General features: G+C 63.0%; 43 protein-coding genes and 7 pseudogenes. 19 read left to right on the forward strand and 31 right to left on the reverse strand.

The window, feature by feature from the left end:
• A pseudogene (locus tag MPC4_RS11030) lies at window positions 1-127 on the forward strand (IS5/IS1182 family transposase); the annotation flags it as partial.
• Here the strand turns inward: MPC4_RS11030 and MPC4_RS11035 are convergent.
• Together MPC4_RS11035 and MPC4_RS11040 are read right to left on the reverse strand one after the other, a co-directional pair.
• Window positions 86-4,666 (reverse strand): NACHT domain-containing protein, encoded by a 4,581-nt coding sequence (locus MPC4_RS11035; protein WP_174512575.1) that lies wholly within the window; start codon window positions 4,664-4,666, stop codon window positions 86-88. The pseudogene MPC4_RS11030 and the gene MPC4_RS11035 overlap by 42 nt on opposite strands.
• Before the next feature lie 28 nt (window positions 4,667-4,694).
• The gene (locus MPC4_RS11040; RefSeq protein ID WP_174512576.1) at window positions 4,695-5,450 is read right to left on the reverse strand and encodes a LysR family transcriptional regulator; all 756 of its coding nucleotides are present in this window, start codon (window positions 5,448-5,450) and stop codon (window positions 4,695-4,697) included.
• 96 nt (window positions 5,451-5,546) lie between these two features.
• Here MPC4_RS11040 and MPC4_RS11045 point away from each other — a divergent pair, with 96 nt between their 5' ends.
• The 3 genes and pseudogenes from MPC4_RS11045 to MPC4_RS11055 all read left to right on the forward strand — a co-directional run bounded on the left by MPC4_RS11045 (window position 5,547) and on the right by MPC4_RS11055 (window position 7,403).
• Entirely contained in the window at window positions 5,547-5,873 is a 327-nt protein-coding gene (locus MPC4_RS11045) for a carboxymuconolactone decarboxylase family protein (protein ID WP_174512577.1), read from the forward strand.
• Window positions 5,874-5,909: 36 nt separating this feature from the next.
• Window positions 5,910-6,283: pseudogene (locus MPC4_RS11050) on the forward strand (aldo/keto reductase); the annotation flags it as partial.
• An 85-nt stretch (window positions 6,284-6,368) separates the two neighbouring features.
• Window positions 6,369-7,403 (forward strand): zinc-dependent alcohol dehydrogenase family protein, encoded by a 1,035-nt coding sequence (locus tag MPC4_RS11055; protein ID WP_174512579.1) that lies wholly within the window; start codon window positions 6,369-6,371, stop codon window positions 7,401-7,403.
• A 117-nt stretch (window positions 7,404-7,520) separates the two neighbouring features.
• Here the strand turns inward: MPC4_RS11055 and MPC4_RS11060 are convergent, their stop codons facing one another.
• From MPC4_RS11060 to MPC4_RS11070, 3 genes and pseudogenes are all read right to left on the reverse strand, one after another.
• A complete protein-coding gene (locus MPC4_RS11060) occupies window positions 7,521-7,919 on the reverse strand; it encodes a CopG family transcriptional regulator (protein WP_174512580.1) in 399 nt (132 codons plus the stop codon).
• Between the two features lie 7 nt (window positions 7,920-7,926).
• Window positions 7,927-9,914: pseudogene (locus MPC4_RS11065) on the reverse strand (conjugal transfer protein TraG).
• A gap of 260 nt (window positions 9,915-10,174) precedes the next feature.
• Window positions 10,175-10,690 (reverse strand): TetR/AcrR family transcriptional regulator, encoded by a 516-nt coding sequence (locus MPC4_RS11070; protein ID WP_342343629.1) that lies wholly within the window; start codon window positions 10,688-10,690, stop codon window positions 10,175-10,177.
• A 206-nt stretch (window positions 10,691-10,896) separates the two neighbouring features.
• On the opposite strand from MPC4_RS11070, the pseudogene MPC4_RS11075 reads away from it, so the two are divergent.
• Together MPC4_RS11075 and MPC4_RS11080 are read left to right on the forward strand one after the other, a co-directional pair.
• Window positions 10,897-11,862, forward strand: a pseudogene (locus MPC4_RS11075) (SDR family NAD(P)-dependent oxidoreductase).
• 143 nt (window positions 11,863-12,005) lie between these two features.
• Window positions 12,006-12,791, forward strand: a complete 786-nt coding sequence (locus MPC4_RS11080) for an SDR family oxidoreductase (protein ID WP_342343630.1) — start codon at window positions 12,006-12,008, stop codon at window positions 12,789-12,791.
• A 14-nt stretch (window positions 12,792-12,805) separates the two neighbouring features.
• Here MPC4_RS11080 and MPC4_RS11085 read toward each other — a convergent pair whose 3' ends face one another.
• The 14 genes and pseudogenes from MPC4_RS11085 to MPC4_RS11140 all read right to left on the reverse strand — a co-directional run bounded on the left by MPC4_RS11085 (window position 12,806) and on the right by MPC4_RS11140 (window position 21,654).
• The gene (locus tag MPC4_RS11085; RefSeq protein ID WP_174512582.1) at window positions 12,806-14,545 is read right to left on the reverse strand and encodes a relaxase/mobilization nuclease domain-containing protein; all 1,740 of its coding nucleotides are present in this window, start codon (window positions 14,543-14,545) and stop codon (window positions 12,806-12,808) included.
• A 146-nt stretch (window positions 14,546-14,691) separates the two neighbouring features.
• Window positions 14,692-15,570, reverse strand: coding sequence for a lytic transglycosylase domain-containing protein (locus MPC4_RS11090; RefSeq protein ID WP_210253630.1), 879 nt, complete (start codon window positions 15,568-15,570; stop codon window positions 14,692-14,694).
• Between the two features lie 186 nt (window positions 15,571-15,756).
• On the reverse strand, window positions 15,757-16,095 hold the full coding sequence (locus MPC4_RS11095) for a DUF736 domain-containing protein (protein ID WP_174512584.1): 339 nt from the start codon (window positions 16,093-16,095) through the stop codon (window positions 15,757-15,759).
• Window positions 16,096-16,128: 33 nt separating this feature from the next.
• A complete protein-coding gene (locus MPC4_RS11100) occupies window positions 16,129-16,674 on the reverse strand; it encodes a S26 family signal peptidase (protein WP_174512585.1) in 546 nt (181 codons plus the stop codon).
• Window positions 16,671-17,180, reverse strand: coding sequence for a DUF2840 domain-containing protein (locus MPC4_RS11105; protein ID WP_174512586.1), 510 nt, complete (start codon window positions 17,178-17,180; stop codon window positions 16,671-16,673). Before MPC4_RS11105 ends, MPC4_RS11100 begins: the two co-directional genes overlap by 4 nt.
• Complete coding sequence (locus MPC4_RS11110) at window positions 17,177-17,335, reverse strand: hypothetical protein (protein ID WP_210253631.1); 159 nt, start codon at window positions 17,333-17,335, stop codon at window positions 17,177-17,179. The genes MPC4_RS11105 and MPC4_RS11110 overlap by 4 nt, the downstream gene beginning before the upstream one ends.
• Before the next feature lie 78 nt (window positions 17,336-17,413).
• Window positions 17,414-18,030 (reverse strand): annotated as a pseudogene (locus MPC4_RS11115) (ParA family partition ATPase).
• Between the two features lie 317 nt (window positions 18,031-18,347).
• The gene (locus MPC4_RS11120) at window positions 18,348-19,241 is read right to left on the reverse strand and encodes a replication initiator protein A (RefSeq protein WP_174512612.1); all 894 of its coding nucleotides are present in this window, start codon (window positions 19,239-19,241) and stop codon (window positions 18,348-18,350) included.
• A 14-nt stretch (window positions 19,242-19,255) separates the two neighbouring features.
• Window positions 19,256-19,543 (reverse strand): helix-turn-helix transcriptional regulator, encoded by a 288-nt coding sequence (locus MPC4_RS11125; RefSeq protein WP_174512613.1) that lies wholly within the window; start codon window positions 19,541-19,543, stop codon window positions 19,256-19,258.
• A gap of 214 nt (window positions 19,544-19,757) precedes the next feature.
• On the reverse strand, window positions 19,758-20,096 hold the full coding sequence (locus tag MPC4_RS11130) for a DUF2285 domain-containing protein (protein WP_244628962.1): 339 nt from the start codon (window positions 20,094-20,096) through the stop codon (window positions 19,758-19,760).
• Window positions 20,093-20,323 (reverse strand): DUF7012 domain-containing protein, encoded by a 231-nt coding sequence (locus MPC4_RS21740; protein ID WP_425312456.1) that lies wholly within the window; start codon window positions 20,321-20,323, stop codon window positions 20,093-20,095. The genes MPC4_RS11130 and MPC4_RS21740 overlap by 4 nt, the downstream gene beginning before the upstream one ends.
• A 7-nt stretch (window positions 20,324-20,330) precedes the next feature.
• A complete protein-coding gene (locus tag MPC4_RS21235) occupies window positions 20,331-20,540 on the reverse strand; it encodes a transcriptional regulator domain-containing protein (RefSeq protein ID WP_280514787.1) in 210 nt (69 codons plus the stop codon).
• A 160-nt stretch (window positions 20,541-20,700) separates the two neighbouring features.
• Window positions 20,701-20,964, reverse strand: coding sequence for a DNA -binding domain-containing protein (locus MPC4_RS11135; RefSeq protein ID WP_174512587.1), 264 nt, complete (start codon window positions 20,962-20,964; stop codon window positions 20,701-20,703).
• A gap of 477 nt (window positions 20,965-21,441) precedes the next feature.
• Window positions 21,442-21,654, reverse strand: coding sequence for a helix-turn-helix domain-containing protein (locus MPC4_RS11140; protein ID WP_174512588.1), 213 nt, complete (start codon window positions 21,652-21,654; stop codon window positions 21,442-21,444).
• Between the two features lie 185 nt (window positions 21,655-21,839).
• On the opposite strand from MPC4_RS11140, the gene MPC4_RS11145 reads away from it, so the two are divergent.
• The 7 genes and pseudogenes from MPC4_RS11145 (at window position 21,840) to MPC4_RS11175 (ending at window position 29,948) form a co-directional block, all read left to right on the forward strand.
• Window positions 21,840-22,082, forward strand: coding sequence for a type II toxin-antitoxin system Phd/YefM family antitoxin (locus MPC4_RS11145; protein WP_174512589.1), 243 nt, complete (start codon window positions 21,840-21,842; stop codon window positions 22,080-22,082).
• A gap of 6 nt (window positions 22,083-22,088) precedes the next feature.
• Window positions 22,089-22,526 (forward strand): type II toxin-antitoxin system VapC family toxin, encoded by a 438-nt coding sequence (locus MPC4_RS11150; protein ID WP_174512590.1) that lies wholly within the window; start codon window positions 22,089-22,091, stop codon window positions 22,524-22,526.
• Window positions 22,527-22,680: 154 nt separating this feature from the next.
• A pseudogene (locus MPC4_RS11155) lies at window positions 22,681-23,135 on the forward strand (tyrosine-type recombinase/integrase); the annotation flags it as partial.
• A gap of 355 nt (window positions 23,136-23,490) precedes the next feature.
• Window positions 23,491-27,027: a S8 family serine peptidase gene (locus MPC4_RS11160; protein ID WP_174512591.1), complete on the forward strand. Its 3,537-nt coding sequence runs from the start codon at window positions 23,491-23,493 to the stop codon at window positions 27,025-27,027.
• On the forward strand, window positions 27,024-28,502 hold the full coding sequence (locus tag MPC4_RS11165; protein ID WP_174512592.1) for an MBL fold metallo-hydrolase: 1,479 nt from the start codon (window positions 27,024-27,026) through the stop codon (window positions 28,500-28,502). The genes MPC4_RS11160 and MPC4_RS11165 overlap by 4 nt, the downstream gene beginning before the upstream one ends.
• A 677-nt stretch (window positions 28,503-29,179) precedes the next feature.
• Window positions 29,180-29,359 (forward strand): hypothetical protein, encoded by a 180-nt coding sequence (locus MPC4_RS11170; RefSeq protein WP_210253632.1) that lies wholly within the window; start codon window positions 29,180-29,182, stop codon window positions 29,357-29,359.
• A 28-nt stretch (window positions 29,360-29,387) separates the two neighbouring features.
• Window positions 29,388-29,948, forward strand: a complete 561-nt coding sequence (locus MPC4_RS11175; RefSeq protein ID WP_244628966.1) for a hypothetical protein — start codon at window positions 29,388-29,390, stop codon at window positions 29,946-29,948.
• 274 nt (window positions 29,949-30,222) lie between these two features.
• Here MPC4_RS11175 and MPC4_RS21490 read toward each other — a convergent pair whose 3' ends face one another.
• A complete protein-coding gene (locus tag MPC4_RS21490; protein ID WP_280514788.1) occupies window positions 30,223-30,681 on the reverse strand; it encodes a toll/interleukin-1 receptor domain-containing protein in 459 nt (152 codons plus the stop codon).
• 594 nt (window positions 30,682-31,275) lie between these two features.
• On the opposite strand from MPC4_RS21490, the gene MPC4_RS11185 reads away from it, so the two are divergent.
• Both MPC4_RS11185 and MPC4_RS11190 read left to right on the forward strand, forming a co-directional pair.
• On the forward strand, window positions 31,276-32,319 hold the full coding sequence (locus MPC4_RS11185; RefSeq protein WP_174512596.1) for an SIR2 family protein: 1,044 nt from the start codon (window positions 31,276-31,278) through the stop codon (window positions 32,317-32,319).
• The gene (locus MPC4_RS11190; RefSeq protein WP_174512597.1) at window positions 32,312-34,153 is read left to right on the forward strand and encodes an ATP-binding protein; all 1,842 of its coding nucleotides are present in this window, start codon (window positions 32,312-32,314) and stop codon (window positions 34,151-34,153) included. Before MPC4_RS11185 ends, MPC4_RS11190 begins: the two co-directional genes overlap by 8 nt.
• A gap of 527 nt (window positions 34,154-34,680) precedes the next feature.
• Here the strand turns inward: MPC4_RS11190 and MPC4_RS11195 are convergent.
• Window positions 34,681-35,010 (reverse strand): DUF736 domain-containing protein, encoded by a 330-nt coding sequence (locus MPC4_RS11195; protein WP_174512598.1) that lies wholly within the window; start codon window positions 35,008-35,010, stop codon window positions 34,681-34,683.
• Between the two features lie 970 nt (window positions 35,011-35,980).
• Between MPC4_RS11195 and MPC4_RS11200 the strand changes: the two genes are divergently transcribed.
• Window positions 35,981-36,541 carry a flavin reductase family protein gene (locus tag MPC4_RS11200; protein WP_174512599.1) on the forward strand — a complete coding sequence of 187 codons (561 nt, stop codon included), beginning with the start codon at window positions 35,981-35,983 and terminating at the stop codon, window positions 36,539-36,541.
• Between the two features lie 10 nt (window positions 36,542-36,551).
• Here MPC4_RS11200 and MPC4_RS11205 read toward each other — a convergent pair whose 3' ends face one another.
• The 4 genes from MPC4_RS11205 to MPC4_RS11220 all read right to left on the reverse strand — a co-directional run bounded on the left by MPC4_RS11205 (window position 36,552) and on the right by MPC4_RS11220 (window position 42,511).
• Window positions 36,552-37,490 carry a DUF2493 domain-containing protein gene (locus MPC4_RS11205; protein WP_174512600.1) on the reverse strand — a complete coding sequence of 313 codons (939 nt, stop codon included), beginning with the start codon at window positions 37,488-37,490 and terminating at the stop codon, window positions 36,552-36,554.
• 371 nt (window positions 37,491-37,861) lie between these two features.
• Window positions 37,862-38,917 (reverse strand): DUF7146 domain-containing protein, encoded by a 1,056-nt coding sequence (locus MPC4_RS11210; protein ID WP_174512601.1) that lies wholly within the window; start codon window positions 38,915-38,917, stop codon window positions 37,862-37,864.
• 108 nt (window positions 38,918-39,025) lie between these two features.
• Window positions 39,026-41,158 (reverse strand): ParB/RepB/Spo0J family partition protein, encoded by a 2,133-nt coding sequence (locus MPC4_RS11215; RefSeq protein WP_174512602.1) that lies wholly within the window; start codon window positions 41,156-41,158, stop codon window positions 39,026-39,028.
• Window positions 41,159-41,308: 150 nt separating this feature from the next.
• The gene (locus tag MPC4_RS11220; RefSeq protein WP_174512603.1) at window positions 41,309-42,511 is read right to left on the reverse strand and encodes a DUF932 domain-containing protein; all 1,203 of its coding nucleotides are present in this window, start codon (window positions 42,509-42,511) and stop codon (window positions 41,309-41,311) included.
• 608 nt (window positions 42,512-43,119) lie between these two features.
• Between MPC4_RS11220 and MPC4_RS11225 the strand changes: the two genes are divergently transcribed.
• Together MPC4_RS11225 and MPC4_RS11230 are read left to right on the forward strand one after the other, a co-directional pair.
• Window positions 43,120-43,617, forward strand: coding sequence for a hypothetical protein (locus MPC4_RS11225; protein WP_174512604.1), 498 nt, complete (start codon window positions 43,120-43,122; stop codon window positions 43,615-43,617).
• Window positions 43,618-43,838: 221 nt separating this feature from the next.
• Window positions 43,839-44,253, forward strand: a pseudogene (locus MPC4_RS11230) (HU family DNA-binding protein).
• Between the two features lie 173 nt (window positions 44,254-44,426).
• Here MPC4_RS11230 and MPC4_RS11235 read toward each other — a convergent pair.
• Together MPC4_RS11235 and MPC4_RS11240 are read right to left on the reverse strand one after the other, a co-directional pair.
• The gene (locus MPC4_RS11235) at window positions 44,427-47,648 is read right to left on the reverse strand and encodes a DEAD/DEAH box helicase (RefSeq protein ID WP_174512605.1); all 3,222 of its coding nucleotides are present in this window, start codon (window positions 47,646-47,648) and stop codon (window positions 44,427-44,429) included.
• Entirely contained in the window at window positions 47,648-48,526 is an 879-nt protein-coding gene (locus tag MPC4_RS11240) for a hypothetical protein (protein ID WP_210253633.1), read from the reverse strand. Before MPC4_RS11240 ends, MPC4_RS11235 begins: the two co-directional genes overlap by 1 nt.
• Window positions 48,527-48,678: 152 nt before the next feature.
• Between MPC4_RS11240 and MPC4_RS11245 the strand changes: the two genes are divergently transcribed.
• Window positions 48,679-52,173 (forward strand): NERD domain-containing protein, encoded by a 3,495-nt coding sequence (locus MPC4_RS11245; RefSeq protein ID WP_174512606.1) that lies wholly within the window; start codon window positions 48,679-48,681, stop codon window positions 52,171-52,173.
• 422 nt (window positions 52,174-52,595) lie between these two features.
• Here the strand turns inward: MPC4_RS11245 and MPC4_RS21745 are convergent, their stop codons facing one another.
• The 4 genes from MPC4_RS21745 to MPC4_RS11265 form a co-directional block, all read right to left on the reverse strand.
• On the reverse strand, window positions 52,596-52,829 hold the full coding sequence (locus MPC4_RS21745) for a transposase (RefSeq protein ID WP_425312457.1): 234 nt from the start codon (window positions 52,827-52,829) through the stop codon (window positions 52,596-52,598).
• Between the two features lie 285 nt (window positions 52,830-53,114).
• Window positions 53,115-55,727, reverse strand: coding sequence for a S8 family peptidase (locus MPC4_RS11255; RefSeq protein ID WP_174512607.1), 2,613 nt, complete (start codon window positions 55,725-55,727; stop codon window positions 53,115-53,117).
• Window positions 55,696-56,823, reverse strand: a complete 1,128-nt coding sequence (locus tag MPC4_RS11260; RefSeq protein WP_244628963.1) for an AAA family ATPase — start codon at window positions 56,821-56,823, stop codon at window positions 55,696-55,698. The genes MPC4_RS11255 and MPC4_RS11260 overlap by 32 nt, the downstream gene beginning before the upstream one ends.
• Window positions 56,807-57,418 carry a recombinase family protein gene (locus MPC4_RS11265; protein WP_244628964.1) on the reverse strand — a complete coding sequence of 204 codons (612 nt, stop codon included), beginning with the start codon at window positions 57,416-57,418 and terminating at the stop codon, window positions 56,807-56,809. Before MPC4_RS11265 ends, MPC4_RS11260 begins: the two co-directional genes overlap by 17 nt.
• Window positions 57,419-57,671 lie beyond the last annotated feature (253 nt).

The following is a 57,671-nucleotide window of genomic DNA, read 5'->3' on the forward strand; positions in this document are numbered from 1 at the left end:
CTTCAACAAGATCAAGCACTACCGCGGCGTCGCCACGCGCTACGACAAACGAGCCGACAATTTCCTCGCCGGAGTCAAGCTCGCCTCAATACGCATCTGGTTGCGCCATAATGAGTCGATGACCTAGAGCATCGTTCTTGGGATTGGCCGACTGCATGACCTTCGGCCAAAAACTCCGATCGGCGAAGCTGCCTTCCTCTCTCGCAAGGCGGAAGAGAACCCACGTCTCCAGTACGCGGACATCCACGGTGGTCAATGTCCTCGCCCATTCTTCCACTTGCGACCAATCCCGGTCCATTGGGTCCAGCTCGGGCTGGGGATTGACTACCACGAGCTTTCTTTCGGCGATGCGCGAGGCGCGGGATATCAAACCGCCCCGCGTGACGGCAGACAAGGCTCGCTGCCCGGCGGCGCACAGGAGCGCGAGCGATCCGAACCCCGGAATCTCGAATAGGGAAGCGGCGCCGCCGGGAGTCGGTATCTCGTGGGCGCCTTTCTTCACGAAGAGGTCTCTGACCGCGGATTCGAGGCTTCGGGCATCCTTGGCGGCGAGTATGCGGCTTCTGGCGCGCGATGCCTCGATGATCGAGCGCGCGGCGCGCATCTCCGCCTCGGTCCCGTCGCGCAGCGCGGCGAGACGATCGAATTCCTCGACCGCGGTATAGCTCTCCGGAGTGTCGTAGCGTTCGAGCCAGGGCGGATCGTCGCGACCGAATAGCGCACGCCAGCGCAGATGCTGCAGGAAGCGGTCGCTCAGCCGATGATCGTTCGAATCCAGAGCCGCCGACAGCAGATATTCCTTGAGTTCGTTCGCGGCATCCAAGGGTAGCTCCCGGGCCAGATAGTCGTACAAGCCGGCGAAGCGGTCGTTCCCGGCCAATTCGAACCGCTTCGTGGAATCGGCCTCCAGCAACGCGAAATGTAGGTAGAAATCAGAAACCTTCTCGTGCCTGAAGTCGTACTCCGCCACGTACCCACCTGCGGTTTTGAGGCTGATCCGTCTGACCTGCTTCCTTTCTTCCATGATCGCGACGTATTCGCCGAACGCCGTCGTGTCGATCTCTGGCTTGCCGTTTTCGCGCGCTTCCAACGCCGATCTGGAGAAGGCGCTGATGGGAAACGGCCGACGCAAATCCGCCTGGCAGTCTTCGTCGACCAGCCGGAATTGTTGTTCGCGCAGTCGAAAAGGATCCGGATCGATATCGAGCGACAGCAGAACGGCTGCCGTATCGAGATCCATCGGGTTCGCCAGCGTAGCGATAAAGCTGGTCAGGATTGCACGATCTGGGGAGGTCGCCGTCCCCCCTTGCGGGCTTCCGACTACTTCCTCTGACAATCGATCAAGGAAGATATCGATGCTTCGGGTGTAGTTTTCGCTACGGATGGGAGCTTTGGCATCCAGCGTGGGTTCGCGGCCCACCAAGAACTCTCTCATCTGATTTTTGGTCAGAGGAAGGAGATAGTAGGTTGCGAGCTTTCTCGGCAACGAAATGCCGACCTCCTGCGAGGTCACGAAGATGTTTGCGGTCGGATGGCCGACGATGAACTGAACTATCTTTTCCTGAAGGGCCCGATCGACCTCGTTCAGGCCGTCGACGTAGATGTCCAGGAGACCGGACTGGATGAGCGACAGTATGAGATCGGTATCGCGGCCGAGCCCGGGAAAGCGGTCGCACACGGTCGAAGCGAGATCCTCGCCGCACTCCGAGGCGCGCAGGTAGGCGAAGGGCGTTCTCGTCGCCGCGTTGGTTGCGAGGACATGCCTCAGGTAGCTCGTCTTGCCGCGTCCGGAAGGACCGAAGAGACACGTCGGGCCCTTCCAGGCGGCCAGGCCGCTGACGATCGGCTCGGGTGCGATTTTCAATCGGCCGGAAAGTGCCGCGGTCTCGGCTTCCTTCAGGTCGACGACGACGTCCGAAAGGTTGAGTTTGATGACGTGCGAACTCGGATAGTAAGGACCTTCCTTCGTTCCGAGGGAGACGCGCCCGAGCTCGCCCAGCATACCGTCCGCGAAGGGCGCAAACAGCAACCGCCTTAGCGGCCCGATCCAGACCAGAAGGATGTCGACGTAGCCCAGGCCCAGGCTCTTCCGTGCCAACGGGTTGTAGAAGACGTGCGTCCGAACCCTTTTCGACCTGCGATAGGCGACGAGCAGGATGCCCCAGAAGGTCAAATGAACGATCACGATCGCCGGAATCGCCAACAGAAGCAGGAATCCCACACGGACCAGCCACGTCCTCCTGATGGGCCAGACCTGGTCGGGCAACAGGCGGGACAACTCGGTATCCCATTCCCATAGTTGCTTGGTGTCCGCGAGGTTCCAGCCCGCGTGCGGCGCGAGCGCGGTCGCTCGCGACGCCATCTTGCGACGGAGCAGATCTCCGAGCGCATCGCTCTTCGACTTGGACCACAATTCGAAGAGCGTCTTAAGCTGTTTCGAAGGTTCGTCCTGCGTAGCCAGCGTTCCGTCGCGAAGCGACAGAAGCCACAGCATATCGCCTTGTTCGGTCAGGACCGCTGATTTCGATGGCGCCAGCCATGCCACGCACGCGGGCGCCCAGTCTTCGTTCTGGTAGCTTTCCGCCGTCGACAGCTCCAACGATCGGATCGCGAGCCGATCGTCGGAAAACGGTCCCAACGTGGCGGCATCGGCGCAGACGCCGGTCGTGCTGCCGTGCTTCGAAGGTAGCGCACGCATCAGCGAATTCGCGAATCTGTCTGGGTCGATGCTCATGGAGTTGGGGCGCGGTCCGAGGGCCCGCACGCCCCTCCCCCGAAGGCCCTCGATGGAGAATCTATCCAAGAGCCAGCCGACCCGCTCCTGGCTGAACAAGGATGCGCGATCGTTGCTCAGGGTCGAAGCCCGCGTGAAGGCACGGAGAGCCTTGGCTGTGGGTTCGTCCGGGGCGTCGGACGGCTCGATGCGAAGTCTACTCGTCGCGTCGAACGTGTCGACCAGACCCTGCACGTGATCCGTGAGCATCAGGACGTCGAACGCGCTCCTCGCGACGTCGAGATCGGCTGCGCTGGATGACAGCGATACCAGCTGGCCCATATCGCGATCCGTCCACCCATTCGGTCGAGCCGTCAGGCGGAGTACGGTAAGGATGGCCTTCTTGTTGCGTTGGATATGGTCCGTAAGGGACTCTTTATCGTCCGGCCTGAACACCAGGCGGAGCTGGGACAGCATGGGATCGTCGGAGGGCAGCGCTTCGATCAAGGCTGCAACCAACGGCTCCAGATTGTCGCGACGTGCGAGATCGACCAGAGTGCCGGGGTCCGATGCAAAGGCCCGCCGGGTCGCTTGAGCGGCCTGCAAGATGTTGCGGACCGTCTCGGTCCCGGTGCCTGGCTCATCGGGAGACGCGTTGGCGGAGTTTGCCTGCCGGGCCAGTGCGGTCGCATAGGCGTGGGCGGCGGCGGTGCCGAGTCGGGATGTCGCGGCATCAAGGCTCTTCCCTATGGTCTCGGCGGAACAGGGAGGGCCGTTCTGCGATCGCGCGAGGTTCGAGAGCAGGCTCGTCAAGATCGTAGCGGCATCCGCCGCGTTCGCATTGGGCCAGATCGCGGCAGCCGGAGCAAGGACATCGCACCGCCCCGACGCTAACATCTTCTGAAGCGGCAGGTCTGCGATCCGCGCTCTGAGTATAGCCAGCGATCCGGGAACGGCCGCCATGGCACTCAATGCGGCGTATCCGCTGTCGGAGATCCAGAAGGATTCATCCGCGCGGTGGCGCTCGATGAGAGCGGTCGCGGTGTCGGGGACAACCACTAGCAGAAGTCTCAGCGATTCGTCCCAGATGCCGGGCTCTCCGGCCTGCTCGACGATTCTCGTCAGGGCCGGCGCAAAAGCTGCGGCGCGTTCGAACGGAAGGCTCGATATGCGCGCGAGCGCGGCGCGCAGGCCCCCTTGATCCGAGCTGCCGAGAGCTTCGGACAGTTCCGCGTTCGTTACCTCCAGTCCCCGCGCCACCGCGTATCTGAAGGCCAGAATGCGCGCCTTCGGGTTGCTCGCCGATCGCAGGCCGAGCACGTAGTTTTCGGTGGCCGCGAGGATTTCGGGAAACGATGCAATCCGCTCAACGAGTTCGTCGCTCGTGCCGTTCGAAGGGTCGATTGCCCGTGCGATCAAAGCACGCTGCGCAGTCGGCGGCGCCGTTTGCATTCGTCGAAGGACTTCGTCGATTGGCCTGCCGTCGACCATGCCTCGATCGTCGAATGCGAGCGTTTTTGCCAGCGCATCGGCCAGTGTAGGCAATTCTTTGGTAAGTCGAGCGTACAGGTCGCGATTGTCGGAAAAATTCGATCGGACGCGCTTCTCGAGCGCTGCTTGCACCTCTTTCCTTGACATGATCGTATCGACAGTCTTTGGCCAGAAATCATCTCCTGGCTCGAGAACTTCCGCGTGCTTGGCTGCTAATGCTCCCAGGACGCTGGGAGACAGATCGATCGGAGCCGACAGAAGCTTCACCACGCCGGTAACGAGCCGATCTTCGGTTCTGTCGGGTAGGCCCGACCGGGCGAGCGACGGCATCGCGCTGCAGATGACCATCGACAGGACGTACGATACGGCGAGGGCAGCTCGACCGATTTTGCGCTCCCTGCGCGCGTTCGACCGAATGGTTTGGCTAAACCATTTGGGCGGTCTGCCGCAGAACCCGAACATTAGAGCCAAGGACGCCTCCCAGATCGCCCTACGGCCGCACATAATCCTCGGGCAGATAGGCGAGGCCCAGGCCGTCGAGCGCCCCCTCCAGCGCGAGCGCGATGTCGTTGACGATCAGCTGCCCTTCGACCTTGACGTTGAGCGCGCGGCCGCCTTTCTCGAATTCCCAGATGTAGAGACCGCCGCGGGTTGGAAACCGCAGATTGATGCAATTGTGGCCGGCGAGATCGTCCGGCGTTCGCAACGGCTTGCGTCCGGACAGATAGGCCGGCGAACCGACGGCGGCCATCCGCATGTCGGGGCCGATCCGCACAGCCACCATGTCCCGGGCGATGGTCTCGCCGAGCCACACGCCCGCATCGAACCGCTCTGCGACGATGTCGATAAAGCCTGAGTGCACGTTGATCTCGACCGTGATGTCGGGATAGCAGGGCAACAGCCTGGCGAGCGCCGGACGAAGCAGGGTCTCGGCGGCGTGGATTCCCGTCGTGATGCGAATGGCGCCCGCCGGCTTGTCGCGCAGCTCGCTAAGCGCGGCGAGCTCCGCCTCGATCCCGTCGAAGTGCGGGCCGATAGCGCCCAGCAATCGCTCTCCGGCCTCCGTTGGCGCGACGCTTCGGGTCGTGCGGGTCAAAAGGCGTATGCCGAGGCGTTCTTCGAGCGCGCGGATTGCGTGGCTGAGCGCCGACGTCGATACGCCCATCTGCGCCGCGGCCCGGGTGAAGCTCCGCTCCCGGGCGACACCCAGGAAAGCCAGCAGCTCGTTGATGTTTTGGCGGGTCATTGTTGAAAAGGATTCAAAAGTTCATCCCGCTTATATGCGCTAATCGGAGCGTTTCCTAGCGCCCATATTCGGTCCTCCAGAAGGAAGGACGGGATCATGGCGGATGAGAAGAACCCTATGCGGGCTCCGTGGGGCGATATTGCGCCGCGATTGACGGAGATTAGCGACGCCATCCTGTTCGACGACATATGGCGACGGCCAGGCCTCAGTCCGCGCGATCGCAGCCTTGTCACCATCGCCAGCCTGATTGCGCTCTATCGCGGCGACGAGCTGCCATTCCACCTCAACAAGGCGCTCGAGAACGGCGTCACCCGCGATGAGATCGTCGAGGCGATCACTCATCTTGCCTTCTATTCAGGTTGGCCGACCGCCAGCACAGCCCTCTCGATCGCGCGGCCGATACTCGCCGAGTCAGAGCAATAGCTACGGCTGAACCACAACCGACGTAAGGAACATACAATGCAAATGCGTGAACTCGGCCGCAGCGGTCTTAAGGTTTCCGCCATCGGGCTTGGCTGCATGGGTATGAGCTTCAGCTATGCGACAAAATTGTCCCGTGAAGAGGGCGTCGCCCTGATCCGGGCCGCGGTCGAACGCGGCGTCACATTCTTTGACACCGCTGAAGTCTATGGCCCCTTCGCCAATGAAGAGGTTGTCGGCGAAGCGTTGCGTCCATTCCGGGATCAGGTGGCGATCGCCACCAAGTTCGGCTTCGACATTAATTTTGAAACCGGTGAAATCGACGCCGTCTTAAGTCGTCCCGAGCACATCCGGCTCGCTGTGGAGGGATCGCTCAAGGCCTTGGCGTCCCGACAATCGACCTCCTCTACCAGCAGGCGATGGTCGGGCGAGACGCCCCGCCAGTCCGCGCCGACGCATAATTCGATTCAGGACCTCGCGAAGAATTAGGAAAACGTCATGCGCGCAACTGTCATGTACAAGGCTCACGACGTCCGGGTCGAAAGCGTTCCAGACGCCGCCATCAAAGCCCCGACCGATGCTGTGATTCGAATTACCCGCGGCTGCATCTGTGGCAGCGACCCATGGCCCTACAATGACGGACCCAAGGAGAATGGTCAGCGTATGGGGCATGAAGCGATCGGGATCGTCGCGGAAGTCGGCAGCGACGTTCACAAGATCCGGCGCGGTCAGCTCGTCGTCATGCCCTTCGCCTATTCAGACGGCAGCTGCATGTTCTGCGAGGAAGGGCTGAACACCTCCTGCGTGCATGGCGGCTTCTTCGGCAACGGCGGCGAGCCTGGGGGCGCGCAGGAGGAGGCGCTGCGCATCCCGCAAGCCGACGGCACGCTCTACCCCTTGCAGGTCGGCGAGGATGACGCGCTGACGCCTTCGCTGCTCACGCTCTCCGACGTGATGGGCACCGGCCACCATGCGGCGGTGACGGCGCGAGTCGCGCCGGGCCATAGGGTCGCGGTGGTGGGCGACGGCGCCGTCGGGCTGTGTGGGGTGATCGCGGCCAAGCGTCTGGGCGCAGAGCAGATCATCATGATGGGGCGTCATCCGGGCCGCACAGCGCTCGCGACGGAGTTTGGCGCGACCGACATCGTCAGCGAACGCGGCAAGGATGCAATTGAACGGGCACGCGAGCTGACGCAGGGCTTCGGCGTCCACTCTGTTCTCGAATGTGTCGGGAGCGCGCAAGCGATGGACACGGCGCTGGGCATCGTGCGGCCTGGCGGTGCGATCGGCCGCGTCGGCGTCCCGCACTATGGCCCCATCGACCTCTCGACCGCGCCCTTCTACCACAATGTGATCGTCGCCGGCGACCCAGCGCCTGTACGCGCGTATATTGCCGAGCTTCTCCCCGATGTGATGGAGGGCCGCATCGAGCCCGGACGGGTTTTTGACCGCACCATCAGCCTCGACGAAATCCCCGCCTGCTATCGCCTCATGAACGAGCGGGAAGCGCTGAAGGTGATGGTGCGGCCCTAGATCAGCGATCAGAGCCGCTTCCGGCGCGTCCACATGAGAGAATTGCCCCTTCCGAACCGAACGACCGATTTCCGCGCTGAGCTGATTGTCCGCATCGAGAAATCTTTGGAAATGGCATTACGTCTTCTCCGCTGTTCCCTGCTGAGCGTCTCCCAGATCCTCCGGGATCTCCTGCCGCAGCCTCGGCCCCTGACTGAGCCGGCAGCCGAGCGTGGCGACAAAGCTGTCGTACCGGGCGCCCGCCTTCGCCCGCGCCGCCTGCGCAGCGGGCTCTGGCAGCGGCGGTGTGGTGGCCAGCCAGAAACGGATGAACAGCGCCAGCGTCTCAATGCCGATGCCGACATCCCGTTCGAGCCGGGCCAAGCGCCGGTCTTGCTGGTCGAGGCGCTTGGCGATCGCGGCCTCGGCGATCAGCGGCATCGGCTGCTCGCGCCGGGCGGCATAGGCTGAGAGCGTCTTCATGACATCGGGATCGAGATAGACAGACATCTGGGCTTTCTTCTTCGGCCTGGCCATCGCCGCCTCACAGCCCGAGATCGTCGCTGGGATCGAGCGACGCCTGGCGCGCGACGCCCTGCATGAGATCGTTCATTCGCCCGATGCGTGGAGCGTCCTCCTCCAGCTCGTCGGCGGCGTCCAGCAAGAACTCATTGTCGAGCGGCTCCTTCTTTTCGATGGATTTCATCCGATCGAGCTCGGGTTGTCGCCGCCGCTCGGCCGCCCGTGGATTTTCGTCTTCGCCCTGCTCCCCGTCCGGCGATGCTTCGTTGACGACCGGGCGCAACGGCAGGGGCCGCGCGCTCCAATCGTCGGATCGAGCCTCAGTCTGGACCGCGTTAACGGGCGGCGGCAGGATGCGCTCCTGGAAGCGGGCGTCTTCGTAATAGCGCGCCTTCTTCGCGCGGATCGGATGAACGCCCGACGCCATGACGATCTCGTCCGACGCCGGAAGCTGCATCACCTCGCCGGGCGTGAGCAGCGGCCGCGCCGTTTCCGAGCGGGAAACCATGAGGTGGCCGAGCCAGGGCGACAGCCGGCTGCCGGCATAGTTTTTCATCGCCTTCATCTCAGTCGCCATGCCCAACGCGTCCGACACGCGTTTGGCGGTGCGCTCGTCGTTGGTCGCGAAGCTTACCCGGACGTGGCAGTTGTCGAGGATCGAATTGTTGGGGCCGTAGGCCTTCTCGATCTGGTTCAGCGATTGGGCGATCAGGAAGCTCTTGATTCCATACCCCGCCATGAAGGCGAGCGCAGACTCGAAGAAGTCGAGCCGGCCCAGCGCCGGGAACTCGTCGAGCATGAGAAGCAACCGGCGCCGTCCGGCCTTGGCCTGCAGATCTTCCGTGAGCCTCCGGCCAATCTGATTGAGGATCAGGCGGATCAGCGGCTTGGTGCGGGTGATGTCCGATGGCGGCACCACGAGGTACAGGGTGGTCGGGCGATCTCCGCCGACGATGTCGGCGATGCGCCAGTCGCAGCGCCGCGTCACCTCAGCCACGATCGGGTCGCGGTAGAGGCCGAGGAACGACATGGCGGTGGAGAGCACGCCGGACCGCTCGTTGCCGGATTTGTTTAGCAGTTCGCGCGCGGCGCTGGCGATGACCGGATGCGGGCCAGCCTCGCCGAGATGAGCGGTCCGCATCATCGCCGCCAGCGTCGATTCGATCGGCCGCTTCGGATCGGACAAGAAGGCGCCGACGCCGGCGAGCGTCTTGTCCGCCTCGGCATAGAGCACATGCAGGATCGCTCCGACCAGCAGAGCATGGCTGGTCTTCTCCCAGTGGTTTCGCCTTTCCAGGCTCCCTTCAGGGTCAACCAGAATATCCGCGATGTTCTGGACATCGCGCACCTCCCATTCGCCGCGGCGGACCTCGAGCAGCGGATTGTAAGCAGCCGACCTCGCATTGGTCGGGTCGAACAGAAGGACGCGGCCGTGCCGCGCCCGAAAGCCGGCGGTGAGCTGCCAGTTCTCGCCCTTAATGTCATGCACGATCGCCGAGCCCGACCAGGTCAGCAGCGAGGGGATGACCAGCCCGACGCCCTTCCCCGAGCGGGTGGGCGCGAAGCACAGGACATGCTCCGGCCCATCATGGCGGAGATAGGCGCGCTCGAACCGGCCAAGCACCACGCCATCCGACCCGAGCAACCCTGCCTGGGCGATCTCCTTCGCCTCGGCCCAGCGCGCCGAACCATAGGTCTCGACGTTCCTGGCCTCACGAGCGCGCCAGACTGACATGCCGATCGCGACGGCCGCGGCAATGATTCCTCCTGATGCGGCGATATAGGCGCCTTCCATGAAGATCGATGGCGCATAGGCGTCATAGGCAAACCACCACCACAGGAAGGCTGGCGGCTGGTAGAATGGGAAGTGAAGCAGTTCGAACCAAGCCCCCCAAGCTCGGGCTGGAAGCCGAGCCGCCAGGCCGTCCATTCCGTCGCGGTCCACGTCGTCACGAGGACGACCACGAAGACGGTGAGAACCTGGCCCCAGAGAATCTTGGTTGCCGACACATGCCTCTCCTTGTCTGAAAGGAGAGGTCGGGATCAAAATTGGAGGAATGCAAGCTTTCCGGATACGAGTTCCTACCCGGTCGAGCCGGCGCGAAAAAATACTTGAAGGGGCGTAAGCTGCGGTTTTGGGCGCGTCACAGCGGAGAGCTTCGCGCTCGCCCGCGGCGCGGCCAATAGCGTCCTCCGTCAACTCAAGACACACAGGCAGCGGATGCGCTTGCGCTCCCGGTTATCGCCGCGGCGATCTGTGCTGAGACGTCTCACGTCCGGGTCCGGACGCCCGCGATCAATATGTCGACCAGACGCTTGGCCGCCTGCTCGCCATCGGCCCCCAAGCCTATGTTGGCGACTCCGGCGATCGCGCGCAGCAGGTCGAGCGGATCAAGCTCCAGGCGAATGTCGCCGCTCGCGACCGCGCCATCGACCAGCTTCGCGATCGACTGCTTCACCTGTGCCGTGGACGCCGAGTACAGATCGGACGTCCCGCCAACAATCGAATTGAGCAGTTCGTACATCCCGTGCTTGGCGGCGATGTAGTCCACGAACAGCAGCAGCCATTCACGTAGCGCCGTCACTGGAGGCTGCGTCTCCGCGAGGCGGCCGGCGGCGGCGACAAGCTGCTCGGTCTCGTTGCGATAGACCGCCGCGACCAGCGCATCGCGGGTGGGGAAATGGCGGTAGAGCGTCCCCGCCCCGACGCCGGCGATCCGGGCGATCTCATCAAGGCTGGCGCCGGATCCCTTTTCGGCGAAAGCAGCCTTCGCCGTTTCGAGCAAGCGAATGCGGTTGCGCTCCGCATCGGCTCGCGGCTTGCGGACGGCAGCAGGTTCACCCTTATCAGCCACCTCGAAAATACCCCTTGATAAACGGAGACAGTCTCCGTATTTAAAGCGGAGACACTCTCCTCTTACGTCAAATCAGCTCGGCGAACAAGGGTTTGCCGGCGCGAGGAGCGGTGCGTCCATTAGGGAAGGAGATTGCTATGACCGGACCCTTCGGAGCGGCATCCACGACAGATGACGTGCTTTCGGGCAAGGATCTCAGCGGAAAGCGCGTGCTCGTCACCGGCGTGTCGGCCGGTCTTGGCGTGGAGACGGCCCGCGCGCTTGCGGCCCATGGCGCCCACGTGGTCGGCGCCGCACGCGACCTCGCCAAGGCGGAGCGGGCGACGGCTGAGGGTCCGCGCGCAGGCGGCGAATGGCGGCGCGCTGGAGCTGGTCGAGCTTGATCTCGCCTCGCTCAAGAGCGTGCGCGCCTGCGCCGACGCCCTGCTTGCCGAGGGGCGGCCCTTCGCCGTCGTGATCGCCAATGCCGGCGTGATGCGGACGCCCTTCGGGCACACCGCCGATGGGTTCGAAACGCAGTTCGGCACCAATCATCTCGGGCATTTCGTGCTGGCGAACCGCATCGCCTCGCTGATCGCGCCGGGCGGCCGGCTGGTGAACGTCTCTTCCGCCGGCCACCGCTATGCGGATGTGGATCTCGACGATCCGAACTTCGAACGCACGCCCTACGACCCGATGGTCGCCTATGGCCGGTCCAAGACCGCCAACATTCTGTTCGCGGTGGAGTTCGACCGGCGGCACAAGGCGCGCGGGGTGCGGCGGCGCTGCACCCGGGCGGGATCATGACCGAGCTCGGCCGCCACATGCAGCCGGGCGAGCTCGAGGCGACCGTGGAGCGCATCAACGCCCAGCTGGCGGCCGAGGGCCGGCCGCCCCTCCAGTTCAAGACGATTCCTCAAGGGGCCGCGACCTCGGTCTGGGCCGCTTTCGTCGCGCCGGCCGAAGAGATCGGCGGACGCTACTGCGAGGACTGCCAAGTATCGCAGCTCACCGAAGGGCTGATCAGCCCGGTCACCCCCGGCGTCAGGCCCTACGCCCTCGATCCGGAGCACGCCAAGGCGCTCTGGGCCAGGAGCGAAGAGCTGGTCGGCGAGCGCTTCTGATCGCCGCCTCACAGTGGAGAACCGACAATGCCACAGAGAAACTGGCTCATCGCCGGCGTGAGCAGCGGCTTCGGCCGCATCATGACCGAGCACTGCTCGCCCGCGGCTATCGCGTCGCCGGGACCGTGCGCGATCTTTCGGTCATGAACGACCTCAAGGCCGAGCATGGCGACCGGCTATGGCTGGCCAAGCTCGATCTCTCCGAGACCGGCGCGATCCGGAGCGTCGTCGATCGCGCCTGGGCCGCGCTCGGCCGGATCGACGTCGTGGTCAGCAACGCGGGCTATGGCCTGCTGGGCGCCGCGGAGGAACTGACGGACGAACAGGTCCGCCATCAGATCGACACCAACCTTGTCGGCTCGATCCAACTGGTCCGCGCGGCGCTTCCGCACCTCCGCGCGCAGGGCGGCGGCCGCATCCTGCAGCTTTCGAGCATGGGCGGCCAGGTCGCCTTCCCGGGCGGCTCGCTCTATCACGCGACCAAATGGGGCATTGAGGGCTTCCTCGACGCCGTCGCGCAGGAGGTCGCGGTGTTCGGGATCGGCTGCACGCTGATCGAGCCCGGCGGGGCGCGCACCGATTTCCGACATCGCAGCGCCAGGGTCGCCGACACGCTGACCGCCTATGACGCATCGCCGTCCCGAATGGTCAACCGGATCATCGCCGACACTGCCCGGCCCTCGCCCGGCGATCCGGCGAAGATGGTCGAGGCGATGATCACCAGCGTCGACCGGGAGCCGGCGCCGAGGCGAATCGCGCTCGGCAGCGACGCCTATCAAATCATGCGCGCGCAACTCTCCGCCCGGCTGGAGACGCTGGAGGCGCAGCGCGAGCTCGCCTGCTCGCCGGATTTCCCGCCGGAAGAAGGCGCTGGAAAAACGCCGCCGTGGTTTGCCTCCGGATCACAAACAAGCGCCGGCAGCCAATGACGGCTCCGTCGGCGCTATAGGCCCAAACCGCGTTTCCGCCCGAAGCCCCAGTCGATGCCGCCATCATCGCGCGTGACGCCGGAGACGTGCCGGCCGAGCTGCTTTTCGAGCGAAGGCGACCAGGGCACGAGCTGGAAGCCGAGCCCGTCGTCGATCATGGCGAAGCGGCCGGAGGCGAGCGCGAAGCGCTGGCGGTAGGTCCCCGCGACATATTCGCCCGTTGCAGACGGGTTGAACGACAGGCCGGTCTCGACCGACAGCCGCTCACCCAGCGTCTCGACCTCACGGCGCCGCAGCGTGCCGATCAGATTGCGGGCGAAGACGATCCCGTTGGCCTGCCGCTCGGCGAGACCCTGCCCGATGAGTTGCTCGGCGCGGCGCTCCATCGCCTCGCGCACCTCGGTGCCGAAGCCGGCGTGCCCGAGAGCGGCTGGATCCCGTGCGATCGCCTGTCGGTCGAGCCAAGTCGTGCCCGTCGCAGTGATCTGTTGGTCGATGGAAAGGTCCGAGCGGACTGCCAGCGCCGCGCGCCGCCGCCCCTGCGCGTCATCGAACTTGCGCAGCTCGACGATCGAGCCCGGCGCGCTGTCGCCCGCAGCGTCAAGATCGGGCAGCCTGATGTGGTGCGTGCGGCCGTCGACGCCGTCGATCACGGCATAGGCCGTGCCCTTCAGCTCGTCGTCGAGACCGCGATCAACCAGCCGGCCGATAACGGGATCGTCCAGGCTCTCGCCGGCCAGCACATAGCTCGCGGTCGCGCGCTCGATGCCGCGTTCGGTCAGGGTGCGATGGATGCGCTTGATGATGTCGCCGCGTTCGCCGAGCTCGCGCAACCTCGCCTCGGCATTTTCCGACAGCGCCCATTGGCCGGGACCGACCTGCTCGGCGAGGCCGAGCGATTCCAGTTTGCGCAGGCGACCGACCTTCAGCGCGTGGAATTCGTCGGGCTGGCGATCGGCATGTGGGGCCGTATCGATGACGCCGGTTCGGAAGGCATCGCGCGAAAGCTGCCTGTCGAGACTGGTCCAACGCTCGCTGTCGATCTGACGTTCGAGCGTGCGGCGTATCTCCTGATCGGTGCGCGGCCCCAGCTCCTGCGTGATCAGGTGCTGGGCGCGGTCGCGCATGCCCTGCTTGATGTAATTCCGGTCGATGACGAGGTCCTGGCCGTCATCAGTGCGGCCGCGGATGATGATGTGGACATGGGGACGCTCGGTGTTCCAGTGGTCGACGGCGACCCAATCGAGCTTCGTCCCGAGATCCTTCTCGACCTGGTTCATGAGGTCGCGGGCGAAACCCTTCAGGTCCGCCATCTCCACCGCGTCGTCAGGCGAGACGATGAAGCGGAAATGATGCCGGTCGTCCTTGCACCGTTCGGCGAAGGCGTTGGGATCGGCGTCATCGCTCTCGGGGCCGAACAGCTTCGCCTTCTCCCCATCGCGGGTGACGCCCTCGCGGCGGAGATAGCCGAGATGAGCGGCGAGCTTGCCGCGTTGCATCGCAAGGCGCAGGAAGCGCCCCTTGACCACGGTGCCGCGCGAACGGCTGGCGAGGAGCCGGTTAGCCTGAACGGCGGCGACGCGGCCTCTCCCTAAGCGTGAGCCGCGGCGTCCAGCGATCGCGCCGTTACGAGCGATTCCTCCGCCTGCCTTCTGGGCGGCGGCGAGTGCCTGGGCGATGAACGGTTTGGCCCGCTGGGCGCGCGAGGAGCGGATGCGCCCGGGCCGGACTTGAAAATCATCGTCACGCGCCATCGCCGGCCTCGGCAATGTGCAGAAAAGACAGATTCAGCAATAACTTGATGTCGGATCGCACATTGCGCGAAGAGGCCGCACCTTGCCGGAACGGCGAGAAAGCCCTAGAAAAACAACACCCCGACCGCGCCGCACATTGCCGGCTTTTATCCTGCCGTCGAACGGTCGTTGCTTCCCGCTCCCTGTTGGATTTGATCCTCTCCACGCCGCTCCACGATGGCATACGCTGGCCCGCGAGATTCCTCACTGTAGCCGCTCCGCGCTTGCACGATGCACAAACAATCCCTCCGGGTGCGGGATGACCGCCGAAACATCGACAACTGGATTGAGTATCGGCGTGCGTCTCGCTGCATGTCGGGCGATGACCGATCGGCCGTTGCATTGCTCTCAGACGGGCGAATGCTGACGGCCGCCTCGCGGGTCACGAAGAGCGACGAGCGAGTCCACGGCAACGAAGCGCGCGCTGAATCGGCGATCACAATCGGACCGTCGATCTGCATGGCCTCGATCATCGGCGCAAGCGTCGCGACGTAGGCTCTCGTCTCAGCAGGCAGCGCCCGGCCGGTCGACAGATGTTCTTCATAGCGCGCGGGACCCGCATTGTAGGCTGCAAGGAAGCCTGGCGGGCCGTAGCGATCGTACATTTCGCGCAGATAGGCCGCGCCGGCCATGATGTTGTCGGGCGGATCGTAAGGATCGACGCCGAGATGATGGCGAAGGCGCAGCTCCGTCCACGTTTTGGGCATGATCTGCATCAGCCCCATGGCGCCCTTTGGCGACGCGGCGCGTACGTCGCCTCCGCTCTCGGCGTGCATGACGGCGCGGATCCACATCGCCGGAATGCCGAAGCGCCGCGCCGCCTCGGCGATGACACTCGCGGAGGGATCGACGCTCAATATGCGTTCCGGCGGCGGCGTGATTTGCGCCGCTGGCCGGGCGATTGCCGGATGATCCAGCGGCACGAAGATCAACAGGATTGCCGTTGCAAGCGACGCCGTTCTCCTGAGCACAACCAAGCCTGCCATCGTGCTCGCGGCCGTCCAGGGCAAGGCGCTCATGCGCCGGCCTGACGGCCGCCCCGGACGGCCGCTGCGCGCGATGGCTTTCCGACTGTCGCGCGGGACGCAGGGATGAGACGGTCGTTCCGCAAACAAAGGGATGGGAAATGATGCATGGGTTACGCGCGCTGACGGGCGCAAGATCCGCATGCGTCACCGCCGATCTTCGCGCTTCGACGGACGGCTCCATAGCAAATGGAAGCTCTTCCTGCGCGGCTCGGACTGGAACAGATTGGCGCGGATCGGCTGCGTGAAGGTCGGATCGTCGATCAGGAGGGAGACGTAATCGCCGGCCTTCTCGCCGGTGCGCTTCCAGGCTGCGCCGACCTCCGGTCTCTCCGCATCCGAGCCGAGATGGATGCGATAGTCCGGCGCGTTTTCGGCGTCGGCATTGTCAGCTGGAACAAGGGTCAGTTCGACGTCGAGGGCGAGCGTCTTGAGGCGGCCGGCATAGCCGTCGGATGTACGAATGAAGTCGCCGATATGCGCCATGTTCCATCTCCAGGTTTGTTGGCGGATTGAAAATCAGTGCGTGGCCGCCCGCCATTCATGATGGCCGTCGCTCTCCTCGTCGGTCCAAAGCGGCGTCGCGCGACCGATGATCGAGGACGCTGGGATCGGGCCGAAATAACGGCCGTCAAGACTGTCCTGGATGTCCGGGTTCATCAGAAAGATCTCGTCGGGGCCAATCGTCCGGCAGCCGCTCCAGGCCGGAAGATCGCGGCCGCGGCTGTCGCGCTCCCGCGCCTCGCCGATGACGACGCCATCCACCGTGACCGTGCGGCTCCTGCGGCAGACGATCTGCCCCGGCAGCCCCATCACATGCTTCAGGAGAGGCACGCCCTTTGGCAGAAAGCCGCGCTCCGCGAGGAAGGCCGCGACGGGCTCCGGCGGCGCCACGGCGACCAGTTCGGTGATATAAAGATCGCCGGCCGGCTGAAGCTCATAGAGCCCGACCGGCGTGCTGGCGGTGGCGTTCCAGATCAGTCTGGGCGCCGGAGGGAAGAACGCCAAGGCGCTGACCGCCAACGCCGAGAAATACGTGGCCATCGCCCATCCGAAGCGGGTCATGACTGCACCTTCCGGCGCAGCAGCCAGGCGTCGTGCTGTTCGCGCGTATAGGGGCGCGGCTCATGGCCGACGGTCAGACGGGCGTGGACGTGGCGCCAATGCTCGGGCGCGGCGTCGGCTGCATCGAGGCCGATGGCCTCCACCGCATCGATCGCCTGCAGCGCTCGTTCGACCTTCGGCCAACCGTCGATACGCAGCAAAATGTCGCCGCCGGGACGAATGAAGGGCAGCGTCTGATAGCGCTCGCCAGGTCCGACCGCACGCACGATGTCGATGCGCGAGACGACGGTCCCGAAATCGTTCGAGGCCCATCGGACAAACGCGAATATGGAGTTCGGCGCGAAGCTGACGATGCGATGGCGGCGGTCGAGGATCTTCTCCTCGGCAGAATCCCCAAACCTGATCCAGTGCTCGACCCGCTTTTCGATCCAGGTCAACGCAACATGCGTGAGGCCCGGCGCATTCCCGCGAACATTGGGGCTGTGAGACCGTGCATCGCCATTCATGGCGCTTCTCCTTCGATGTTGGGGAATCCGCGCCCGAGCAGCTCGCGCAGCGTGTTTGGGACGGTGACGCCGTGCCGGAAAGCGACGGCCTTGATGCAGCGGCGCAGTTCGAGCGCGTTGTCGATGGTCAAGGGGACGGTGAAGCCGACGGGCATCGTTGCTGCGTTTGGCTGGCGTCTCTGGAGGCTGCGCCGAGAACTCGGCCTTGAGGGGCGGCGAGGCGAAGCCGCGTTTCAGGGGCTGTGCGCTCCCTCCCGCGCGATCGAAACCATCTCGCCGAACCGGGACTCCGGTCGTCCGTAGCGCGCGGCATCGGCGAAAGCGGCGCGCTGGCCGACGATGCTGGCGAGCAGCGGAGAGCCGTGCTCGGCGAGCGTTGCGGCCAACTCGCGTGCGCTGACGGCGCCATGTCACGGCGGTTCGACGCGAAGCGTGCAGAGAGCTGCGGACGGTCGATGCGCGTTTCCTGACGGAGCGTCAGCATCTCGACCGAGACGCATCCGTCGAGCGGCGATGGCTGGCCGGAGTTCGGCGCCAAGTCGCAAGGCAAGAGCGCCGAGAGTGTCAATCCTGCAGCGCTCGATGGCTTGTCGATGACGACATGATCGCAAGAGCGCGCCAGCTCGGACGCTGTTCCTCGGAGTCTGCTGCGCGCCAGGCCGACGCCGCCGAACAGCCTCGGCAATCGGTCCCGCGCCCGCTTTTGCGACCAGTCCAGCGCGGAGCCTTGCGAGTCCGCGTCGATCAGCACGACGCACAGCCGGCCCGCGCCGACCCATTCGCAGTTCAGACGGAGGGCCAACGTTGTCTTACCGGCGGCGGCCTCTTGGGTGAGAAGAGCCACGATCATGACGTCTTCCCGGCGTCGGGATGGCCATGGCGTGGCGGATGTCACAACGGCGGCGCGAAGAGAGGCAAGTCGTGGGATAAAGAGCGTCTGAATCCGATGGACTTCGAACACGCAAGCATCTTCGGAGCGCTTTGTCCCTGATCCGTGGAATGCGCGCTCCGTTAGCAGGAATCCGAAGGATACCCTGTTAGGTAAGTTAGAAGGGGCTCGACGACGCCATTTGGGCCAAGGAGTTACGTGCTCCTCCGGTTCCCGATAGTACGGGAACAGGGTTCCCGATAGTACGGGTCGGGGGGTTCCTGATAGTACGGATCGATTCACAGCTTATCCCCAGACTTATCAACAGCACCTGTGGAAAACCGACGGCGCGGCCGATGCGGGGAACGCGCATCGCCGGCACGCTCAAATGTCAGCCTCGTCTCTCCATCGTCGTCGGCTTCAAGGCCGAGGCGATAGCCCGGCAGCGGCTGGCGGCGAACGATGGCGCGCAGCTCGAAGGCGAAGCGCTTGAACGGCGACAAGCTGCCGGATTTGAGATGCAGATGTCCGAGGTCGAAACTCCAGCCGTTCCGCTGACGCCCGCCGTGCTTGCGCACCAGGCGATAGAGCCAGCGCTCAAGGCCGCCGGTCAGATCGAAATAGGCGCGGTCGATGGTGAGCACGAAGGCGTCGTTTATGACGCCGGCATAGAACCAATCCGGCAGGATCAACTCGATGCCCCTGGGGCGGCCGTTGCCGTCGAGTCGCTCCTTCCATTCGTTGATCCAGGAGAAGCGGTGCCGGCGTCGCACGCTGGGCTGGCGGATCGAGGTCGCGATGGTGGTGGCCTGCAGCCGGTCGAGTGCGGCCTTGAGGCGGTCGTAGTTCAGCGCGCTGTCGCTGCGCCCAATGAAGGCGAGAATCTCATGTGGCGTCGCCGTCATCAGGCGGGACGTCATCAGGCCATGATCGCGCGCCTCGACGATTTGTGAGGCCGCCCAGATCAGCACGTCGGCGTCCCAGATGGTCACCATACCGTGCTCTTGCGTCGCCTCCACCCGGATGCTGACTTCGCCCATGCCGAAATCGATCGGCCGGATGCGCCGCGACTTGGACAGGCTGAAGAACGGCCAGGACATCAGATCCTGCGCGTCGCGTGGCGCCATGCGGCCGGGCAAGGCGCGGAACAGATCGAGCTGCTGGCGCTCGGCAGGGTCGCGGCGTGCGGACATCGGCGCGCGCTCGCTCAACGACGATTGTGGGCGGGAATGGGAGCCGGACCGGCTGTGTCTCCCCGGCCGGCGTTGCGCGCCTCGACATAGCGAGGATCCGAGGTGGAGCGGCAGGCGGCGCCATCGGCCCAGGTCTCAAGATCATCGATGGCATAGACCACGCGCCCGCCCAGCTTGCGGAAGGTCGGGCCGCTGCCATGGCAACGATATTTTTCCAGCGTGCGCGCCGACAGGCCGAGCAGGCGCGCGGCCTCATGGGTCCGGACGTAACGCGCCGCGATTTCCGCAAACCTGTCGCGCATGATGAGCTCCGTGTCGATCAAGAGCGCCGCAGACAGATCGCGGCGCGTCGGGATTACGGTGGCGGAGAAAGCGGACGCAGGGGGAGGACGAAGTTGCGCTGGGACATCCGTGTCCCCCCTCGGGCGCGCCAAAGGCGACGCTAGGCTGAACAAGCGCGCTGCAGATCGCTGGGAGCGTAGGAGAGGAGCGGAAATGGGACAGACGGAGACGGCGTCAGCCGCCGCGCAACAGCTCGCGATAGCCGCCGTTCATCAGCGCGACGGAGTCGCGGATCAGTCGGTTCGCCTTGCGACGCGTCGCCGAGCTCTTCCATTCGATGGCCGGAAGCGCGGCCGCTTCGGCGTCGATCAGCGCGGCGGCGATGTCGCGTGGACCCGCGCCTGCAAGCCGGAAGTCGAGAGCGTGCAGGAGGAGGATTAGGCGCGCGCGCCGCAGCGGCGTCAGGTCCAGGGCGCGCGGCGGCAGACCGGCGGGACGGCCGCGCAAGCGCCGATAGAACCGCTGCATGACCTCGATCCGAAGCTCGAACGCGGCGTCGAGCGGCAGGATCACGGCGGACGCCGACCGGCCTCAACGCCATGCAGCCACAGGCGATGATCGCCGTCAGCGTCAGCGAGAATCAAATGGCGGTCGTCGCCGTCGCGTCGGTTTGCGATGACTCGGCTGAAGGATGACGGGTCAAGCGGCCCAACATCGAACCCGGCGGGCGCCGGCGCCAGGATCAGCGTCGCGGGCGCGATCTCCGGACGCCAGAGCGCTGGTTCATGGCTCGCTGAAATCTCGGGATCATGGGCAAAAGCTCAACCCCCATCGGCGGGCAAGGTCGGAGCGCGCGGCGTCTTCGCCGAGCGTCCCTTGCGCAATCCGACGCCGCATCCGGCTCCAGTCTTTGCGATAGTCAGGATTGCGGCGCAGGAACTCCATTGCGAAGCCCGACCGATCAAGGCGGTTCAGTTGTTCCTGTGCTTCCACGGATCGCCAAAAGGATGTCGGCACAAGCAGTCTCCATTGCAACGCCTCTCGGAGGACATCTATGGGAAACCGTCATTCTTCAGCGATCGCAAAGCTCGACTAGCCCAAAAACTCGCATCATGCGGCGCTCTCCTCAGCATAATTCGAAGCCGACGAAGAGAAGATTCTTCTCTCGGTGTGGCCGCTATTGCAGCCGCGGTTCCAGCAGGTGCTGATAGCCCCGTTCCGTCATCCAGCGGGCGCGCGCCAGATGGCTGTCATGCACAATTTTGGCGCGCTCCGGCTCGCTCGCCGGATCGAGCCCGAAGATGATGAGGACGACCTCGCGCCAGTCGGCGCCCTCGGCGTCGGCGTCGAGCAGCCTGATATAGGTCGCCAAATGGCGCTCGTCGTAAGCGCTGACACGGTCGGTCTGAGGCGGGCGGTCATCGAACGGCGGAATGGTCACGTAAAGACTTCCCAGTTGGCGTTTGAAGTGAAGCAACAACCACGCCGATTCGCGAGATCAGCGTGGCGCCGTTGCCGCCGTTGACGCATCACGCGGATCATTGGCGGCATCAGACGGACGAGCGACGCCAGTAGCTCAGGCGTCGGACCCACCACCGATGCTCCGGGGGCAACTTAAACGCATGGCGTGTGGAGTATCTACCTTGCTCGCTAACATGGATGTGCGTGGGGGGTTGGGCGAAATGAGAAGACGGCATGACGCGGGAGCAGTTCGCAAAGATCCCGAGCTTCTCGCAGCAATATCTCAGCGATATCGAGGGGAGCCGCCGCAATTCGAGGCGGTACAATTGTTCTAGCTGTCACAGACGCGCGCCTGTCCCACATTTGGTTGACGGCGCCCGACGAAGAGGCGCCATCAGCGGCGGCGGCATTTTCCGGTATTGAGAGACGGCGACAGCAAGTGTCGCCAGGAGCGACTTCACTCGGAACGTCGAAAGAATTCGGCCGGGTCGACCTCCAAAACTTCGGCGAGCTTTTCGAGCATATCGACGGTCGCCGAATGTTCTTCGCGTTCAAGCATTCCGACATAATTGCGATTGATGCCCGCACGGTCGGCAAGCTCCTCCTGCGACAGGCCCTTCGCGTGTCTCAGCGTCCGCAGATTTCTGGCGACGATCTCCCGCAAGTTCATGCGGAGACGTCGCCGTCTCACCTAATATATTGCCACCTAGTAAACTCGTGTCCCGTGCAAGCTCGGCGGCCCTTGGCTGCGAGGCGCTTGAGTTCACAGAGAAGCGAATCGCTGTCTCTTTCGCTTCTTGCCGTCATCGACGTTCTTGGCTATATGACTACTGTGGTCATAATTGAGGGACGATCATGCGCGAGATTCAGCTCCGCGACGCGAAGGCGACCCTGTCAGCAGTGGTGGACGAGGCGCTGCAAGGAAAACCTGCCATCATCACCCGCCACGGCAAGCGGCAGGCCGTGATCTTGAGCTACGAGGAATGGGAGCGGCTGTCGCAGGTGCCGTCTTTCGGCCGTCTGCTGATGACCGCGCCGGTGGCGGCGGAAGACCTGTCGAACCGCGATCGCACGCCGTTGCGCACGCCCGATCTCTGATCGCCGGTGTATCTCGTCGACACCAACGTCATCTCAGCGGCGGCGCCCGCGGGGGTCGCGCCGATGGCGTTGGTCGAATGGATGGAAGCGCATTCGACCTCCTTGTTTCTCTCGGCGGTGACAGTGGCGGAGATCGAGGACGGTATCGCCAAGCTGCGGCGCGAGGCCGCGACGCGCAAGGCAGCTGATCTTACCGCGTGGCTGGAAACGGTTCTGCATCTTTACGGCGACCGAATACTCGCCTTCGGCGCCGACACCGCGAGGATCGCGGGAGCGATGTCGGACCGGGCGCGCGGCCAGGGCCAAGCGCCGGGCTTCGCCGACATCATCATCGCGGCCACGGCGCGGCATCACGGACTGACGATCCTTTCACGTAATCGCAGGCATTTCGAGCCGCTTGGCGCGGCGGTTCTCGATCCCTTCACGGCGCTCCCGGCCGTCTGAGGAACGTCGCGCCGCTTGAGCCGTGATATCCCAGCCGCGCGGAGCGCGGCCGCTGGCGATCTGAGACCGGTGGATCAGTGGAAAACTGGCAAAGGGGCTAGGGATTTGGCAAAGGGGCTAGGGATCTTGCGTCTTTTAATCCCTCGACATGCGCAAACTGCGCGGATGTGACCTTGTCAAGGTCAAGATCGGCGACTTTGTAAGTGGCAGCCGGGTGCGTTCTCGCGCGATCGTCATCCAGCAGAAAACCGGCCGGCCCGCTCAATTTGAGCTCCTTGAGCCAAGCCGCGGCAGCATTCTGGCATGTCTCACGCCCGGAGGTGACGCGCCCGACAACTTCGTATTTCCAAGCAGGATCGATCACGCCGAACATATCAGCACTCGGCAACATGCGCGGCTTGTGGCGAGTGGGTGACGGGAATCGGATTGCGCTCGAGGATTACGGAACCCATGCGCTGCGCAGAACGAAGGCTCCATAATCTAAGGCGGACGGGAAACCTGCGGACTATCCAGATCCTGCTCGGTCACACGAAGATCGAGGGCACTGTTCGCTATCTCGGCGTCGACATCGAGGATGCGCTGGCCCTCTCCAAGAGCATAGAACTGTAGCATCCTGGCCTCCTCGGCTGGGCACCGGACACGCAGATCGGGCCGCCGCGAGGAATCCAACGCATGCTCAAATGATGGGACGCGTCCTCTCATTCCTGTCCGCTTACTTTCCACCCATCCGCCGCTGGATGCCTTGCTTGACATTTTCCATTCGATGACAGAGCAATATGGCATTCAGGCAGAAGACGCGGCTTATTTGGGCCGCAACCCAAGTGACTCCGTCAATTTTGTAATTCTGATTTCGTCAAATTCCTAGCATTGAGGCTTTTTCGTTCACGCCGGGGGCCATCCCGTGACGGCTTCGAAAACCAGCCGATTTCTTATCAAATTTCGCGACGCGACAGCGCCGGGGCCCTTGCGGCTTTCTGCGCGCATGGGCTTGTCGGCGACTGAGGTCGCCTTCGCGACGGAGCCTTTGTTCCAGAGCGTCGGGGTGACACGCGGACGCGGCGCCGCGGCGAGCTCCGGCGTCTGGCGGCTTGCAACCGCCTCAGCCACGCTCGATGGCGACGGCTGGGATCAATGCCACGACATCGTTGCCCAAAACGCCGGCGTGATGCTCGTCGAGCCCGACGTCGAGCAGCAATGGACCTACCCGCACCGCGCTGCGGCAAACCGAGGTCGCGGCATGCGTTCGGGAGCGTCGCAGCCGCAGGACATCGGCGACGGATATGCCGGGGACAAGAACAACAACTACTGGTTTCGCGACAGCAGGCATGGCCAGTTCGACGCGGCGGGCGCTGCGGGCGGCTCCGGCCAGGGCGTCCGCATCGCCCATCTCGACACCGGCTATGACCCTGGCCATAAATCGACGCCCAAAGGCCTCAACCCTCGTCTCGCCCGCAATTTCGTCGACGCCGATAGGCCGAATGACGCGACAGACCGGTCGGACGGCCTTTTCAACAATTTCAGTCACGGCTGCGGAACGCTTGGCATCCTTGCCGGCGCCGCTGTTCCAGGGCTGAAGCCTTTCGGCTGCGCGCCGAACGCCGAAATCGTCCCGGTCCGCGTCGCCAATAGCGTCGTGCTGTTCAGCAACAGCTCCATCGCGCGCGGCCTCGACTACGTCCACACGCTCTGCGCGTCGGAGGCGACCCGCGTGCATGTCGTGAGCATGAGCATGGGCGGGCTGCCCTCGGACGCCTGGGCGGACGCCATAAATGCGCTTTATGAGGCGGGCGTGGTCGTCGTAACGGCGGCAGGCAACAACTACAGCAACGCGCCCACGCGTTTTGTCGTCTATCCGGCGCGTTTTGGCCGCGTGATCGCGGCCTGCGGCGTGATGGCGGACGGCCATCCTTACGCGAATCTTCCGCCAAAACGCATGGCGGGCAACTACGGTCCGCAGAGCAAGACGCTTACAGCGATCGCGGCCTATACGCCCAACGTGCCGTGGGCCCGCTTCGGCGTGCCGACCATCGTTGATTTCGACGGCAATGGAACGTCTTCGGCGACGCCACAGGTCGCCGGCGCCGCGGCGCTCTGGATCGAAAAGCACCGCGCCCAGTTCGACGCCTATCCGCAAGGATGGTTGCGCGTCGAGGCGGTGCGCAAGGCGCTGTTCGATAGCGCCGCCAAAGGCGCCGCCGCCGACGCCGAGGAACTCGGCTATGGCATGCTTCGGGCGGCGGACGCGCTGTCCCGACAGGCCGCACCAGCCTCCCGGCTCGCACGATCGGCGCCCGACAACGCCAATTTTGCATTGCTGAAGCTGTTGCTCGGCGATGCGTCGCCGGGATTCGCGGCGGCGGCCGGAACGAACATGGCGATGCTGGAGCTCGAGACGGCGCAAGTCGCCGCGAAATCCGGCCTCGAGACCCTGACGGAGACATGGACGCCGACCACGCGGCGCCGGCTGATTGAGGAAATGCTGGCGCGGCCGGACCTTTCAAAGCCGTTGCGCGCGGCGCTTGAGAAAGCCAGCGCAGACGGCGGCGTCATTGCCCCGCTGCCGCGGCCCGGGACGCAAACCGCGAAACCGGCGCCGACGCCCGCAGACCTTGAGATGGAGCGCCATTTTCTCAAGCTGGCGCTTGATCCGCGGCCTCCCGAGCCCCCCTATCGGCGCCTCAGAATCTACGCCTACGACCCCGGCCAGCAAACCGATCCATCCATGTTCGACGTCAGCGTCGCCGCGGTGACGACGCGTTGGGAGGCGAACCTCAAACCGGGACCCGTTGGGGAATATCTCGAAGTGGTGGACGTCGATCCGGCAAGCAACGCCTGTTATGCGCCTGTCGATCTCAACGACCCGCGTGTGCTCGCCGAGAGCGGATTGGCGCCGTCGGAATCCAATCCGCAGTTCCATCAGCAGATGGCCTATGCCGTCGCGATGCGCACGATTGAACGCTTCGAGCGCGCGCTCGGCCGCAAGGCGCTTTGGGCGCGCCGGCGGCCCAGGAAGGCCGGCGAAATCGTCGCCGACAATGGCTTTGTGCAGAGGCTCCGAATTTACCCGCACGCCCTGCGGGAGGCCAACGCCTATTACGACCCGGACAAGATTGCGCTCCTGTTCGGCTATTTTCAGGCGGCGGATAGCGCTGGCTCGGTCACGAGAGGCGCTGGCATTTTCGGCGTCGTCTCGCATGACATCGTCGCACATGAGACGACGCATGCGCTGCTCGACGGATTGCACCCGCGCTTTTCGGAGCGCACCAATCTCGACATGGCTGCGTTTCACGAGGCCTTCGCCGATATCGTCGCCCTTTTTCAGCATTTTTCCATGCCGGAATCGCTGACGCGGCAGATCAGCAGGGCTCAGGGCTCGACGCCCGAGATCGGACGCAGCCTCGGGCGCCTCGCCCAACAGTTCGGCGAGGCGACCGGCATGCATGGCGCCCTGCGGCGCTTCGTCGGCGAAACGGGATCCTCGGTCCCCGTGTTGAGCGACGATATGACCGAGCCGCATGATCGCGGCGCGGTTCTCGTCTCGGCGGTGTTCGCCGCCTTTCTCACCATTTATGCGTCGCGATGCGCGGACCTGATCCGGCTCGCGACGAATGGCTCGGGCATCCTGCCGGGCGGGGCGATCCCGGTCGACCTCGCCAATCGCCTCGCCAGCGAAGCGTCGAAGACGGCCGACCACGTCCTCAACATGTGCATCCGCGCGCTCGATTATTGTCCGCCAGTCAATCTGGAGTTCGGCGACTATCTGCGCGCGATCATCACCGCGGACCGCGACCTCGTGCGCGACGACGATCGCGGCTATCGCGTCGCCTTCATCGACGCCTTTCGCCAGCGCGGGATCCTATCCTCCGGCGTCAGCCATCTTGCGGAAGACAGCCTCCTCTGGGAGCCGCCGGCGATGGAGACGGAGATGCTCGACCTGTTCTCCAAAATCTTGCCGTTGCTCGATCTCAGCTGGGGCCTCACGATCGATCGCAAGAGCGCGTTTTTCCATTCGCAGGAGAACGGCAGGAAGCTGAACAACTGGCTCACGGATCCGAGCGATCCAAAACGTCGGCTGTTGCGGCAAATCCTCGGATTTGAGGAGCCGGCGAAGTCGTGGACGGGCGTCATCGGCGGGCAATCCTTCGCCGGCGAAATTCGTCCTATCGAGGCGCACTCTGTGCGCGTGTGCCGGCGGAGCGCCCCGGACGGCTCGTCGACCTCGACCCTCGTGATCGAACTGACCCAGACCTTCAGGGCGGAGCCGAATGGCGACCGCTATCGCGGCGGATGCACCCTCCTGTTCGATCTCAACGTCAATGGGCTCAAATACCTCGTGCGCAAGAAGCTGTTCTCGTCCTGGTCGGTGCAGAATCAGGCGTCGGCGCAACAGGCTGCGATGACCAGCGCCGCCGAAAACGGACAGGTCTATTACCCGCCGGGCGATCCGGCCGGGAGAGGCAAAACCTTCGCGATCATGCATCGCTGCGGGAGAACGCCATGACCTCGATCGCAAAAGCGCCCAGCGCCGCGAAGCTGGCACGGGCGCCCCGCAAAGCCAAAACAAAGGCGCCGGTCCGGGAGGCAAGTGGAAAGGAGATCGGCGGCTCGGGCGCAAAAGAGCGAGCCTCCGTCCGCGTCTATCGCCAGGGGCTCGGCGACTGCATCCTTGTTCGGGTGAAGCGAGAAAACGGCGATGATTTCAAGCTTCTGATCGACTGCGGCGTTGTCCTCGGAACAGAGAACGCTAGTGGCAAGATGACGGCGGTCGTAGAGGATGTCGTTCACGAGGCCGACGGAAAAATTGATGTTCTCGCCATCACCCATGAGCACTGGGACCATTTGTCAGCCTTCATTCAGGCGGCCGACTCATTCAAAAAACTATCTGTCGGCGCTGTCTGGGTCGCCTGGACCGAAGACCCGAACGATGACCTCGCAAAGCAACTGAAAAGGGAGCTGGGCAAGGCCGAAAAGACGCTGCAGGCTTGCGCAAGCGCGTTCCGGGCAGCCGGAAACGGGGCGAACGCCGACATGCTGTCGGATATTGCCCTCACGCCCATGAGCGCCGTGGCGGCGGCGAATACGAGCACAAGGGCCGCCTTCGACAGAGCGAAAAATATGGCCGCGCCACAGCCTCCGCGGATGTGGAGGCCGACCGACGCTCCGTTCGAAATTCCCGACGCCAACGCCCGCATCTATGCCCTCGGCCCTCCCCATGATCCCAGGCTCATCCGAAAGATCAATCCCTCGACCAGCAATCCTGAAACCTACGGTCTGGCGGCGGACGGCTGCGCAGTGCTGCCCGCTGGCGTCCTAGCGGCCCTCGGCCTGTCAGGCGACGAAGACAGCGGCCCGCCGTTTCATCGACGGGTGACGATTCCGCTGCGCAATGAGAAGGATCTCGCTTCATTCGGGCAGCAGGATCCCGAAGGGCGCATCGAGCGATTCTTCACAAAGCATTTTTACGGCGGCGACGACGACTGGAGGCGCATCGACGGCGACTGGCTGGGCTCCGCGGCCGAATTGGCGCTGGCGCTGCAGAGCTACACCAACAACACAAGCCTCGTCCTCGCGCTTGAACTCGGAAATATCGGAACCGGAGACGTGCTGCTGTTTGCCGCCGATGCGCAGGTCGGAAACTGGGAGTCCTGGCAGGACTGGCAGTGTGAAAAGGACGGACGCAAGATTACCGGACCGGATCTCTTGAAGAGAACGATCTTTTACAAGGTCGGACATCACGGAAGCCACAACGCCACCCTGAAGCAACGTGGCGTCGACCAGATGGATGCGCTCAAGGCTGCGATAATTCCGGTCGACGAAGAAGAAGCTTTGAAAAAGCACTGGGGCCGACTGCCGCTTTCCGACCTCATCGCGGCGCTCGAGAAGAAGAAGGCGCTTGTGCTCCGGACGGATCAGAAGCCGTCCGGTCCTCCAGATAACGTCGTGATCGCCGACAATTATTTCGAGGTTCGGATCTGATCGGGGCCGCCTCTGGTGCAAATTTCTTGCTCTAATCTGCCTTTTTCTCGACGAATCTCGCCGCTCCAAGGCTAGGTTCCGATTCTCAGGTCGTTCGCGAAGCTGCGGCGCCGACTGCAGAGCCCCCGATTCAGCCGTTTCATTAAATCTTTCAGAATCGCGGAAGCGGACATGAACTTGAAGCCACCCCACGGGGCCGCGCGCATGCCATTGCACTCAGGGGGCACCTGCTGGACCGATTTGAGGTATGCTCGCTCAGCGAATTTAGGATCTGCATTCAGACTCTCGACCGCTCACCGATGCCCCGCACCTTCAACATCGAATCCCTGCGTGGGCTCGGCGGCTACATGCCGTCCGAACACGTACTCAAGGCGTTCAAGCTGTCTCTGGCGGACTGCCGCTTGAACCCCTAGTAGGTGTCATCGGGATTTTTGTCGCTTAGATCGCTTCGAACTCGTCAATCCGCTCCCGGGACTGACATGGGCGCCGCGGTCCGTCGAGGGCCGTTTCGCGCCTACGCTTGCCGTTCAAGTACGACAAGCGTCATTTCGAAATCGGACATTGAATCGATCTGAGATAATCCGCGGCAGGCCATTTGCACGCTTGTCTGATCAGGCCGTCCGCTGGGGAGCCGTTTCAGGCTTCGGACGCGCAGGTTGAACTCGCGGAGGAAAATGATGGACATGGTCACGGAGCGGAAGGTCTTCGTGGCCGACATTCGCGGCGCTGCCCTTGGAATATTTGCGAACGCGGATGTCGCCAAGACTGAGCGTGGGCTTGCAGATGAAAAGCTTTTAGCGCTGACGTTGTTGGCTCGCACGGTTTCTAACGTGAAGAGATCCCTTCTTCCTTCTTGACGCCAAGCGTATAATCGAGGCGCGGACGATCACTCGGTGCGCCCTCGAGAATCTCTATTGGATCGTGGGACTGGCCGAGGAGGGCGAAGGGTTCGTCCTCAAAATGCGAGACGATGAAATGAGCCACCGCCGCGCGCTCGGCCAGGAACTTTTCGCGGCCGAAGTGCAACTCGAAGACGATGTGGCCGAGCGGCTGCGAGCGTACATGAGAGATCTAAACAAGGGATCAGACAAGGCAAAGACGCTCTCGCCGAAGCACGTTGCGCAAATCAGGGACGACTTCGAAAAGACCTATATTTTCTATGGGCAATTGTCGTCGGACGCCGCTCATCCTTCGGTCACGGCGCTTAACCGCTACATTGTGCCGGAATCGCATCCGGAAGGTGAAGGGATTGATGTCGAGCCGGCAGTGTCGAACTTTGAGATTGCCGAGACGGCCGAGTATCTAAGCATGGCCGCAATGTGCGTGTGCGTCGCTGCCAATCAGATCATCGGCGGCGTCGCGGGCGCGGAAAGCTTGAACGCCATCGCTGACCGTTACACGGAACTGTCCAACCGCACTAAGGCTACGCTAAAGCCTGCAGCATGAGCCAATGCGCTGCGCTTCTTTAGCTGACTCACCCAAAGTGGCGCCTTTGTTCGCTTCAGCCCACCCCAGACGTGACCGCTTTGCGCCCATCGTTCCCGTTCGGACGAGCATTCCGATTGCTCGAGAGCGGACGCTCGACAACAGGATTGGGCGGTCATCAATGCGCCAAAAGCTGACATTCGCGCCCTTCCGTAGAGCCGACGTTCGGCTTAGCAGCGTACCGCCAGAAAGGTGGATCAACGGAGTCAGCCATGCTGGCCGCCGTGGCCCAAAGTTAGAGAGCGACCAGATCGGCGAGCTTGGTCGCGACATCGGCCATGCTGTCTTCCGCCGTGCTAAGGCCGTTGCGAGATGCGAGCATGGGGCTGACTTCGCGCAGCGCGTCGAAGTCCGTTCCATGCATGATGGGAACGATCTGGCCCTGCTGCAACAGCACCGAAAGCTCCTTATCGGCGATGCTTTCGCCTCGGATGCGCTTCAGGAAGTTGGGCGTCACCAACACGATGCCAATCCGTGATTTCGCTAAACCCCTGTCGATCTCGCGGAGGAACGGCACGCCAAGTCGGATATCTTCTTCGCTAAACCAAACTTTAACGCCCTGCGCCTTTAGCAGCTCGTACAGGTCTTTCGCGGCACCCTGCCGGTCGTCCCACGCATGACAGAGGAAGATGTCTCGGAGGTCGAGGGACGCTTGCTTCTCGACGGTTGCGCGGACAGGTTCGAGCTCCTGCACCTCGGCAGGCGTGTACCAAACGGTCGAACTGGCTCGCGCCCACCTAGGTTTCGAAGTGCGGCTACTGCGTCCACTGCTGCGGCCGCCGCCACTGCTCGACGACGAGGAGTAGGACGGCGGCGAATAGGACGGCGTTGAATAGGAGGGTTGGGAGAACGAGCTGTAGCCTCCGCCCCATCGGCTGTACTGGCCACTACATGCAGGACAGTCCGCCCCGCCGCCTCGTATATGGCCTCGAACCGGCGCTGTACATCTAGCCATCTTCCCGACCTTGCAGATTGATTCGGTTCAACAAGCAGCGAATCGTTCGCCATTCATATCACGGCGTATGAATTTTGGCACTCCCTACGTGCAAGTGCTAAGCGCCCTGGTAGGCCGCTCGATCACCCTTCGCCGAGGTCCGGCGAATTGCGTCCCTGTGCCATGTGCCGACTTTGGATAGGCGCCGGGAATTCACGGGCCGCGAGGTGGAGGCCAATTGGCGCCCCTCCCGCCCGTGGCAACGGACCTAGTAGCAGATGCCTATCGCTTCGGCAGAGGGACAGCTAACATATCTCTAGTTGTAGATTCTGCTGGCTTGAGAGACGGTTTGCCATGGTGCGATCCCACATAATTAGCAATGACGATGAGGAAACAGCGAAGATCCTCGCGCCTTACATCCAATCCGGCAACCTGAACTTCCTCATTGGCTCCGGAGCCTCCCTACCAGCGATCAAGACTGCTGGCGACATCGAGAAGAAACTGGACAAGCTAATTAAGGATGGGAAAGCAAAGGAAGCAGATCGCGAGATGGTCGGCTTCATTGAGGCAATCGGCGAGACCTATAAGCAGCTGAAGGACGATCCGATCTATTCGGACGACCTCGACGAGGCGTTTAATAATTATAGCAATTTCATTTCCATCGTTGATCAGATACTATTTTTCCGAAAGAACGAGATATTACCTAGGCAGGCTACAATATTTTCGACTAATTACGACATGTTTATCGAGTTCGCTGCGAGTAAATCTCCTAGTATCAGCATCAATGATGGCTTCGATCGATCTTCCGGGCAGTCGGAGAATTTTGCATTCGCGCCAGAAAAATATTTCGACAGAACCTATCGGGCGAGCTCCCTTTATGCTCGACGGGTTGAGATTCCGACCATAAACCTCATCAAACCTCACGGGTCGCTGAACTGGACGAAGAGGGGCTCAGACCTCATATATAACGCAAGCGCTGTTCAGCCGCTCACACCGGCCGAAAAGGCAGATCCTGTGAAGGTTTCTGAGTACCTCAGCAAGCATTTTCTGATTATGCCGAACTTCAGAAAGTTCCATGAAACCCTTATGGAAAGGGTGTACTATGACCTGCTGCGGCTTTTCTCGAAGTCGATGGAGCAAGAGAATGTCGCTCTGATGGCATTCGGGTTCTCGTTCAGCGACGAGCATATCCTGGACATAACGAAAAGATCGCTCAGAAACCCAACATCACAGCTGATCATTTTCGCTTACAGCCACGACGACATTGCTCTTTACCAAGCCAAGTTCGCCAAGCATCGAAACGTCAGCGTCATCGGGCCGCCTGCAGGAACCAACATCAACTTCCTGCGGCTGAACAACATCCTCTCCGCGGTCCTGCCGGAGATAAAGAATGGCTGACCGGCCGGGCCGCCTTCAGAAAGAGGCCGTACTTCGGGTAGGTGAAGTCTCGGCTGTGACGGGACGCAAGATTTTCATCTCCGTCGACCGCGACAAAAACCTGTCGGAGCTGTTTTTCGATGGCGATGTGATCAGAAACATCGGTGTCGGGAGCTATGTCGACATTCGAAAGGGTTTCCTCAGCCTCATCGGCAAGGTTGAGGGCGAGAACGCCCAGACAGACGACAAGCGGCCTAGCCAGTTGGCGTATATGAACGGCCGACGGTTCCTGTCCGTTTCGCTGGTGGGCTTCCTCGACCGCAAGGGCGAGTTCTTTGGAGGCACGAAGGAGCTACCGCTCGTCGGAAACGAGGCGTTTCTTCTCACCAAAGAGAAGGTCCACCAGGTCCATAATCTCCTGAAAAATGGAGGGATCGCGCTGGAAATCGCGCGGTCCGAGTACGAGGGATATGATATTTCCCTCCCCGTCGACGGTCTGATGAACAGCCATATTGCCATCTTTGGAAACACCGGCAGCGGCAAGTCGAACACCCTCGCAATGATCTATCAGGAGTTCATCGCAAAAATGCGAGCTCGCAACGTTGCTGCATTCCAAGCGAACTGCCGCGTCGTCCTGTTTGATTTTAACAACGAGTACATCCGAGACAATTGCCTCACCGAGCACAAGCGAGTGTTCAATCTGAGCACCAGAAATGACAACGGGGACAAAATCCCGCTCGGAGCCGGCGGCTTCAACGATATTGAGATCGTCAGCATCCTCGCGGATGCGACGGAAAAGACGCAGAAGCCGTTTTTGAAGCGAGCTCTCAAACTCCAGCAGCAGGTAAACGAGGCAGGCGTTCCAGCCCAGTACTTGCGCGCCACAGTGCAACGACAGGTGATCCAGGTTTTGCAGATGTCAGATAAGATCCGAGCGGACCTGCTACTCGACTATCTCCGACAGGTGCTACCCGAGACCAATGCAGATGGTGAGGTCATCGAGATCGCCGGGGACCTAGAATGGCATAATATCCAGTCGGAGTTCCGCCTTCGAGGGCAACAGATCTACCTCAGGTCGACCCCGGATCGGATCACAGAAACCATCGCCTATCAGACCGTCGATTTGCTTGATCTCGCGGACGATGACATCAAGAACCTGATAATGCTTTGCTACGTCCAGTTGATTTCTGACGTCCTAGCAAATCGCGCCCAGAACGAGCACATCGCGCCCGCCATCAATAAGCTCAAAAGCAAGCAGGGCGACATTCGGAAGATTTTTGATCCCGCGCCGGACGCCAACCTCTTCACGTCGAATGTGCTGGTGTTCGCCCTAAGCGACATCAACCTAGAGATGAAGAAGACAGTTCCTCTGCTGGTCGCCAAGAAAATCTACGAGGACCATAAACGGATCGGCGGCACTCGTTCGCTGAATATCGTGATCGATGAAGCCCACAATATCCTGTCGCGGGAGTCTTTTCGGGAATCGGAAAGCTGGAAGGACTACCGCCTGGAGACGTTTGAGGAGATCATCAAGGAAGGGCGCAAGTTCGGGGTGTTCGTCACAATTTCAAGTCAAAGACCCAACGATATCTCCCATACCATCACATCTCAGGCCCACAACTATTTCATTCACCGACTGATCAATCAGAAGGATCTCCAATCGATTGCAAGCGCCGTGTCCTACATCGATAAGCTCACTGAGGAATCTATTCCGACGCTACCGACCGGTACATGCATATTCAGCGGCATGGCAGGACAAATGCCGCTCAAGCTGGCAGTCAAGCCGCTCGATGATCATTTGCGGCCCAAAAGTGAAACGTTGGAGTTCGTCGATTTGGTCCCGGCGGCCGGCTAAGCCAACGGAACTGCGTACCTCCTGATACGCCACACAGCCCTGCCGTCGAAAGCGAAGGTCCGAAAACGGCCAGTTCTCTGAGAGTGACCGCACTGCTAGCTGACCTGCCGGAGAGCAGACTTTTCGAAAGTCGGGAATGGGTCAGGACAAGACGTTCATCGACGCTCGGCCAACGTCCGCATCTTGATTTTAGATCTCCAAAGCCGCCATTCTGCTTTCGGCCCGACCACGCCATAGACAGAACGGCCGCTTTCCAAACTGCGGGCCCGGGAGCGGACTGACTGAAATCCGCCCAGAGCAGCTGTCTGAGCGCATCGACGCGAAAGAATGCTCCTGGGCGTGTCTAACGGTGGTAGACGGCCTAGGTTTTGGCCGCAGTTCGGCAAAGTTTCTGGCTCATGAGGGGCCGCAATGACCGCGACTGGCGGGCGCACGTGGCGCGAGGCGTTCGCGTGACCCGTGCGATTTTCGGGTGTGATGAAGCAAAGAGCCCGCCCGAAGTCGGGCGAGCCCTGCCTGCTTGCGGCTTATTCGCTGGCGCGTCGCCCGTTGGAGCGGGACCAGATGAGGCTATACCCGTCGCCGTCCTCGTCGTCGAAGAGATTGGCGTAGATGGGGGCGATGAAGCTTGGATCGTCGAGCTTGAGGCCCAGATAGTCGCGGCCCTCGTTGGAGCGCTTCGACCAGCCCGCCCCGATGTCGGCCCGGCCGACGAAGATGCGGTGGCTGGGGGCGTTCTCGCCCGAGCGAGCGGTTTCGGGGACGATGCGGACGTTCCTGGCCTGGACCGAGAGGGTGACGATGTCGCCGGTGAATTCGTTCGCGCCAGTCTTCTTGAAGGTGCCGATGGTCGCCATGATGGTTCTCCTTGATCTCTGTTCCGAGCCCGCGCCATTGCGGCCTCGATGGCGATCGATAGGCTGGAGGCGATCGACGCCGCATCCGTCAGGACCGCAGCGTCAGCGGAGGATGGCGCCAGGCGACTTTGTTGTTTCGCGAGGAATGGACGCGCAGCGGCCAGGGGAAGAAAGTCGATCGGCGCCATTGCGGTCAGGCGATCGAGGCGCAGCCGTCCTTCGGCCAGATCAGGCCATTTGAGAGGCCGTTTGGAGTGGTCAACCTGACAGAGATGGATCAACGGAGAACGCGGCGACCTCGCGCAGGAGTGAGGAATCCGGCAGCGACCGTCGGCGTTGATCACGCCCGCCTAGCTGGCGATGGCCGCATCAAACCTCCCATGCTGGCCGCGGGCGGGGCAGCGGTTGCATCCGTGTCTTCGGCAGTCCGCGCGAGAAGCCCGCGGTTGAGTCCGTGTCGTTCCATGGAGCCGCGCAGTTGACGGCCCGGCGATGCCGCGCCGAGCTTCACTGCCCACGCTTGTCCCGTCCAACCTCGAGAGCAAGGAATGCCGCGATCTGCCACGTCATTTGTCCGGCCCGAACGGCTATGACGGCGGCGCCCGCTCGGCGCCAGCCCTGCCTCGCCGGTCCGCACGCGGTCATGCGAAGCATCGGAACCGAGACTTTTACGCCGTATACCATCGCGCGTCAGCGAAAAAAGAAGGTTGCCCGCCACGTTGCCATCTGCCGGGATTCAGGCGGGACGACGTTAGCTGCGCCCGCGGCGGCCGATAGATCCCGAAATGACGAGGAAGGAAACGGTCCGACGCCAAGTGTCGGTTCGGTGACAACGACGCCGACGAGCCAACGGGCGCCCCAGTCGACTGGCCGACGACGCTTGCGCTGCCGCCGTGCTCGCGGTCGTGGCGCCGCCGCCGGAGGCCGCTAAGGTGCTCGGCCCGAGCGCACCCGCCAGAAAGAACAATCAATGACGAAGCATCCCAGGAAGAGCGACTTCCCCGTCAGTCAGGTCCGCCGCTATCTGGAGCCAGGGCCGATTGTGCTGGTCTCGTCCAAGTGGCGGGACAAGACGAACATCATGACGCTTGGCTGGCACACCATCCTCGAGTTCTCGCCATCGCTCGTCGGCTGCATGATCTCGGGCGGCAATCACAGCTTCCATATGATCAGGAACAGCGGCGAATGCGTCATCAATCTCCCGACGACGGCGCTGATCGACACGGTGGTCCGGATCGGCAACACGTCAGGCGCGGAAATCGACAAATTCGTGGAAGTCGGTCTGACGCCCCAGAAAGGCCAGGAGGTCGACGCGCCATTGATCGGCGAATGCCACGCGAACTTCGAATGCCGGCTGCATGACGACGCGCTTGTCGACAAGTACAACTTTTTCATCTTCGAGCTGGTGAAGGCGCATGCCGCCCCGTCGCCGAGACATCCCGAGACGCTGCATTACACGGGCGACGGCGTCTTCATGGTCTCCGGCAAGATCATCAGCCGTAGATCGCTGTTCCGGCCGGACATGCTGTGAGGAGCGCCGCTCACCCGCCGCCGGCGCTGAACCGCCAGACCGGGACGCCGAGCTTCCTCGCCTTGTCGGCGAGATTGTCCTGGATGCCCGTGCCGGGGAAAACCAAAACTCCAATCGGCAGGACGTCGAGCATTGCGTCATTGCGCTTGAAGGGCGCGGCCTTGGCGTGTTTGGCCCAGTCGGGTTTGAAGGTGATCTGCGAGACCTTGCGATTGTCGGCCCATTTGGCGGCGATCAGCTCGGCGCCCTTCGGCGAGCCGCCATGCAGCAGCACCATGTCCGGATGCTTGGCGTGGACCTTGTCAAGCCGGTCCCAGATCAGGCGGTGATCGTTGAAGTCGAGGCCGCCGGTGACGGCGATCTTGGGGCCCGCCGGTAAAAGCACCTCGTTGTCGGCGCGCTTCTTCGCGGCGATAAAATCGCGGCTGTCGATCATCGCCGAAGTCAGCGCGCGGTGATTGACCTTCGATCCCGAACGCGGCCGCCAAGTCGAATGGGCATGGCGCTCAAACTGCTCGGCGGCCTGGTCGCGAAAGAACTCCATGCAGTTCCTGCGCTCGATCAGCGTCTGGCCTTCTCCCGTGAGGCGTTCGAGTTCAACCGAGCGGATTTCCGAACCGTCCTGCTCGTTTTGGCAGCGGCGATGCGCCTGTTCATTTTCGTCGAGGTCGCGTTCAATCCGACCGACGGCGCGGTGGAAGAGGTTGACGGTCGACCAGAGCAGATCCTCGAGATCGGGTTCGAGGCGGGTGTCGGCCAGCGCGACGACGAGGGCGTCGAAGATATCGGCGATGCTGACGGCGATCACGCCCGCGTCGGGCAGCGGTCTCGGATCGGGTTCGTCCTGGAAGGGACGATAGCCATAGAGCTGCAGTTCGGTGAGCACGCGGTCTGTGGGGGATGAGGCATGCGGCGGCTCGTCGCCGGAGTTGTCGTGGTCGCTGGTCATCGGGGCTTTCCCTCGTCGGATGGACCGCGCCCATCGCGGCCTTCGTGGCGACGAAAGGCGGTCAAGCGGATCGGTCCTACACCCGCAGCGAAGCGGAGGGCCGAAGCGCGAGCGGAGGATGGCGGAGCCGGATTGTTTTGCTTGGCGATGCAAAGGCGGCGATCCGGGGTCCCCACGTGACCTGTCGCGCGGGGTGGTCGCCGCCGGCGGAAAAGAATCGGGCGCAGCCATTGCAGGGACGAGCCGCTTGCCGCCCAATCGCCCTCTTGAGAAGGCCGAGGGCGCGGTCCTCTCCGACGGCCGGGGCAAGCGACAAACACGGACGCACCGCCATAACGGCGGGGGCGCCGACCTCATCCTCCCTTTCCGGTCTACGCCGCCAGCCCCATGAACCGGACGACGTCCTGCGGCGCGATCTGGATCCTGACCGCCGTCCGGAGCGCAGCGACGCCGAGGAGGCGCAGATCTTCGTTGAAGTCGCCGAGCATCGACGACAGCGCGATCGCTTCGATCCCGGCCTCCTGCGCCCGCTCGATCAATGCCTTCGTCGCGCCGTGGCCGGCGGGATCGTCGTCGCGCGCAATATAGAGCCGGCGTAGCGTATCGGGAAACAGGATCGCGGCGAGATGCGCGGCCGAGAGCGCCGCCATCATCGGCATGGCAGGCAGGACGCAGCGCAGCGACAGCATGGTCTCGACGCCCTCGCCTGCCGCCATGACCTCGCCAGTCGCGCCGAAGCGCACGGCGTGCCCGAGAAGCTCACCCATCGCGCGCCGCGGCGTGTCGATCGGCGCCTTCCCGAGCATCACTGTATGGAAATCGTCAGGATCGAGCCAGGTCCGATGCGCGCCGGTGATCTTGCCGTTGAGATCGGTGACGGCGGCGATCATCGCCGGCCAAGTCTCGGCCGGACTGTGCTCGTCGGGCCGGTAGTAACAGCGCGGATGAAAGCGTAGCGAGCAGGTTCCGTGCAACGCCGTGATGCCGCGCTTCCGGAGATATGTTTCGACGCGCGTGCCCGACATCGGCTGCGACATCGCGAACAGCCGGCGCGCCGCTTCGGGCGATCCGGCCGCCCCCGAGGGCGGCTTTCGCCTCGGTCGCGGATCGGGATCAGAATCCGGCAGGCTAAGAAAGGCCCAGGCCTCGTCGGCGACGTCCTTGAAGTCGATCAAGCCGCAGGATTCGCGAATGATATCGAGCAGGTCGCCATGCTCCCCGGTGGCGGCGTCGGTCCATTTGCCGGCGACGCCTCTGCCGGCTTCGGGGCCCTTAAGGCGCACGAACATCGAGCGCCCGGGCGTATTTCGCGCGTCGCCGACCAGCCAATACCGGCCCTCACGGCGGCCGTTGGACAGATATCGTCGGCACACTGCCTCGGCCTGATCGCCGAGGCGACGCGCCAGTTCCGCGGCATTTTCCGTCATCGCATCCTCCGAGACGAAAAAAGGCCCGCCACCCGGGGTCCCCGCGAAGCCTGCTTCGCGGAGTGGCCCGAGCCGGCGGGTCCAGAGGGTTGACTTGTTGTTACTTGGCTACTCGGCCGCGTTGGCGTGCGATTTGGCCGCGACCGGCTCGTCCTCTGCCGAAGACTCCACTTCGATCATGACCGCTTCGTCGCCGTCGGCCGCTGTTTCCTGACCAGCCGAGTCCAACGACGTGATCCCACCATCTTCCGGAGCAAGGGACGACGAGACAATCGCCCGGCCCGGCGTACGCAGCGGTTGCGGCAGCCAGGCGGAGCCGGCGAGCAGAGCCTCGGCCTTTTCGGCCATGTCGCCCTTCTTCAGATGATCGAGGAGCTGCGCCGCCCGTTCGCCTCTGGCCTCGCGGACCGCGCCAAGGATGCGCGCCTTCGTCACCCGCGCGAGGTAGTTTTCCACCGTCGGCATCCATCCTGCCGCGGCCATGTCGAGGTGGAGGGCCTCGGCCAAGCGATCTGCATAGGCGACCGCGCGCGGCCGGCGATTGTACGGCTCGAACATCGCGTTCACCGACAGCGAGACGCAGTGGGCGAAGAGCGCGTAGCGGCTATCAACGTCGAACGCGGTCAACGCAGCCCATAGGTCGATCGGCTCCTTCGGCAGGTTGGAAGCCCAAGTATGATGGCGTTGATCGAAGCGGGCGGCAAGCGCCGTATCGTTCAACCCCGGCGCCTGCGCGCCGAAGCCGACGCTCTTCAGATCGAGCTCCAGACAGGAGTCGGCCGCATAGCGGTAGAACGCCTTCAGGCAAAGCGCATGAAGGGCCGCGAGGAAAGCCACATCCGGCTGTTCGCCCAGCGCGTGGCGCAGGGCCAAGGTCCGATGGGCCGTCAGCTCCGTCATCAGTCGGTCGGGAATCGGCCGCAGTCCTTCATCCTCGTCTGGTTCGACGGATTCTTCCGATTCGGCGTGCAGGCTCTCTCCGCCATACTCGGCGCGCGCCGTCATGGCGTCGGGCGTCTCGCCCTCCGTTCCGACGTGCGGACCCGACTCGGGTTCGACCGGCAGTTCATCTTCCGGACGAACGTAACCCCGCTCGACGCGGAGGCTGCCCGAACCGTCGATGCTGACGAAGGCGCCGGCGCGGACGATCTCGTCGGGATCGAACGCCACCGGCCGATCGTCAAAGGCGGCGAGCGCCGTCTCGATCTCGCCGAGACGCTGGTCAGCCTTCTCGGGCAGCTCCTCCGCTTCGGCGTAAGTCTGCTCCAACTCGTCGTATTCGGCCTGAAGCGCGTCGCGGGCGGCTCGTTCTTCGGCGGCAAGGCGAACTTCCTCGCCGCGGAGCTGGCGCAGACCATAGGCGTGCACATAAGGAAACTCCGGCGCCACCTCGATCCATTTCCAGCCCTCGGCGCGGATCGCCTCGGCCTCGCGTTCGAGCTTTTCGGCAACGAGACGATCGACGAGCGCGACGTCCTGCAGCCAGCCGCCGTCATCGCCCTGGAACAGATCGCGGAGAATGCCGCCGCCAGCCTCCTGATATCTCTCCAGCCCGATGAACTGGGCGCGCTTGTCCGCCGCCCGCACCGCGCCTTCCGTCAGCATGCGGCGGATGACATAGGGCTCCTTGCTGTAGGACTGCGAAAGCCGCTCGAACACCTGCTCCTGGCGCTCATGGTCGCCGTTGACGGTAAAGGCCATGAGTTGGTCGAGCGTCATGCCGTCCCCGGCATAGACGTCGAGCAGTTTTGGCGAGATCGACGCCAGCCGCAGGCGCTGCTTCACCACCGCGACCGAGACGAAGAAGGCGGCGGCGATCTCCTCTTCGGACTGGCCTTTCTCGCGCAGCGCCAGGAAGGCCCGGAACTGATCCAGCGGATGCAGCGGCGCGCGCTGGATGTTTTCCGCCAGCGAGTCCTCTTCGGCGACGCCCTCTTCGCGCACCACGCACGGGACCGGCGCGGTCTTCGCCAGGCGCTTCTGCTTGACCAGCAATTCGAGGGCGCGGTAGCGGCACCCGCCAGCCGGGATCTCATAGATGCCGGTCTCCTTGCCGTCGCCGTCGCGCACCGGCCGGACGGTGAGGCCCTGCAGCAGGGTGCGCCGGGCGATGTCCTCGGCCAGCTCCTCGATCGACACGCCGGCCTTGATGCGCCGGACGTTCGATTGGGACAGGATGAGCTTGTCGAAGGGAATGTCGCGCGAAGCGCTGAGGGTGATTTTCTGAATGGCCTTGGCCATCTCGGTTTCTCCGCGACGGGCGCCGAGAGCCTCTCTCTCGGCTTCCAACCCGTCACGAAAATTCAGCTTGCCTCTTCCTCTCGAATCTCGCGGCGCGCACGAAGCGGGGCGCCGTAGAGCCGCAGACGCGGCGCTGCGGCCTCACGATGATCAGGCCGCACGCTCCAGCAGGATCTTGGCCTTGCCCTCAAGTTCCAGTCGCGCATCCTGGTGCGGCTTGGCGCGCGCCAGCGCGGAGACGCCCTGAACAAAATCGAACACGCTTTCGGGCGGCCGGCCTTCTTCGTCCAAGACAGTCGCGATCACCTTCGCGGTCTCCGCCTTGCTGAAGCCGCGCTGGCGCAGGAATGCTTCGCGATCTTCGTCCTTGCGCGCGACGATTTTTTCGCGCGCCGCCTTGATCCCCGCGATGAAGGGGGCGGGCGAGGATTGAGCGAAACTGGTCAGCGCCGGCGCCGCCTCATGGGCGAAGCGCTGCGCGGCGAATTTGCTATGCCGGATGCTGATTTCCTCGAATCCCACGACGCCCCAGAGATTGCGGTTCATGCACACCGCGCGGAGATAGAAGGAGGCGATGCCGAGGGTCTTCGAACCCACTTCGCTGTTCCAGCAGTAGAAGCCGCGGAAATACAAGTCCGGGTCGCCGTTCGGCAGACGTCCACCCTCGATCGGATGTGTATCGTCCACCAGGAACAGGAAGACGTCGCGGTCGCTGGCGTAGAGCGTGGTGGTATCCTTGGTCACGTCCACGAATGGGTTGTGGGTCATGGTCGCCCAGTCGAGCACGCCCGGCACTTTCCAGCGCGTGTCTCCCGTACCGTCTCCGGCGATCTTCATCACCGCGGCGACCAGCTCATGGTCCCAGATGCGGCCATAGTCCGGGCCTGTGACGGCGCGGAGTTCGACCCGGCCATCCTCCGCCTCCAGAGTCTTTACCAGCTCGGCGCGGTGAGTAAGCAGACCGTGCTGGAGGTTGATCGCAGCCAGGGGAGCCGGCAGATCGCGCAGATAGCCCGACGGCGCGCCGACCAGGCCGCAGAGCTGGCCGAAGCTCCAATGCGTCGGAACAACCCGCGCTTCTCTATCGGGCACGATCAGCGCCAGCCGCCCGGCGTCGTCTCGATTGGCTTCAACCCGGACGGTGCGGCTCTCGACGGTTCGGGCCGTTGCCCGATCCGCTCGGGCGCGGACCGCGGCATAGAGCTCCGACAGCGACAGATAGCGCTCGTCGTCCGGTCGAGAGAACCATTCGGACGAGACGCGGCCGATCCTCTCGCCACGCGAGACGTCGACCTTGAATCCGGGCGAAACCGCTCGATCGGCAGCAGAAGCGCGCGAAGTATTGACGTTCATGGGGTATCTCCAAGACGGGCGCCGGAAGTCTCTCTCCCGAACCCAAAACCCGTCACGGAAAAACCGTCCGCACTCTCCCTCTCCAAAGGGGACGTGACCGCTCCGGTCACGATTCAAGTCGCGCTGTCGCGAGACGCGGGCGGGTGTCAGAAAACGGAGGCGCAGCCTCGGCTTCGCCGATCCATTCCGTTGCGACCGACTGATCGGTTTCGGAGGAAAACAATCCGAAGCGCCCTACCCGCACGAAGCCGTTCTGCAGGACGCGAGGAAACAAGCGGTCGGGACATTTGGAGGCTCGGTCGCTCCACCGGGTGTGGCGTCCAGGAGCGCTCATCAATCTGGTGGCGTTTAAAACGACGCTGGACGATCCTTGCAGCTTCAGCGGCAGATCGCTCTCGCGCCGCGCTCCCAAAGATCATTGTTGACATTGTCTACGCTGTAGATTCGAAAATGAAATTGTGCGAGTCACAGAATCAGTCGGGATTCTGCCAGGGCGCGAAAGCCGATTATCGAATTTGCGGCGGCCCTGCTCCAAAGCTTCCGAAATAGAGAATCCAGGCCCGCTGAAAGCGCGGGCTCCCGTCAATCGAACAAGCAAAGAAGGCGTCATGGCCACGGCATTGGAACAAATTGGCGCGAAGATCGCCGAACTCGAAGCGAAGATCGCCGATCTACGCGTAGCCGAGCGTGAGCTCCTGTCGCTCGAAAAGGCCGCGGCGCGAAAGACAGGAACAGCGTCGGCGCCAAAGCCGAGGCAAAAGCCAAGGCCGAAGGCGGCGCTGAAAGCAGAGGCAACCGCGACCCGCCGTCCAAAACTCGGCGGCGAGAAGGCTAGCGAGCCGTCCGCGACGCGCCAGACCATCGGCGCGGCAATCACCGAGGTTCTCGGCCAGCAGGGCGCTCTTTCGGCCACGAAGATCTCCGCGCACATCAAGGCCATGGGCCAGGACGTCTCCAATCGATCCGTATCCTTTGCGCTGCAGGCTTTGAAAAAGCGCGGGCTCGCCAAAAACACCGACGGGAAATGGGCGGCGCCGAAGACGCGCGGCCGACGCGCTCGTCCCTCGCCAGAGGCTAGCGGCGGCGAAACTGAGGTTGCCGGTTGAAGAAGGCGCGGTTTCCGGCTGGTCAAGGTCGTTGAAGCCGCTGCCGCAGGACCAAGTCCGGGCCTGTGAGGAATTTCGTTGAACGAAACGACGTCGTCGGCGAGCCATTTGAGTCATCCGATCGCGGCGCGCGCGGACGATTTCTGGTCGGACAATATCGAGGCGACGCCGTCCTTGCGTCGCTTTGCGGGGCGGCCGCGTCGATCTGGCGGATTGCAAATATGGCAGGAGGAGATTCGAGAGTGGTCAAGAAAGCAGTGCCGGCGAAGAAACCGGAAGGCGTCGCAAAGAAACAGAGCGCCGCAAGCGTAAGAGCCTCATCCGCCAAACCCGCGGCGGTGAAAGCGGCCGCGCCCCAAACGACGATCACGCTGAAGCAGAACGGGGCTCAACTCGCTGAGGCGCATGAGCTTCCGAAACAACAGGTCGAAGCGATCTTCAGCGACATGATCGACAGCATCATCAAGCATCTCAAAAAAGGGCGCAAAAGTTCGCATCAGCGGAATTGGAATTTTGCAGGTCAAAAAGCGCGCAGCCCGGACGGGGCGCAATCCGGCGACGGGCGAGAGCATCAAGATCAAGGCGAGCAAGACGGTGAGTTTGCGAGTTGGGCAAGACCTCAAAGCCAAGATATGAGGACGAACGAACGGCCCGCCCCAATGGCGGGAGACACCCGCGCGGCGGTCCTTTGCGTCGCGGCGTTCAGACTGTTGCTCTGGGCCGCAAACAGACGGTCCGCTTGCGAAAGGCTATGCTGTAAAGCAGACATGCCGTACGAGCTCCCGCCGATGTCAATTGTGATCAGGCCGCTACTCCGAGAAGCTTTGCCGCAACGCCAACTCGTGGAGTTGAACTCGGCTGAGAGGAGCCGGTGTATTGCTTGAGAGAAAAACCTTCGCCGGTGTGTCGTAGCCCTTGCGTACGGCCGGGCCAAGACACTCAATGACCTGTCGATCCAGCTTTTCCTGCTGGCCAAAAGGGTCAACCTCCTCGACGACATGTGACACCAGTCCGACGATGAACGAGAGACCTCGAGGCACGACTGTTCCGACAAGCTCACGCGCCCTTGGACACATCTTCTCCGCGTCGTCGTCGGAATCGGGATCTCCGCCCAATGCACGTTCGACCTCGCAAAGAGGCTTGCCGTTGATCCATGCGACGAGACCAGGGAGTATAAGCGCCAACTCCTTGGCAGTGAGTTCTGCGCCCCGCTTTCGCCCGCATGATGCCATGAGCGACCGGCTTACGCCGCCCAGCAGCCAATGGCGGGCATCGTCGTCAGCCGTCAGCCAGTCGATCGTCCAGGTCAGCCATCCGCCGATCGTTATGGGCAACGATCCGGCGCCACCGGCGATCCTCTTTCGCAGCCGGAGCAGCAGGTTCATCGACAGCCCGCTCTGAGAGGCGAGTTCCGCGATGGTGTTGTCGACCTCTCCCGGCGCATCCATCGCGATCGCCTTCTTGAGATCAGTGATCTTGGCTTCAAATTCCGCTTCGGAATGGCGCTTTCGTGCGGCGAACGCCCCGAACGACTTTCGAAGATCGAAAAGGACGTTGGGCTCCTCCGCTCCTTCCGCTTCGCGAAGCGCCGCCATTCGATTGACGACATAGCGGACATCGGGATCGATCGTTTGACCCTGCATGAGCCTGTCCAGCACGATCTCGAGCGGATCGGAGATCACGACGCAGCGATCGTCTTCCGGAAGAACAGACTTCAGCTTTTTGATAACCTTCCTCCCCAAGGGCTCGCCTTCGGAGAAGCTGATGATCGGTTCGGGGATCAGCAGCACGACGCCATTGGCGAGATGACCTGCTCGACCGGCTCTGGCGGCGGCGTTCAGGATCTCATGTGCCTCGAGATCCGCGCGCCCCTTTTGTTCAGCGTCGGCGCGCTTGTCGCCAGCCAGGATCGCCAGTTGGGCAGGAAGGTTGAGGCCCTGGGCGAGTGTCGGTGTCGCGACGATGACCTTCGCGCCGTTGGCGCGTTTGAACATGCGTTCCGCGAGATCGCGCTCGAGGCGAAGCATGGCCGAGTTGTGTGGAACGGCGATCGCGGGTTGAGGGAGCAAGGAATGCTTGAGACCGCCGAGTTCGGCCTCGAGCGCGTCCCAGCGTTCCTGCTCGGCTTCGGTGACGTCGATCTTCTCGTTCAGTTCGGCTGATATCTCGCCCGCGACCGAGACCGCGTCGCTCTTCGTGTTGACGAACACAATGGATTTTAGACCGGTCCGAGTTGCGGAGATGGCCAGTTTGGCGGCGACACGATTCGCATTCGGCTTTATTTGGAGCGAACCATACTTGATGTCGCCGACGAGCTCGACGGGCGCGTCGAGCACCTGCGTCATACAGTGAGCCTGCTTTTGCCCCTGCCAATTATGTTGCAGTCCCCAGATCGCCCATGGGCGCGCGGCGAGTTCTCGCTTCGCGACAGCGCGAAGCCCCTTCGCCTTCTTCGCCTTTTTCGTGTTCTCGGCGAGCTGGGCGGCCATCGCAGCCTTCTTCGCGTCTTCCAGCTCTCCGTTTTTGTAGATCAGCACGCCTCGTGCCTGCCGGCTCGGCTTCCACAAGAGGTCAACGCACACGCAGTCGCGTCCGGTGAAATGATGGATCCAGTCGGCGAATTCGGGACCGTTCTTGAGCATCGCCGACAGGAAAAGCAGATCGGCATCGGGCGCGATGTGATTGAATCCGAGGACGCAGAGCATGCCGTCGAGCGCACGCCGGATCTTGCCTGACTGGGGACTCAAGAGGTGGCATTCGTCAAAGACGAGAAGCCCCACATCTGAAAACGCTTCGGGTGCAAACGAGAGCATCGCGAGGCAACGCTCCGGCGTCATCACCTCGATATCCCTGAGCTGCGCGTCCAGTTGGAAGAGCAAATCAAAATCGCTGGAGACGACCGAGCCAAGGAGTTCCTGTGGGAAGATCTCCTGCAGATCGCCGGTGAGCTGCTCAACAAGAGCATGCGTCGGCGCGAGAAACACGACCTTTTTGCCACGGGCGAGAGCGCCCGCCAGCTTCAGTGAAGAGACGGTCGTCTTGCCTGCTCCTGTGGGAAGGACCACAACGGCCGACTTGCCGGTATCGTGGAAACCCTGCGCGACAGCCTCGCGGTGGTTCGGCCATAGGAACGGGAAAGCATTTGCTCTCGCGCGGATCCATTTCCCCCAAAATTTTGCGTCGGCTCCGCCGGGAGGGGGGAGGTCCGCGAGTGCGGCGCTGGCGATACCATCATGGGCCGCGATCAGGAGCGATGCGAGGTGATGCGGTCCTGCGTAAATGTTGAGGATATTGCCACCGAGCACATCGCCGTATTGATCGTCGAAGACAGCCGAGAGCTGCAGCACGCGCTCGAAGGCGGCGCGCGCCGTATCGAAACGTCCAACGGCGGGCTGCGGTGTTGGTAGTCCGAGGAAGCGCGCGGCAAGCGTCTCGATGCCGACAATGAGAGCCTCGAGCAGTGCTGCGAGCGCTTGCTCTTCCAGGCCAATCTCTCGACGCCTTGCCCGCCATCGCGACGCACGCTCGTAGATGCGGTCGAGCTGGCCGCGAGCCAGGTCGGCGACATTCTCAGACAGAATGGTCGCCTCGTAACTTTGACCATCACGACGGGGAAGGATGTGCGAGGCCGCTTCGTGGGCGTCGGCATATTGTTCTGCGGCAAGAAACAGCAGGGCGGCGGCGATCGTCGGATCGAGGCGGTCCCTGTCAACATTTGATACGACGGCGTGACCAGCAGATGCGGCCGCTTGCCGGCGCGCTAGGATTTGCTGGGCTGTTCCTGCTACGAATGCGGCCGCCCTGCGTACAGAGCCCTCGGTCTGGAGCGATGTGACCAGCTCGTAAGTGTCCGAGATGCGTTCAAGCGTCCACCCGCTTTCACCGTCGCTGGCTGCGTCGCTTGTGCCGCTCAATCGCGCCGACACCAGGTTCGCATAGTGCCTCGTCAGCAACGCCGGGATGCTCTGCGGATCGAGGCCCGGAACGGGTGGCGCCGATCGGAGCAGCTGAGCCGTGGCGGAATCGAACATCAGGCATCCTCCGTCTCTAGCTCGTCGAGATAGGTGATCGCCTGCGCTGCAAGGCTATCAAACCAGTCGCGGACCTTTCCTTCGACAATCAAGCTGGCGCCGATGCGGCGGTCTTGACTGAGGCCATCGAGTGCGTCGTATCCCTTGAAGAGTTTCTGCCGCTCGGCCTGGCTGTCCTGATCCTTGGGCAGCGCGAAGGCCGCGCGGTAACTTCGCTGCGTACGATCCATGACGTTTGCCGCCAGTTTGACGGACGCACCCTCATCGATGGCGCTCATGCGCAACAGCGCGGATGCGGTGGCGACGAGCTCGGCGGATCGCTTGTTCTTGTGGCGGTCAAGGAACGCAGGAATGACTTTTTTGAGAAACGTGTTCCTGGGATCGTCAGTGCATTTGTCCTCGAAAATCGTCGTCATCACGACTTTTGATTTGTCGTCGGCCAGTTCGATCATCAGGCCGTCCAGGCCTTGAGATGTGGCGCTCACATGCGGGTCTTTTAGCAGCACGTCCGTTCCATAGACTTGCCGCGCGGCGATCCAGGAGATCGCTTCAAAGATGAAACCGTCGCGCTGCCACCGGGGATAACCGGTTCGCGGCGTTTTGACATCGTCCTGAACCGTCATCCTGACCCGTGCTTCTTGACGCAAGTCGGCGTCGGAAAAGGCCGGAGCGGCCGGAAGGAGCTCCCTGAGGATGTAGCCGGCATAGGCCGCCTGGCCCATTGCAATGATGGCGATCAGCTTTGCCAGCCTCGTTCCATCATGCGCGGCCCATCGGTCGCCAATGCACTGAGCATCGATTGAGACGGTTTGAGTGGACAGAGGTGGTGATGCCGTTGCAGGCGTGACTATCGACTCTACTTCGACCACGGCGGCCATGTGCTTGGTGCGCCCCCCGAGCGGATCAGTGGAAATTTCGTGTCTTCACCTTGAATAGTATCGAGGTTCAGGTCAGAAATATAGATGTCGCGGGTACGCAGGCCCTTTGGCGGCAGCTCCCGCGGATTGGGCTCCGAACCGCCATTCCCGACTTGGTCGCCGCGGCCGTGCGGCAGCGGAAAGGCCATGTCTCGGCTGCCGACTCTGGCGAGGTCGGCGGAGAGGTCCGTAATGCGCTGGGCGACAAGGTGGACGACCTCGCCCTCGCGGTGGATGCGCGCCCGGCCGCCCATCACGCCCGGCCGCAAGGTCTGAACGTGCCTCCCACCGCAGCGAATGCGGTATGCTTGGGGCTCTGCTATGATGTTCTCATGACTACGGAATCCACCAAAACAAAGATTTTCATTGGCGCGCCGATCGAGCACGAGTCGGAGCGAAAACTCTTGTCATTTATAGTTTCATGGCTCGAAGAGAAAAAGATCCCGTCGATCGTTCTCGCCAATATCGAAATCCAAGGTCGTCAAATCGATTGCATAATCGCCACGGCGGATTCCGCTTCAGTCGTGGAGGTGAAGACCAGCCGGCTTCCAATCCGCGGTGAAGTCAACGGAACCTGGACGCGGTTGTCTGCCTCCGGCGAGTGGAAAGACTACACGAACGCCTATCAGCAAGCGGTTGGCGCGAAGAACAGCGTGCGCGACGCAATGCAGGTGGCAAAGTCGGTGGGCAACTTCTATCCGGACGGGTACGTCGTGTTCACGAGTCCAATCCCGGAAGGATCCATCGTCACGCCCGGGAATTTCAAGGCGCTCGTCACGACCATCGATCTGTTTCCAGGCCAATTGAAAACGGTCGGGGGATCACCTTGGTCATTGGCGGACTGGGGGGCATTCGCGTGCACGCTCAAGCTAAGGCCGGTGATCTTGGATCAAGCCACGGCGGGCCAAGAAGTGTGCGAGGAGCTTGACCTGCTTGATAGCTACGCCGCCGCCGTCGCGGCCGAATATGGACGCGACGGAAAATCGTGGCTCCCCGAGACAGACGACCAACGCGCGGATCTGATGGATGCGGCTGCCGCGGATACGGGGTGCTTCATCAGTGGCCCGTCGGGCTGCGGCAAGTCCCTGATGGCGAAATGGCTCGTGGCGAGCCTTGCTGAGGCGGGACACCTGACTTTCTTTATCGCCGCGAAGAATTTCACCGGCTCTTGGGCCGAGTGCTTGCGCCGAGAGGTTGGGCTTATCACCGATATTGCTCCGGCGAAGCTGTATCGCGCGGTCGCGCGCTCCGACCGGCCAGTCTTCCTGATCGTCGATGGTGTCAACGAGTTCGGTGCGGCGGCCCCTGAGGCGCTCCGTGGTGTCCGGGCACTGGCGAGGCGGATGGGAGCGCTGCTCGCCGTCACCGGTCAAGATGCAAAGCCGGCCGAGTTTGCTGGTCTCGGAGGCGTGGCGGTCGCGCGCCCGAGCTTGGAGTTGAAGCAGCGAATTGCACGAGCAGTTGGAGGGCAACTCACTCCGGTCGCTCTGGAGGTGCTCCGGGCAGTCGGATCGGGCATCGAGGCCGCTCTCGTCGGGCAAATTGGCGGTGATCTGAAGGCCAACGCCACTCGCCTGCTTCTGATCGATCAATACATACGCAAGCGTTTGGCTGGGCACGCGCGGGCTGGATCGTTTGGCTTGAGGCGGCTCGCGAGCTCGCTGCATGCGCAGATCGCATTCTCGATGGCGGAGGCGAATTTCGACGATTTCATGCGCGCTGAAGGTCTCGGCTTTGCCGAGTGCGATGCGCTGTTTGCGGCCGGCCTGTTGGCTCGACGGGCGGGGCGGGTCTCGTTTTCCCATGAGATGATTTTGAATGCATGCGCGGCGTTCGATCTGGCACGAACGGCGGAGAGCGATCCTATCAGCTTTGGACAGCGATTGTCGACGCCGATCCTTGAGCCGATCGCCGGGGACATCGTGGCGGCGATCGACGATGCGGCTGTCTGTCGAGGCGTCCTTTCCGAGGTGATGAGTTCGACATTGTTGGGCGAGGCGGCGAGAGGACACTTTGGTCCGATCGCAGCCTCGACGACATGGGATTTGTTGAACGAGGCGACGGAAGCCTGCGTCGAGGAAATTGGCAGCGCTCGGCTTGCGCTGTCGAAAGAAGGGGATGCCGTCCGGATCGGCTGGGAAGAAGCGACCCGGCGCGAGTGGACCTATCCTGAAGAGGCAAGGCTCCGCGCTGTCGGTCGCCTCGCCGTCCACGGATCGGGCCTCGACATCTTCCTGAGGCTCTGTGCGGAGATGGACGCCCGGTTAGCGACGGAGCGGAGCCGTTTTGCGGATTTCGCTCGGGAAGAGCGATATCCGATCCGAAGTCAAAGCTTCGCGCTGACGTACTACGGGTTCGGCGAATCCATCGGATTTACTGAGGTTGCCCGGTCAACACAGGGCGGCTTTGAACCGACATCAAAAGAGGAGCGAGCCTTCCCGATCAAGGTGGAGCAACTGACTTCTGGCCAACTCCATTTTTTGCTGGAGTGGCGACGGGCGTTCTTCGATGGCAATGATAGTGAGTTCGCCGAGCAACTGATTTATTTATTTCGCGAGCGGTTTCGGTGGGAGCCGTGCCACGTTCAACTCGCCATGCTGAGTTCAATCGGCTATGCACGTCGGGCGCCGCAGGAGGTGCTCGAACGCCTGATCGAAGCTATCCACGCTCTCGACGTGAACCCGACAAACTGGGCAATCAATGCGAGTATCGTCGACGCGCTGAAGATCCTCGGCGCACTTGACGTTGAGGCCGAGGATTCACGGGCGCAGGTCAAAGCCGAGCTGGCGTCTGTGCTTGTTGATGATGGAGATGTCGTCGACAATGACCTTGCTCTCTCGCTGTGCTTGAGGATGTTTGATCATCCGTTCGACTCCATCTATGGCCAGGAAATTTTCAATCTGGATGAAGGGTTGCGGCGACGCCTCTATCGCCGAGCACTGCGAGCTTCGAATATTAAGAGTTCAACGAGCTTGGACTGGCTTGCCAGGGAGGTAGCGTCGTTTGGCGACCCTGCCGATGTAGCCTTGCTGCAGTCGCTCACGGGCTTGCCCAGCCGAACAAATCCGTTTGCGCAGGAGGAATGGGGCGCCTTTGCGACCGCGACCCGGTTTGTCGGTCGACATCATGCCGAGTTGGAACGGGTTGATCCGACAACGTCGGAAGAAGCGTGCCTCGTCGCAATCCGTTTCCTGATCTATGCCATCGAGGCGAAGCGATCACCGGACGCCGAGGCGACGCGGCTCGCTTGGGCGCGGCTCCACAAGATGCCTGTTCAGTTGGTCGTCGGTTGCCTGAGCGAGATTCAGAAGGCGCTAAGCGATCGATTCATTCCGAGCGAAAGAGTCGAAGCGTATCCACCGTTGGACTTCGTGGCAGCCTATCCGCCGGATTGCCTGGCGGTATCACGACGCTTCATCGACGACGGGATCGATGCTCAGTTCTACCATCGGGTCCCGCACAGGGAGGATGGAATGACGTTGGCGTTCGAGACGGTCGCGATCTATGGAGATCGAAGCGACATCGAAAGGCTTCAAGGCCGAAGCCGGGTCCATCGCTTCGCGCGCCACGCGTTAGCAGCGCTTAAGCGTCTTGAGAGCGGCTTTTAGAGCGATGAAAGAGCATGCCGCCTCTGGACGTTTAGTCCAACTTTGGCTCGCCGTTGGTAGTGTCTGCTTCTAGGAGTTTGTCAACGCAGGGCAAATGACCGGGATGGGGCGCATTTCTGTCTGATCGTTTGCGGCTTCATCGGGCCGAAACTGGAAGGGCGGATTTCAGGACCTGAATGAACAAAGCCGACGGTAGGCGACACGTTCAAATCACGGGCAGGATTTGCTCTTAACTTGCGGTTCGAGAAACAGCATCGGCAGACGCTGGCTTTGCTGGCCGCCGGCGATCGAAGCGGACTATTTCGTGCCATAGCATAGCTTGGCGCGCTTTCGGGCGATCGCATCGAGGGCCAAGCGGCAGCTGTGACCGCGCCATTAAGTACCGACTGGCCCCGCCGGCTGCCCAGCTCTCGTCGCTCTGGCTATGCCACAGCGTCCCGCTTGAGCGAATAACTGGTGCTTCGACCGCCGCTTGCATCCTTGACGAGGATTCTGCGTGCCACAAGATCGTCGATATCGAGGGGTGCGGCGCCGGGTGAGGGCGCGACGATAGACCTGAAGTTTCGGGCAGTCTTTTCGCAGCGTAGCGCGACCCTCTTGAAGCGTTTGAGGCGTCCGAAGCCCTGTTCGATCCGCGCGCGGGCTTTGTAGAGTATCTTGGCGAAAAAGGCGGGCTTGTTCTTTTCGTTGGCTTACCGCGCCATTCGTCCCCGGCATCAAGGTCGAAGATGTCCGCGAACATCTTGTATGCCGCCGCCTCGAGACGCGGCGCGAGCCACAGAATAAAGGCGTCATCGCCAGGCGTCGCCTTTGAGATGAAGATGGTATCTCGGAGCGGATCGGTGTTGGGCATCGAGCTATTCATCGAGGCCTTCCGGACGCGGAGCGGAGCGGCATTTGAATAAGTGCATCGGCTCGGGGACATCTAGGAGCGACCCACTTCATCCGCGAGTCGCGCCTGCGGTCGCGCGCACGGCAGGCTGTATTGCGTCGCGAACCTCTTCGTAAATCGCGATCCCGGAGCCCACTCCGGTCTCAATGCTGATCGCCACCGCGAACGGAACGCGATCGTCGAGCGCGCCTGCCTGGGCTCGGCACGCGACGCGGAGCTTCAGCATCCCTCCATCCAGGAAGGCGATTGCGCTTTCGCCCTCGAAGATGCCATGCGACAGCGTTCCGCGGTTGACCGCGAAGTGGGTCGGTTGACCCGAGAGGCGTTCCACCGCCAGAGAGAAGGCCTTGTCGCCTGCGGGTAACAGCTCGAGCGTCGCCGAGCGATATTGCTGGTGTCGGGCGTTGACCGGGGTGAGCCACGCCAGCGTCATCGTCAGGCGGCGCAGCTCGGTTGATCCCTCGATCGACGGCGGTAGCGGGATGTCGAACTCGTCCTGGGTGTCCTGCTGGACGTCGCCATAGGTAAAGAGTGTCGCCCGCTCGGCGGCGCAATCAAGCACCCGGTCGATGTCGGGGCGCCCGTAGCCGAGGAACCTCGAGATGTTGTCCCGGTGGCGCTGCCAGTCCCGGCCTGCGGGGCCGAACGCGCCGTCGAGCTTGTCGCCGGCATCGCCCCAAGCCGCGCCATGGACCAGCAGTGCCTTCAGCAGGACAGCGGCATGGCTGCGCGGGACGTCGTACCCAGCCTCGATCAACGAATCGTAGATGTGAACCGCGGATCGCGTAAGCAGCGCAGTGGCGTTGCTCGTGCCGACCGTGCGCCGCTGGAAGTCGAGCCGACCGGTCGCGCCCGCATCAGGCGCTGCGGACATCTGCCCCGCATGGGCGCCCCCTCCGTCGACCGCCAACCAGACATGCCCTTCGTCCTCTGAGGCACGGACCAGCTCTCGGCCACCGTCGAACAGGACATCCGGCTTTACGGTTTGCCGGAAACCCAGGCCGACCCCCGAGCTGACGTTCGGCAGGCCGCCGTTGGGGAACGGGTCCTTTAGGTGGAACGGATCCTCGGCTGCGGCGAACTCGTCCGCATGCCACGCGCCCACCGCGAGAGCGTTCAATCCTTCCGCCGGCGAGAGAAGCGTCCGCGCCGCTTTTTCCGAGTTGAGAGCGTTGATGATGGACGCTTCGCGCGCCTCCGGGGCGGCCGCGGCCCACTCGGCCGTGGTCGCGAACTCCCGGATCGGCAACCAGCTGCGCACGTTGCCAGCGCTGATCAGGAAGAGCACACGATAGCGGAACGAAAGCCAATCCATCAGCCTCGCCCATGGGCTAATCCTGCCGGAGAATGGCCGGTTCAGATCGCCCAGCGAGAGATTGATGACGACGACGCTCGGCGCAGACGCGGGCTCATCGCCTTCGCCTTCGAGCAACCGGCGGACAGCGAGATATACGACGTCCAGCGGCAGCCGATCTGGCGGCGTCGTCTCCGCATCGCTCGCCGCGTCGAACACCATGACGGGTCGGACGTAGAGCGGCCGGCCGAGCGGAGGCTCCCCTGCCTGCAGATCGCCGTGGACAATCAGCGAGGCCATGCTGGTCCCATGCGACCGCTTTGCCGCCGGCGTCCGCGCTGCGTAGTCGTCGGGGTCATCAAGGATTAGACGGCCCGCAAGCCGCTGGTGATTGGCGACCGGAACCCCATCGAGCAACGCCGCAACGGGATCGCCACCAGGCGCGGGTGCGTCGCCCGTTGCCGCGGCTTCGCCCTCCTCTTCGGGCTCGGGGATCGCGGCCACTGATTGCGGCCGCAGGTACATGATGTCGTCCAGCCGGGCAAGCGTCACATCCGGGTGATCGATCAACTCTTGAACCCGCTGTGGAGGGAGGTCGACCAGGATGCCGTGGTAGCGGATCGGATCGATGACCGCCGCCGTAACAACTTGGCCGCCCAACTCGGCAAGCTGCCCCTCGATGCTGGCGATCGCCCGAGCACGACGGTCCGCCCGCTCGTGGAACCACATCTCGACTTCGAAGCGGACCGGTTCGTCCGGCCGATCAGCAATCCGCTCCCGCCAGTAGGCGAGCGTCTCGGGAAGGACCCGGTCTTGCGGTCCCCACGCGCGCAGGTCGCTGAGCATGTCGAACAGCGTTCCCCACGGTGCGAAGCCCCAAGGCATCGCCTGGCCCTGCCGATAGAGATCCCACAGCCTCAGGATTTCGCGGAGAGCCTGCATGTCGGGCATCGCCATGTAGAGACGCCCGCCAACGGGCTTGTCGCTGCGGACTTGCTCGCGCTTCTTCGTCTGGAGCGTGTGGAAGTCGTCGCTCGGCTCAATGTCCGCGTCGTCTTCGAGCAGAAACTCGAGACCCCGAATGCGGCCGACCTGGCTGTAGAAGTCACCCAGCGAACCGGCCACCTCGAAGACGAGCGCCCGCTCGGGAGCGATCCCGTCGGGGTCGGCCCGCAGGGTCATACCTGCCTGCGCCGCCGTTTGCGCAGCGACGTTCCTCAGGCGGTCGAACCGCGGGCCAAGCCGTTGCGACTGCCGGCCGAAGCCCGGCTTCGCGATCTTCGCGTTCGGGTCTATCGGGACAGGGGCACGCTTCTCGCGCTCGTTATGGGTCGCCTCAGGTATCTGTAGAAGTGGTCGCTCCGCCACGTTTCTCGCTCTTCTTGTTGCCCGGTGCGTTTACGCGGGATCGCCATACCTTCAATTCGTGCTCGACGATCTCGCTTGGGCGGCCTTCTCCAAGTGACAAGACGAAGCGACGAAGGATGTTAGTGCAGAAGTCTTCGACCTCAGCCAGGCTCGATCCTCTCAGGGCGCGGGCCAACTGATCCGGCGAGCGTCCGAGATCGCCGGGAAGCGGCCGTACATTGAAGTACATGCCGATGAAGTTGGCGATCTGCCGCTCGCCCGGCGCCGGCAGGTCCAGACGGAGCTGGAAGCGACGCCACGCCGCGCGATCCAGAAGCTCGGAGTGATTGGTCGCCGCCGCGATGATGGTCCAACTCGGAAGGTCGTCCATCTGCAGCAGGAGCGAGCTGACGACGCGCTTGATCTCGCCGGTCTCGTGCAGATCACCCCGCTCTTTGCCGACCACGTCGAACTCATCGAAGAACAGGACGCTCGGCGTCGTTCGGGCGAAGTCGAACACCCGTCGCAACCGGCTCGCCGTCTCGCCGAGAAAGCTCCCAATGACCGCCTCGTAGCGGACGGTGAACAATGGAACGCTGAGCGCTTCCGCAATCGCTTCGGCGAGTGAGGTCTTTCCGTTCCCGGGCGGTCCCGCGAGGAGGATGCGATGACGAGGCTCGAGGCCGTGCGCACGGAGAACATCGGCGCGACGCTGCTCCTCAATAAGGTTTTCACAGGCTTCACGGGTGACCGCGGGCAGCAGCAGGTCGGAAAGCCGACGCTGAGGAGCGCGATCGACGAAAAAGTCCCGGGTCGAAGGTCCGCGCGCCGCTGGCTCCACAGGCGCAGCCGCCGTGGAATGACTCCCATTGAGGTTGGTGCGGAGGGCGGCCGTCAGACGGTCAGCGAGAATGGTGTGCTGCTTGGCCTTCTCATCGGCGATGAGGGCCTCGGCAGACGTGCGCGCAAGATGACGGTCGCCGGTCGCGCCCGCCTTCACCAGAGCCACTAAGAGATCACTACGCGCCATCCGCTTCTTCTTCTTCACCGGCTCCGCTGACTTTTCCTGCACCTTTGGACGTTGTGGTCCGGGCGCAGCTTCATCCTGCCCGAACAAGTCCACGTCCTACCCCGTTCACTGTCTTGGCGACCGCTCCGTGCAGCGCTTTGTGTAAAGTCGACCGATGCACGCCCAAGGTTCTGGCGACCTCGGACACGGTCGAGTCGGGATCCTTTAGCAGCCGCTGCGCCACCCGCAGCTTTTCTGCGCTGAGCTTCGGCGGCCGTCCACCCTTGCGCCCCCTGGCTCTCGCGGCGGCCAGACCGGCCACCGTTCGTTCGCGGATCAGTTCGCGCTCGAACTGAGCAAGCGCGCCGAACAGGTGGAAAACCAATCGGCCACTAGGCGTCGTGGTATCGATCCCTTCGGTCAGGCTCTTCAGCGCGACCCCGCCGGCTTCCAGCTTTTGGACCGTCTCGATCAGGTGCGGCAGCGAGCGGCCGAGCCGGTCCAAGCGCCACACCACGAGTGTGTCACCCTCCTGGATGCGGTTCATGAGGTCCGCGAGCACCGGGCGCTCGGCCGTAGCACTGGACGCGCGTTCAGAGAACGTCCGCTCGCAGCCAGCCGCCTCCAAGGCATCCAGCTGGAGCCTCGTCGTGTGTTCGTCGGTCGAGTCTCTCGCATAGCCCAGCAGCATGTTGAAAAACATAACAGCTGCCTCCTTTCCGCGACAGTGATTTTTCAACGGCTTTCGCGACGCTCCACAGACCGTTTTCGCCGCCGCCTCCGCCCCGTCACGAAAACCTCCGTTTACGCAACGGGGATAAATCGCGGAAACCCGGATCATACGAGCCCGGCTACGCCCAGGCTATCCGGCGAAACTATTTTCCCGCCATGTTCCTCCTAGGTAGAGTGATTGCAGGCGTTGGATCCCTGATTTGAACCTGCGGGTTGTAAGTGCT

Origin of the sequence: Methylocella tundrae, assembly GCF_901905185.1 — a bacterium.
In the GTDB taxonomy this organism is placed as follows: Bacteria; Pseudomonadota; Alphaproteobacteria; order Rhizobiales; family Beijerinckiaceae; genus Methylocapsa; species Methylocapsa tundrae.

Coding starts and splice junctions, on each gene's coding strand:
- MPC4_RS11200 (WP_174512599.1), top strand. CDS start 35,981: ATGACGAAGCATCCCAGGAAGAGCGACTTCCCCGTCAGTCAGGTCCGC.
- MPC4_RS11110 (WP_210253631.1), bottom strand. CDS start 17,335: ATGCCCGTCGGCTTCACCGTCCCCTTGACCATCGACAACGCGCTCGAA.
- MPC4_RS11165 (WP_174512592.1), top strand. CDS start 27,024: ATGACCTCGATCGCAAAAGCGCCCAGCGCCGCGAAGCTGGCACGGGCG.
- MPC4_RS11265 (WP_244628964.1), bottom strand. CDS start 57,418: ATGTTTTTCAACATGCTGCTGGGCTATGCGAGAGACTCGACCGACGAA.
- MPC4_RS11035 (WP_174512575.1), bottom strand. CDS start 4,666: ATGTTCGGGTTCTGCGGCAGACCGCCCAAATGGTTTAGCCAAACCATT.
- MPC4_RS11185 (WP_174512596.1), top strand. CDS start 31,276: ATGGTGCGATCCCACATAATTAGCAATGACGATGAGGAAACAGCGAAG.
- MPC4_RS11225 (WP_174512604.1), top strand. CDS start 43,120: ATGGCCACGGCATTGGAACAAATTGGCGCGAAGATCGCCGAACTCGAA.
- MPC4_RS11215 (WP_174512602.1), bottom strand. CDS start 41,158: ATGGCCAAGGCCATTCAGAAAATCACCCTCAGCGCTTCGCGCGACATT.
- MPC4_RS11095 (WP_174512584.1), bottom strand. CDS start 16,095: ATGGCGCATATCGGCGACTTCATTCGTACATCCGACGGCTATGCCGGC.
- MPC4_RS11125 (WP_174512613.1), bottom strand. CDS start 19,543: ATGCGCGACAGGTTTGCGGAAATCGCGGCGCGTTACGTCCGGACCCAT.
- MPC4_RS11210 (WP_174512601.1), bottom strand. CDS start 38,917: ATGACGGAAAATGCCGCGGAACTGGCGCGTCGCCTCGGCGATCAGGCC.
- MPC4_RS11190 (WP_174512597.1), top strand. CDS start 32,312: ATGGCTGACCGGCCGGGCCGCCTTCAGAAAGAGGCCGTACTTCGGGTA.
- MPC4_RS11240 (WP_210253633.1), bottom strand. CDS start 48,526: ATGGCCGCCGTGGTCGAAGTAGAGTCGATAGTCACGCCTGCAACGGCA.
- MPC4_RS11060 (WP_174512580.1), bottom strand. CDS start 7,919: ATGGCCAGGCCGAAGAAGAAAGCCCAGATGTCTGTCTATCTCGATCCC.
- MPC4_RS11080 (WP_342343630.1), top strand. CDS start 12,006: ATGAACGACCTCAAGGCCGAGCATGGCGACCGGCTATGGCTGGCCAAG.
- MPC4_RS11195 (WP_174512598.1), bottom strand. CDS start 35,010: ATGGCGACCATCGGCACCTTCAAGAAGACTGGCGCGAACGAATTCACC.
- MPC4_RS11170 (WP_210253632.1), top strand. CDS start 29,180: ATGGACATGGTCACGGAGCGGAAGGTCTTCGTGGCCGACATTCGCGGC.
- MPC4_RS11045 (WP_174512577.1), top strand. CDS start 5,547: ATGGCGGATGAGAAGAACCCTATGCGGGCTCCGTGGGGCGATATTGCG.
- MPC4_RS11235 (WP_174512605.1), bottom strand. CDS start 47,648: ATGTTCGATTCCGCCACGGCTCAGCTGCTCCGATCGGCGCCACCCGTT.
- MPC4_RS11145 (WP_174512589.1), top strand. CDS start 21,840: ATGCGCGAGATTCAGCTCCGCGACGCGAAGGCGACCCTGTCAGCAGTG.
- MPC4_RS11140 (WP_174512588.1), bottom strand. CDS start 21,654: ATGAACTTGCGGGAGATCGTCGCCAGAAATCTGCGGACGCTGAGACAC.
- MPC4_RS11040 (WP_174512576.1), bottom strand. CDS start 5,450: ATGACCCGCCAAAACATCAACGAGCTGCTGGCTTTCCTGGGTGTCGCC.
- MPC4_RS11220 (WP_174512603.1), bottom strand. CDS start 42,511: ATGAACGTCAATACTTCGCGCGCTTCTGCTGCCGATCGAGCGGTTTCG.
- MPC4_RS11085 (WP_174512582.1), bottom strand. CDS start 14,545: ATGGCGCGTGACGATGATTTTCAAGTCCGGCCCGGGCGCATCCGCTCC.
- MPC4_RS11120 (WP_174512612.1), bottom strand. CDS start 19,241: ATGTCCGCACGCCGCGACCCTGCCGAGCGCCAGCAGCTCGATCTGTTC.
- MPC4_RS11055 (WP_174512579.1), top strand. CDS start 6,369: ATGCGCGCAACTGTCATGTACAAGGCTCACGACGTCCGGGTCGAAAGC.
- MPC4_RS11105 (WP_174512586.1), bottom strand. CDS start 17,180: ATGAATGGCGATGCACGGTCTCACAGCCCCAATGTTCGCGGGAATGCG.
- MPC4_RS11100 (WP_174512585.1), bottom strand. CDS start 16,674: ATGACCCGCTTCGGATGGGCGATGGCCACGTATTTCTCGGCGTTGGCG.
- MPC4_RS11205 (WP_174512600.1), bottom strand. CDS start 37,490: ATGACCAGCGACCACGACAACTCCGGCGACGAGCCGCCGCATGCCTCA.
- MPC4_RS11090 (WP_210253630.1), bottom strand. CDS start 15,570: ATGGCAGGCTTGGTTGTGCTCAGGAGAACGGCGTCGCTTGCAACGGCA.